Source organism: Blautia sp. 1033sp1_1033st1_G9_1033SCRN_220408 (genome assembly GCF_040929965.1).
GTDB classification, from domain to species: domain Bacteria; phylum Bacillota; class Clostridia; order Lachnospirales; family Lachnospiraceae; genus Blautia_A; species Blautia_A ammoniilytica.
Genome location: NZ_JBFKZO010000004.1, coordinates 1 through 57,671 on the forward strand (window position 1 = coordinate 1; position 57,671 = coordinate 57,671).

A 57,671-nucleotide genomic window follows, 5' to 3' on the forward strand; every position below is an offset into this window, starting at 1 on the left:
CCAGATTACAGTACTGCAAAGATACTTGGAATTGATTATGCAATGCAGGGAATGGCAGTATTTTCAGAAAAGATTGAAACGGGAGAAGCAGGTTTCTTCAGAAAAAATGAAAAAAGGCTGGCGAGGGAGCAACGAAAGTTGTCAAGATGCGTACGAGGAAGCCATAATTATGAACTGCAGAAAAAGAAAGTTGCCAGATGTCATGAAAAGATACGAAATCAGCGAAGAGATTATCTGCACAAACTTAGTCGAAAGATCGCAGACAGTTATGATGCAGTTGCAGTGGAAAATATCGATATGAAAGCAATGGGGCAGTGTCTGCATTTCGGAAAAAGCGTACAGGATAATGGATATGGAATGTTCAGGGAAATGTTAGACTATAAACTGGCGTGGAAAGGAAAGAAAATGGTAAAGGTAGACCGTTTCTTTCCTTCCAGTAAAAAATGCTGTAAATGTGGAAGGATAAAGAAAGAACTGAAATTATCCGAAAGAGTCTATCGCTGTGCGTGTGGAAATGAGATGGATAGAGATCGTAATGCAGCAATCAACATCCGAGAAGAGGCAAGAAGGATGTTGATTGCATAAACTGTCCGTATCCGGACAATAGAAAAATAAGAAAATATGCCCGTGTCCGGGCAAAAGAATCGCGGGGCACGCGAGGATAGCTTGTAGATACTTGGCTCAGTAGAGCCATTGAGCAAGAAGCCCCCACTTCAAAATTAGAGATTTAAGTGGTGGGAGTATGTCACTACTGTTCATTTTACCCGTAGTAATGGGCGCTTTTTTCAGCGTTTTCACCTTCTAAAAAGAATTGAAACAAGTTTTTTCCTGTGCTATGATATACGAAGCAATTTTTCAGGATACAGAGGTGGGTTCAATGAACAGACAGGCTATTATACAAAAGTTCATATGCTTCGCACTGGGGATCATTATGGTCATTGCAGGGGCGTACTTTGCAGATGTGCAGGCCGAAGCAGTTGGACGTCTGGAACAGAGCCCGGCTTTAGTTTCATTGATGTCACCGGAACTTGCAAGAAGTAATCAGGACACCGCAGAAGAGCCGTCCGGTCTTCGTCAGGCTTGTGAGTTCCTGGAAGAGGCAAGACGTTATCTGCAAAGGAACGGCATTGCGGTATGCCTGATCGTTTTGGCGGCAATCTGTTTTTTGGTAAATTTTCATTACATGGAAAAGAAAAGACGGTTCTGCATTCTCTGCAATGTGGGTGGACGAAGTCAGATCATAAGATATATACATCAGCAGGATGGAAGAAAGCACTGATCTTCTGTATACGGAAAAAGGATAATGATATCCAAGATACATATATGGAGGAAAAGAGAGAATGATATCACAGATATTGGCTGTAATAATTTTTCTGGCAATGTTCATTTTAATTATTACAGAAGTTTGGGAAAGACACATTGTGACGTTGGGATGTGCTCTTCTGACCCTGGTAGTTATTTTTGGTATCTGTATGCGTAGCCCAAGTGCGATTATAGATACCTTGAACCTGAAAACCTTTTTCACAGAAGCATTCTGGCACACAACCGGACAGGCCAGTGAATCCTCTGGCGGTATTAACTGGGAAACCATCGTATTTATTGCCGGAATGATGATTATGGTGGAAGGTATGGCCAAATCCGGATTTTTCCGTTGGCTGTGTATGAAGATCGCCAAGATGGTCAAATATCAGATCATCCCGATTTTTATCACATTTATGGTACTTTCCTTTGTACTTGCAATGTTTATCGACAGCATTACCGTGATCCTGTTCCTGGCAGCTGTTACGGTGGAACTGTCCCAGCTGTTAAAGTTTAACCCTGTGCCAATGATCCTGTCTGAGATCTTTTGCGCAAATCTTGGTGGATCGGCTACTATGTGCGGAGATCCGCCAAACATTATCATTGGAACATCCCTGGGAATGTCATTTTCTGACTTTGTGACCAATACAGGTCTGATCGCAATTGTATCTCTTGTTGCAGTTGTGATTTATTTCTATCTGGTATTCAGAAAGGAACTGACCTCTAATACCGTCACAAAGAATCCGGCAGATTATCCGGATCCTTCAGAGGCTATTACCAGTAAAGGCGGATTTGTGATCAGCTGGATTATTTTCCTGTGTGCAGTGGTTCTTTTGGTAACACATTCCCAGACTGGACTTACCGTATCCTGCATTGGAGTATTCATTGCTCTTGTCACATTGCTTACAGCAGGAAGAGATGCACTTGATCTTCTGAAGAAAGTAGATTACAAAACCCTTCTGTTCTTTGTAGGACTGTTTGTCGTCGTAGGCGGTCTGGAAAAGACCGGAATCCTTACGTTGCTGGCTGGCTTTATCGGAAATGTCAGTGGAGGTAATCTGAAAGTAATGATTGCCATTATCATCTGGGTATCTGCAATTGCAAGTGCATTTATTGATAATATTCCATTTGCTGCTACCATGATCCCGGTGATCAACAGTCTGGCAGCTACGCAGGGAATTGAGATTTCTATCCTTGCATGGGCACTTGCTATGGGAACCGATATTGGAGGAAGTGCCACACCGATCGGAGCATCTGCCAATGTTGTGGGTATTGCCACAGCAGCAAAGAGCGGTCATATGATCAAGTGGGGAAGATATTGCAAATCTATGGCTCCGGCGACCATACTTGTGATTCTGATCTCCATGGTTATGATATATGTACGTTATTTACCGTGATGGGAGGGAAGAGAAGATGAAGCAGTTAATTATTTCAATCGGACGAGAGTTCGGAAGTGCAGGACATGAGATCGCAGAGCGCTTGGCGAAGCGTTATGGACTGCCGCTGTATGACCACAATCTTTTGGATGAAGTGGCTGCCAGTCATAATATGGATAGCCAGGAGCTTCAGGAATATGACGAAATGAAGCACAACAAATTTTTGTACCGCTCTATCAATGGGATGAGCAGTTCACCGGCCGACAATGTGGCAAACATGCAGTTTAACTTTCTTCTGGATAAAGCAGAGAAAGGCCAGTCTTTTGTGATCGTAGGCCGTTGCTCTGAAACCATTCTGAAAGATTATGAAGGACTGGTTTCTGTCTTTATCATTGGTGACATGGAAAGTAAAGTAGCCCGTGTGCAGCATCTTTATGGAAAAAGCGAGAAAGAAGCTGAAAGATTCATTAGAGAAAAAGACAGAAAAAGAAAGAAATACCATGACAGTCACTGTAAATCAAAATGGTCAGATTCCCATACTTATGATCTGAGCCTGAACAGCAGTAAGTTAGGACTTGAGGGAAGCGTGGATTTCCTGGCAGACTACATTGACAGACGCATGAAAGGAACAAAATAAACCTGTAACAATAAAAATAATAAAAGTAATAAAAGCAATAAAAGTAATAAACCAAAAAATGCCAATCAGGAAATGGCGCAGTCTTTAAAAAGGCTGCGCTATTTTCATTGAAACAGAAAGTGCGGTAAGGTTAGGGCTTGACAACATACCGGGAATTGGATAAATATAGATATAAGATAATCGGGAAAGCACTTTCCTGGCTGTTATCACATTCCATTATAAAAATGTTCAACTAGGAAAATACACAAGAAAGAGGAAAAGACAATGAAACGATTTTTTGGTACAGACTCCCCATTGTTCAGATTTATGACCATCCTTCTGGAATTGGCAGAGATCAATCTGCTCTTCATCTTATGCTCCCTGCCGGTTGTGACCATGGGAGCCTCCTACGCAGCCATGACAGACAGTATGAATGAAATGCATGTTCACGGTGAAGGTTGTTTTTCAGCAAAACGGTTCTTCCAGGTGTTCAAAAAAAGCCTGAAGCCTATGATTCCGATCGGGACCGTGATCTTGGTATGCTGCATTGGGCTTGGCTTTAATGTGAATTATGTTTTGAAAACCATGGAAGGGACAGGACAGGACGTATCTTATTCTGCGGGATTTATGTGGTACTTTTCCTGATCCTGTCAGGTATCTTTCAGTATTCAGCATTTATTGCAGCTAAAACAGAAAAATGGAATAAAGATGAGTTGAAAAACAGTTTTCTGCTGGCTCTGGCCAAATTTCCTCTGGTGATCCTGACTACACTTCTCACTGCTTCAGTTCTTTCGGTACTTATGATGTCTGTATCACTTATGCTGCGTATGCTGCCGCTGATTCTTCTCTTCTGGTTTTCCTGTCCTGCCTACGTCTGTGTAGGATTACACAGAAGGGCACTGAAGCCGCTGCTTCCGGAGCTGTTCAGCGAGGAAGATTAGAAACAAGGATATGAGGCAAGACATAGACTATGAGCATAAAAGTGGAATATCAGCTGGGAGATGACTCCCACCTCTATAGGTGGTGAGAAACAAGCTGGTATCAGTGGTGGGAGTCAATCCCCCAGCTGATATAGCCTCCGGCAGGATTGCAGAGGTGCGCAGGAGAAGTAAGTCATGCAATTGCATGACGCGCACCTCGCAGCAAGAATGCCGAGGCATTCTTGAATTTCCTGTGATATGCGAATATAGGGTAGGATTATGGGAGTGCATAGTATGAAGCAATCTGCAGGTATCATAGCCGTGGGCTTTTGATCCAATATGATAAGAATAGAAGTGTACAGAAAAGCATAGAAGGCCTTAGCGAAGAAAACGCTTACCTAAAACAGCGGGAAAAGCCGGAAAAGTATCCAAAAACAAACATTCAAAACTATGCATAGTGACGAAAACGATCAAAAAGCAAGGAAAAGTTTAGAATATTATTGACAAAAACAGGAAAGAGTGATAACTTCTTAATCAAGGAAAGGGCTTTCCTGATAAGCGGAGGAATAAGGCATGGCAGTTACGATTGAAGACATTGCAAACGAGGCAAAGGTTTCCATCGCTACCGTATCCCGAGTGATCAACGATACAAAGGCGGTAAGCCCGGAACTGAAACAAAGAGTTCTGGATGCGGTAGAAAGGAACCGGTTCAAACCCAACACATTTGCCAAAGGACTGGCAACAGATAAGTCCAATATCATTGGCGTGATCGTGCGGGACGTTTCCAATTCGGTTATTTCTACAAGCATTAAAGGAATCAACCGTGTCTGTCAGAAGAAAGGCTTTACAGTAATGATCTGTGAGTCGGACGGAGACAGGAAGAAAGAAAAGGTGCTGCTTGAGAGAATGCAGGAGCAGAGGGTATCCGGAGTGTTGCTGGCAGGTATGAACATTGACAGTGACTGTGTGAAATGGATGCTGGATCTGGATTTTCCTGTGGTACTTCTTACACAGCAGGCTTCTGACGGAAAAACAAAGATCAATACAGTGATCCATGACAATAAGAAAGCTGTGATCGATGCGGTAGAGTTTCTGGCAGCCAATGGACATAAGCGCATCGCTTATATCAGTGGACCTAAGGAGGACTATTCTTCTGGGACATTAAGGCTTCAGGGCTTTCGCGAGGCAGTAGATAAGTTAGGACTGGAGATACCGGAGTCCTATATTACCATCGGTGATTTCTCCTACGACAGTGGAGTAAAGGCTATGCAGCGGATCTATGAGGAGAGCATGGTACTTCCTACAGCTGTGCTTGCCTGCTGTGATATGACGGCGGTTGGCGCTCAGGCGTGCATTGCCAAGTTTGGCATGAAGGTACCGGAAGACATTTCCGTTATGGGGATCGACGATTCTGAGGTTTCTATGTATGTGACCCCTGCATTATCTACGGTACGGATTCCTTATTATGATGAGGGCAAGAAAGCAGCCGAAGAGCTGTTTTCCCTGATTGAAAACCAGGAGAAAACCACTGAGAAGCTTACATATGTTCCTCACAAGATCATCCGCAGATTCAGCGTTAAAAAGATTTGATGATACAAGAATTGTAAGATTATAAAGTATGAAATAATCCACAGGTATCATAGTTAAGCAGTAATAATAGAAAGATTTGTTCATTTCTGATGAGCACAGGCATCCTGCTTTGTAACATCAGCTGTTATCAGGCAGGATACTTTTTTAGAAAGTGGGTAAGCGCTTTCCTACGGGAAAACTGCGGCCTTTTTCAGAAAAAATTTAAGAAACTGTTCCCGAAAGGGTGCAAGATAAAAAATCATATATCTAAGGAGGATATAACATGAAAAAAACAATGTTACGAAGAGCTACAGCACTTGGCGTGATCGCAGCTATGACTGCATCTCAGTCTGCTTTCGTCTTTGCAGATGAGGAAAACGCATCCGGCGACAAGATCACACTTACTTTTGCTTTTGATGAGGGCGTTGGCACTCCTACAGAAGAAGCAATCAAGGCATTCAACGAGAGCCAGGACAAGATCGAGGTTCAGTCCTATCATCTTCCACAGGACGCTAACAACCTTCATGATGATTTTGTAAACAAGATGGTATCTGAGGATACAAGCATCGATGTTATGGCACTTGATGTTGTTTACGTAGCAGAGTTTGCATCTGCCGGATGGGTCGAGGCACTGGATGATCTGTACACAGAGGATGAGCTGAGCGCATACCTGGATGGTACAGTAGAAGGTGCAAAATACGATGGTAAGCTTTATGCAGCACCATGGTTCACAAACGCATCTGCACTGTTCTATCGTACAGATGTACTTGAGGATCTGGGAATTACAGAAGTTCCAACCACATATCAGGGATGGATCGATGTATATGAGAAGCTTGGCGAAGATTCCGGTATTGATTATGCATTCTGCTACCAGGGAGCACAGAGCGAGGCTATGGTTTGCAACTGGGTTGAGTTCCTTGCATCCTTCGGCGCAAGTGTACTTGACGAGGACGGAAATCCTACATGCAATACTCAGGAAGCAATCGATGCTACACAGCTGATGCATGATTACATTGGAACATATGCTCCGGAAGGAACAACCACATATGCTGAGACAGAGTCACAGCAGGTATTCCAGGAGGGCAAAGCTCTCACATGCCGTACATGGTCCGGTACATGGAATACATTTAACGATGCAGAGCAGTCTGAAGTTGCAGGAAAAGTTGGTATGACAATGCTTCCTGTATACAATGAAGGCGATACAGCACACAGCTGCCTTGGCGGTCTTGACCTTGCTGTAAATACATACATTGACGACGAGCACAAAGAAGCAGCTAAGACATTCATCAAATGGTTATCTTCTGAGGAAGAAGAGAAAGCATTCTGCCTCAGCTCTTCTCAGCCGCCGACAGTAAAAGCTGTTTACTCTGATGCAGATGTACTTGAGCAGATCCCATTCTACACAGATTTCTATTCAATCATCGAGACTGGTAAAGGCCGTCCATCTACTCCGGATTACTCCTTATTATCTGATGCAATCCAGAGAAACGTACATGCAGCTCTGACTGGAGAGACCCCTGTAGAAGACGCATTAAATGCACTTCAGGAAGAGGCAGAAGGACTTCAGTAATTATAGAAGTCTGACCGGAAAGTAATTTTGAACGCAGATCGCAAAGCGACCGCGTTCATGAGCAAGTAGCGGAGCGGATTGCAAATTTCCGCTTTACAAGATAGTTATTACCGGGGCTGCTGCACTAAATACGCACTGATGAATAAAATGCATATTTATTCACAGCGGCTGTTTATTGCAGCAGCCCTGTTTTTGAGACAGGCAATGGAGGAATAAAACCTTGAAAACGAAAAAGATGAAATCGCAGGTTAAGGAGGCAAGAACTGCATGGGCTATGCTTGCTCCTGCCCTTGTTGTTCTGGGAGTGATCCAGGCATACCCTATTCTGCGTACCTTTTGGCTCAGCTTTCATGAGATGAACCTGAAAAGGCCACAGACAGGATTTCCATGGATCGGACTTGAAAATTATGCAAAAATCCTGTCCGACAGCCGTGCCGGTGAGGACATTATGTTCACACTGAAATTTACAATTGCAACGGTGGCACTGGAGTTGATCATCGGCTTTGCAGCAGCTCTGATCATGAACCGGGCATTTAAGGGAAGAGGTCTGGTACGTGCAGCGATCCTTGTGCCTTGGGCAATTCCCACATCTGTATCTGCTATGATGTGGAAATTTATCTACAATGATCAGTATGGTATGTTTAATGATATTCTTTACAGACTTGGCATCATTGACGGATATAAAGCATGGCTCAGTACAAGGAGCGGAAGCTTTATGGCTATGGTGATCACGGATGTATGGAAAACGGCACCGTATATGGCGCTGCTGCTTCTGGCCGGATTGCAGGTTATTGACGAGGGACTGTATGAGGCGGCAAAAATCGATGGTGCAAATGTATTCCAGAGATTTTTCAAGATCACGCTGCCCATCGTAAAGCCATCCCTGTTGGTTGCACTTCTGTTCAGAACACTGGATGCATTCCGTGTATTCGACCTTGTAAGCGTATTGACAGGCGGTGCCAATGGTACAGAGAGTATTGCCATGTATGCATACAAGCAGCTGATGACCTTCCTGAATTTCGGTTATGGTTCAGCACTTGCCATTCTGATCTTTATTATTGTATTTGGAATCAGTCTGATTTACATGTGCTTCCTGAAGAAAGATTTGACTGCAGAGTAGAGGTGTATTTATGAGTAAGAAAACAAAACGTACAGTAGGATGGGTTGCATTTTATATATTTGTTGCAGCATTCGTTGTTTTACTGCTGCTTCCTTTTATCTGGCAGTTCCTGACTTCCGTGAAACCATTAAATGAGATTGCAGAGATGCCTGCGAAATGGATCCCAAGCTATTTCCATGGCCAGTTCTATGTGAATGTATTTACAAAGCATCCGTTTGCACGATATATGCTGAACAGTCTGATCGTGGCAACTTCTGCCACACTGCTCAGTCTGCTGATCGGCGCATCAGCTGCTTATGCATTATCACGCCTTCATTTTAAAGGCAGGGCTGTTTTACTGATGGTGATCCTGGGAGTATCCATGTTCCCTACCATTGCAACATTGTCACCACTGTATCTGATCCTGAAAAATATGAACCTGCTGAATACCTACCAGGGACTTATCCTTACTTATATCGGATTTTCCCTTCCAATGGCAATCTGGCTGATGACCAACTTCTTCTCCCAGATTGAAAAAGGATTTGAGGAAGCAGCAGCAATTGACGGATGCAGTCATTTCCAGACATTTGTAAAGATCATGCTTCCGCTGATCAAACCGGCTACATTTTCTGTAGGACTTCTGGTATTTATCAACTGTTGGAATGAGTATCTGTATTCACTTACATTTATGAGCAAAGATGCAATGAGAACAGTACCTGTTGGAATTGCTCTTTTCCCAAGCAACTATCAGCTGCCATGGGGAGATATGGCAGCAGCTTCCATTGTCTGCACACTGCCACTGATCGCACTGGTACTTATTTTCCAGAAGAACATTGTAGCAGGTCTGACAACTGGTGGTATGAAAGGTTGATTTTTGGAAACTATTCAGTAGAAAGGAAAATAATATAATGGAACATATCGCACTGACAGAAAAACTGGAATTCAGCCGCATTATCGCAGGCTGCATGCGTACATTGGATGCAGGGATGGACGGTGATAAGCTTCGTGCTTTCGTTCATGGCTGCATGGACCTGGGTATTGATACATTCGACCATGCACCGGTATATGGAGCTGGCAAATGTGAGAAAATTTTCGGAGATGAGGTACTTAGAAAAGATCCTTCTCTTCGTGACAAAATGAAAATCGTTACAAAAGCAGGTATTATTTTACCGGGACAGAAGGGAAATTCCCATATTTATTATGATTCCACAAAGGAAAATATCCTGGCTGAGATGGATGCATCTCTGGAGCGCCTGGGTACAGACCATGTAGATCTTCTTCTGATCCATCGTCCGGATGTGCTGAGCAATCCACAGGAGACTGCTGAGGCCCTGGCACAGATCGTAAAAGAAGGAAAAGCCCTCAATGTTGGTGTATCCAACTATGAGCCTGCACAGCTGGAAGCACTTCAGAAATACCTGCCGGTTAAGGTCGTTGCAAACCAGATGGAGTTCTCTGTAAAAGCTACTTACAATTTCTTCAACGGTGTTGTAGACAATGCACAGATGAACCAGACAGGCCTTATGGCATGGTCCCCGCTTGGCGGCGGCAGCGTATTCAAGGGTGAGGATGAGCAGTCTGTACGTCTTCGCGCAGAGATCCAGAAGATCGCTGAAGCACATCAGGTAAGCATGGATGTGGTTATGTATGCATTTGTTCTTCGTCATCCGGCTAAGATCATGCCGATCACCGGAACCATGAACCTGGATCGTGTGAAAAATGCAGTGGATGCACTGAAGCTTGAGCTTACCTATGATGAGTGGTATGCGATCCTGGCTGCATCCCGCGGATTTGATGTGCCGTGATCATAGATTCTTGTATAGGATAAGATTGTACGAAAAGGGAGAAGTCCCTTTTCGTGCTGCCTAAACGAAAAGAGGAGTAGACATAAAATGGGAAAAGTAAAATATGCGGTAATTGGTTCCGGATGGCGTGCCGAATTTTATATCCGTATTGCAAAGGCTGTTCCGGAAAAATTTGATCTGACAGCTGTTTTGATAAGAGATGAAGAAAAAGGCAGAAAGTTCAGTGAAAAATTTGGCGTCAAAGTAGTAAATACAGTTGATACTTTGATGAAAGATGAGCCGGAGTTTGTTGTTCTGGCAATCAAACGTGGCTGCGTAACAGATTATCTGCTTGAACTGTTTGAAAAAGGTATTCCTGTACTTACAGAAACACCTCCTGGAGAAAGTCAGGAGGATCTGCAGAAGCTGTGGAGTGCTTATGAGAAATATCAGCCTAAAATCCAGGTGGCAGAGCAGTATTTCCTGCAGCCGCTGTATGCATCCTGGCATAAAGCCATTGCAGATATGAAACTGATCGGAAATGTGGAAAATATTAATATTTCTGCACTGCATGGATATCACGGGATCAGCATGATCCGATGGATGCTTGGCACAAAGGGACAGAAATGTACCATGTACGGAAAAAGATATCATTTTTCTGTGACAGAGACTTATGGCCGTGAGGGAATGGCTTTTGATGGAGAAACCTTTGTATGCCCAAGAGATCGTGTGACTCTGGAATTTGAAAACGGACAGGTGGCATTTTTTGATTTCTCTGATCCGGCACAGTATCATTCCTTTATCCGTACCCGTCAGCTGTCCGTTCAGGGAGACAGAGGAGAGATCGATGATCTTACCATTCGTTATCTTACACCAGAGAATATCCCTGTAACACAGGAACTGAACAGGATCGACCTTGGCGTTTATGGTAATCAGGAGTGGTCCCATTTTGCGATTATGCTTGGGGAAAAATTCCTTTATAAGACACCATTTGTTAATGCCAGACTGAATGATGATGAGATTGCTGTAGGAAGTCTGCTTCTTGGTATGTCAGAGTATGTAAAGAGTGGAAAAGAAATCTACTCTCTTGCAGATGCGCTTCAGGATATGTACCTTTGCCTGAAAATGGAAGAGGCAATGGCTGATCCATATAAGCCTGTGGTAACTGAGAAACAGCCTTGGGATGCAGCTTTAAAGATTTGATGGCAAAAAAGAGCCAGTGAAACAGGAGTGTGAAAAATGTCTGACCCTATGAAGTGGAAACCGGAATTTAGAAATCGATATGAATGCCGGGAGGCGGAACTGAGATCTTTATATGAGCAGCTGTATCCGGGACAAAAGGAAGGCTTTGCTTATCTGATACAGCGTATGTATCAGAATTATGTGGAACGCCCTGTACCATTACGGAAAATTGACCGGAAGCGGGAGAAAGATCCCGGCTGGTACAAAGGCAATGATATTCTGGGTATGATGATGTACACAGATGCATTTGCAGGTACGCTGCAGGGGGTAAAGGAAAAGCTGGATTATGTAAAATCCTGTGGTGTAAATTATCTCCATATGATGCCTTTGCTGGAAAGCCCGAAAGGCAGAGATGATGGAGGATATGCTGTGGCTGATTTCAGAAAGGTAAAGCCGGAGCTGGGAACCATTGAAGACCTGAAGGAGCTGACTTCTTTATGCCATGAGCAGGGAATCAGCTGCTGTCTGGATTTTGTAATGAACCATACCAGTGAAGACCATGCCTGGGCAAAAGCAGCAAGAGCCGGAGATCCACAGGCCAGAAGCCGGTATTTCTTTTATGATAATTGGGATATTCCCAACCGGTATGAAGAAACAACACCCCAGGTCTTTCCAACCACCGCACCTGGGAATTTCACCTGGCTGCCGGATTGCAACCAGGTAGTGATGACCACCTTTTATCCATATCAGTGGGATCTTAATTATGCAAATTGCATGGTATTTAATGATATGGTGGATAACATGCTGTTCCTTACCAATTGCGGAATCGATGTGATCCGTTTGGATGCAGTACCTTATATATGGAAGGAACTGGGAACAAAATCCAGAAATCTGCCACAGGTCCATACTCTTGTACGTATGATGCGCCTGGTTAGTGAGATTGTATGCCCGGGAGTACTGCTTCTGGGAGAAGTGGTGATGGAGCCTGCCAAGGTACTGCCTTATTTTGGCAGCGTTGATAAACCGGAATGCCATATGCTTTACAATGTTACAACTATGGCAAGTACCTGGAATACCATTGCCACAAAGGATGTGAGTCTTCTTAGAAGACAGATGGATCAGGTATGTGCTCTTCCCAAGGAATATGTTTTCCTGAATTATCTTAGATGTCATGATGACATCGGATGGGGGCTGGACTATGATTGGCTGAAGCAGTTTGGCATTGAGGAAGTGCCACATAAAAAGTATCTGAACGATGTGCTTACCGGAAGAGGGTATGACTCAGATGCAAGAGGTGAGCTTTATAATGACGATCCAAGGCTGGGGGATGCCCGGCTGTGCGGAACAACTGCTTCTCTGTGCGGACTGGAGACTGCCTTGTACGAAAACAATCCGGATAAAGTGAAACGGGCAGTTGCCTGTGATCTGATGCTGCATGCATATCTTCTGATCCAGAGCGGAATTCCCGTCCTCTACAGTGGGGATGAGGTTGGTCAGTTGAATGACTACAGCTATAAAGAAAATCCTGATAAATGTGCAGACAGCCGTTATCTGCACAGGGGAAAATTTCAGTGGGAAAAGCTGAAAAAAACAGATAAGAATTACAGGGTTTCCATGGAGATTTTCCATACACTCCGAAAAATGGAAGAGATTCGTGAACAGCATCCGGTATTTAACGGAAAAGCGGATGTGTGGACATTTGACACAGGCTATTCCCATGTGCTTGGTATCGGCCGTTACCTGGACGGGGAAGAGATCCGTGCATATTTCAATTTCAGCGAGTATGAATTGGATGAGGTATGGATGCCAATGGATGAAGGCAGGAAATATACAGACCTGCTTAGCGGCATGACCATGGAAGCAGCAGGAAATCATCTTTCTGGCTATGGATGCCGTTGGTTTTACAGAAAATACAATCATTAAAAATAATCATTAAAAAATAACGCCCTCTTAATGATGAAACCGCGTATTTGGTATTAATTACTAAATATGCGGTTTTTGATTTGTATTACTTACACAAAGCTGATAAAAATTAAAGTCAAACGATTGACAAAAGAGAATAAAATTTATATAATCAGTACATAGTCAAACGATTGATAAAAGTATTTATTGTGCAAATTAGTAGCCGCCAGATGTGCTTTTGTCTTATAACAGCTAAGGCATCAGGCAGTTTCGCAGTTACGCAGGCTGCTTGTAAGAGAGGAGGAGTAGAGAGTGAACATAACAGATGAAGTTCAGGTTAAGCTTGACAGAGTGAGAGGACTTATGAAGGAGAAGCACCTGGATGTGGTCCTGCTTTCTAAGAACGAGAATTTTTTCTGGATTACCGGTGGTAAGAGCGCTTTTGTAGATAAGTCAGGACCAGCGGCATCCAAGATCATGATCACTGCAGAACAGAATTATGTGGTTTGTAATTCAAGTGAGAGATACCGTGTAATGGATGAGGAGTTGACAGATGGTACATTTGAATTGATCCCATACCTTTGGCATGAAAGTGAGGCAAAGGTCCTGGAGCAGTATCTGGCAGGTAAGAAGGTAGCCAGCGACAATGGATGCTATGGGGAGGATATTGGAACAGATATCCAGCACCTGCGTTACGTGCTTACAGATGCAGAGGTTGCCCGTTTCCGCATGATCGGACCTGAAGCAGCACAGATTCTTGAGGATTGCTGCCGACAGATTAAGAAGGGTGACTCTGAGATGGAAGTAGCCGGTATGGTGAACGGTGCTTTTTTTGCAAAAGGATATCAGATGCCGGTTACGCTGGTAGCAGCAGATGAACGTCTTAAGAAATACCGCCACCCCATTCCTACAGACAATCGTGTAGAGAAATATATGATGGTTGCCATCTGTCCACAGAAATATGGCCTTACGGTATCTCTTACCAGATTGGTTTCTTTTGGCCAGGTGGATGAGGACAAGAAGAAACGGCTGGATGCAGTGCTTAAAGTAGATGCAGCATATATTTTATCTACAGTACCCGGTGTTAAGGCCAAGGATGTACTGGAGGCTGGTAAGAAGGTTTATGAAGAAGAGGGATATGGGGAAGATTTCCATCTTCACCATCAGGGCGGCGCTCTTGGTTATCCTACCAGGGATTATTGTACAGACTTTTCCAATACAGAGACAGTACTGGAGCATCAGGCTTTTTCTTGGAATCCTACTATTGCCGGAGTTAAGGCAGAGGATACTTTTATTGTGATAGACGGGAAGCCGGAAGTGATCTCTCATACAGGCAGCTGGGTATACGAAGATGTAACATACAAAGGGCAGCATATTTTAAGACCGGGTATCTTGGTTTTATAAAGAATAATTAAGGAGAAACAAATGGGCGAAGTTGTTTTGAAATTAAAGGGTGTCTGCAAAGAGTTCCCAGGTGTAAAGGCTCTGGACGGAGTGGATCTGGAAGTACGTGAAGGCGAGGTTATGGCACTTCTGGGAGAGAACGGAGCAGGCAAAAGTACACTTATGAAATGCCTGACAGGAGTGTATCAGCGTGATGCCGGTTCTATCCAGTTCAAGGGAAAAGAGATCAATTATACCAATGCCAGGCAGGCACAGGATGACGGGATTTCCATTATCCACCAGGAACTTAATCTGATTCCTAAGATGAAAGTATATGAGAATATTTTCCTGGGCAGAGAGCTTAAGAATAAGATGGGCAAGATCGATATTAAGCAGATGTACAATAAGACAGCAGAGATGCTGAAGTCCATGAATGTAGATCTGAAGCCTGATCAGAAGATCTGTGAGTTATCTGTGGCACAACAGCAGATGGTTGAGATCGCTAAGGCCCTTCTTTTGGATACCAAGGTGATCGTTATGGATGAGCCTACAGATGCACTTACCGATTCAGAGGTAGTCAGCCTGTTTAAGATCATCAATGATCTTAGGGACAGGAAGAAAGCAGTTGTTTATATTTCCCATAGACTGGAAGAGATTTTTGAGATCTGTGACAGGGCCACCATCCTCCGCGACGGCGCATTCATCGGTGAGAAGAAAGTTTCAGAGCTTACCTATGATGAACTGATCAGCATGATGGTTGGGCGTAAGCTGGAGAATCAGTTCCCTTATGAGGCAATGAAGCCTGGTAAGACAGTCCTTTCCGTGAAGAATCTGAGTAATGATTATGTACATGATATTTCTTTTGATGTCAAGGCCGGTGAGGTATTGGGTGTGGCAGGTCTTGTAGGTGCAGGACGTACAGAGCTAGCCAAGACTTTATATGGTGTTTTCCATTACGACAAGGGTACCGTGGAGCTGGACGGACAGCAGATCCATCCCAAAAACCCAAGTGATGCCATCAGGAATGGCATTTATTATATGACTGAGGACAGAAAGGGTGACGGTCTTGTATTGATCATGAATGTAAAGGAGAATATCTCTCTTTCTTCATCAGACAAGATTACCAGCAGCGGTCATATCAATGAGAAAAAAGACAGAGAATATGCAGAAGATTATGTGAAAAAGATGCGTATCAAAACACCGTCTGTTTTCCAAAAAACAAGAAATCTTTCAGGCGGCAATCAGCAGAAGGTCATTCTGGCAAAAGCAATGATGTCTGATCCCAAGGTGCTGATTCTTGATGAGCCTACAAGAGGTATTGATGTTGGAGCAAAGAAAGAGATTTATCTTCTGATCAATGAACTTCGCAGGCAGGGAAAAGCAGTGATTATGATTTCTTCAGAAATGCCGGAGATTCTGGGTATGAGTGATCGTATTATGATTCTCCATGAAGGTCAGAAAAAGGGAGAACTGAGCAGAGAAGAGGCAACACAAGAGAAGATCATGGATAAGATTCTTAGTTAAAGGGAGAACAAGAGAAATGGAAAGCAAGACAACAAATAAAGGATTAAAATTTATAAACAATTATCGCCAGGTTATTATTCTGCTGGCAGAGATCATTATTTTCTCACTGATCAGCAGCAGATTCCTTTCTGTTGGTAATCTTACCAACGTACTGAAGCAGGTTTCTATCAATGCGATTCTGGCAGCAGGCGTGAGCTTTGCCATCATCCTGGGCGGTATCGATATTTCCATCGGATCAGTTGTAGGATTTACCGGTGCCATTGCAGCCGCTTTGGTTGTCAGAGATGTTCCGCTGGTTGTTGTTATTCTGGCAACACTGGCTATCGGTGCTGTAGCAGGTCTGATCAATGGTGTGTTTATTGCATACTTTGATCTGCAGCCAATGATCGTAACACTTGCAACACTGTCTGTATTCAGAGGTGCTACCCTGGTATTTACAAATGGTGCAACAGTAGCAATGTCAAAGGGTGCATGTGCTGCTTCCTTTAAATTCCTTGGATCTGGCAGGATTTTTGGATTCCTGTACATGCCGGTTCTGATCATGGCACTTGTATTTATTGTTGTGTACTATGTTCAGAACAAAACATCTTTCGGACGCCATATGTATGCAGTGGGTGGCAATGAGGATGCTGCTTATCTTTCCGGTTTGAATGTACGCAAGATCAAATTAATGTGTCATGTGATCTGTGGTATCCTTGCAGGTCTTGCAGGTGCAGTTATGTGTGCTCGTGTTGGTTCTGCTCAGCCTACTGCAGGTGAAAGCTATGAGATGGATGCTATCGCAGCCTGCGTTGTTGGTGGTACATCCTTACGAGGTGGCGAAGGCCGCATTGCAATGACACTTGTTGGTGCCATTATCATTGGTATGATCAACAATATCCTGAACATTATGAATGTGTCCAGCTACTGGCAGACTATCGTAAAAGGTGTTGTTATCCTGGCAGCTGTACTTATGGACAGAAAAAGTAACAACTAAGCAAAATTGAAGGGACCCGAATATTTACGAAGTAAATTTTGCACTACTTCAATAATAGAAATTTATATAAAACCGTACTTATGCAGCAGAAGCTGTATAAAATATATAATGTCATGGGAGGACAAAAAAATGAAAAAACTTATCGCAGGAGCATTAACCGCAGCAATGGTACTTGGAACAGTGACACCAGCCGCAGTCTTTGCTGACGAGAAACAGGATCTTACACTTGGTCTTATGTTATCTGATAACACAAACCAGTTCTTCTCCACCCTTGAGGATGCTTTCAAGAAAGCAGCAGAAGATGCAGGGTATGAAGTGATCTCTCTTTCTTCCGGTAATGACGCTGCAAAGGACGTTACAAACATGGAAGACCTGCTGACACAGAACCCGGATGTTATCGTTTATAATCCGGTTGATTCCGATGCTGCAGGTGATGCTGTTGCAATGGCAAATGATGCAGGTATCCCGGTTGTTACAGTTGACCGTGCTGCCAACAGTGGTGATATTGTTTGCCACATTGCATCTGATAACGTATATGGCGGCGAGATCGCAGCTCAGTACATCGTAGATCAGCTTCCGGATGGCGGACAGGTTGTTGAGATCCAGGGCCAGGCTGGTGCAAGTGCTACCAACGAGCGTGGAGAAGGCTTCCACAACATTATGGATGACAATGACAAATTTGAAGTTGTTGTTTCTCAGACAGGTAACTGGTCTTCTTCTGAGGCTATGAGTGTTATGGAGAATGCTCTGACAGCTAATCCGGATATCAAGGCTGTATTCTGCCACAATGATCAGATGGCATTAGGAGCTATCGAAGCTTGCCAGCAGGCAGACAGAGATGACATCGTTATCGTTGGATTTGATGCAGATGCAGATAACCTGGATGCAATCAAGGCTGGTACACAGGCTGCAACTGTTCGTCAGCTTCCGGCTCTTATGGGAGAGACTGCAGTAGAGGTTTGCGGAAAGATTGCAGCTGGCGAGGAAGTTGAAACTTCTATCGGTACAGAGGTTGAGCTTGTAACAGCTGATAATGTAGATGCAGATGCAACAGCAGAGGAAGAGGCAACAACAGAGGAAGATGCAACAGCAGAGGAAGATGCAACAACAGAGGAAGAGACAGAGACAACAGATGCTGAGTAAGTAATTCGTTCAAAATGCAACACCGGGGAGATACATCCCCGGTGTTTTGAAAAAACGGGAGAATATTTATGGGCAAATCATATAGAGAAGAGCTTGTGGGTGTATTTGGGTGTCCGATCGACGAGAACCCTACAGTAGTAGTGGCAGAGGCAGCATTTAAAGACCTGGGGATTCCTTACCGTTATCTTACCATTCTGGTAAAACCGGAAGATCTTGAGAATGCAATGAAAGCACTGCCAGCATTGAATATGAAAGGTATCCATCTTACCATTCCACATAAAGTGGAGGTATTAAAATATCTGGACCATGTGGCTGAAGATGCAGCCATTATGGGCGCTGTTAATACCGTATGGGTAAAAGATGGTGAATTATATGGCGAGAACACAGATGGTAAAGGATTTATCAAATCCCTTCAGGATGAAAATGTAGAGATGAAGGGCAAGAAAGTTATGATGCTGGGAGCTGGAGGAGCCGGCCGTGCCATCGCAGTGGAGCTTGCAAATGCAGGTGCAGAGACGATCCTTATTGCCAACCGTCCAGGTTCTGGCAGAGGAGAGGAACTGGTAAAGCTTGTAAATGAGAAAACATCTGCCAATGCAAAATACATTTGCTGGGATCATACCCTGGATGTTCCGGAAGATGTGGATATTCTTGTAAATGTTACAAATATCGGCCTGTATCCGAATGTAGATCAGAAACCAGATATTAATTATGCTACCGTAAAGCCTGAGATGGTAGTATGTGATGTGATTCCAAACCATCCACATACAATGTTCCTGAAAGAGGCAAAGAAGAACGGTGCAAAGACTATTGATGGCCTTGGCATGTTGGTTAATCAGGCTGTGATCAGTTTTAAATTCTGGTCCGGCCGTGACTGTAATGCAAAGGTTATGAAAGAGGCACTGGCAAAAGAATACGGAGTAGAATTAGAGGATTGATATGGGAAAATTAAGTGATAAAGAAAAATATGACATTCTCTGCAAACAGGAAGAGGAGCTTCGATTTGAGCATTTTGATAATGATGATGCATGGAAGCTTGGAAAGATTCTTGTGAAAAAGGCAAAAGAGGATAAGCTACCCATTGCAATCGATATTCAGATCAATGGGTATCAGGTTTTTAGGTATGGGTTTGCAGGAACCAACGGATTTAATGAGATCTGGCTTCAGAGAAAGATCAATTCTGTAAACATGATACACAGAAGCACGCTGCGAATTCATTATATGAAGTCTGTAGGGCAGGATGATCTGTTTGTCGATGGACATCTGGATCCGGATGAGTACAGTATGATGGGCGGCGGATTTCCTATCTATGTAAATGGTGTTGGTGTAGTAGGCGTACTTTCAGTATCAGGACTGGAACATCACGAAGATCACAATACTGCAGTATATGGGATTTGTAAATTCCTGGGCAAAGAGGTTAAGCTGATTCACGCAGAGTCATAAGAGAATGCCGGGGAAGATGCTGACAGCAAGGGATTGGCATTATTAAATATAAAGGAGAAGACACAGATATGGGAGACAAAGTATATCTTGGAAATGACACAGCAGGCTATTATTTGAAATCAAAATGTATCGAGTATCTGGAAGGAAAAGGGATTCCTTATGTAGATTGTGGATCTGATGATAATCCGGATATTGAGGCAACCCGTTATCCGTTTTTTGCAGCAAAGGTGGCAAATGCAGTTCGTTCCGGCGAGGCAAGATGCGGCGTACTGATCTGCGGAACCGGTATCGGTATCAGCATGGCAGCAAATAAATTTAAAGGCATCCGTGCAGGTCTATGCAGTACACAGTATCAGGCTGAGATGACCAGACGTCATAATAATGCAAATATTCTGTGCATGGGTGGAAAGACCATTGGTGAGTGGGAAGCTATTGAGATGCTTGAGATTTTTCTGAACACCCCTTATGATGGAGGTTTCCATGACGGATCTCTGGATCTGATAAAAGATATTGAGAACCTTACCATGAATGACGAAGTATGGAATGAAGAGCCAAGAAAGATTTCCACAGGTCCTTTAGCAGACGCAGAAATCTTTGATAGAAGCAAGGGTTGATGATATAGTTATTGATCGGTAAAGGGCATGCCAAGTATATTGGGTGCCCTTTTCATAAAATTAGAAATAATCTGGAGTGAAGATATGTCAACATTAAAAGACGTAGCTGAGATCGCCGGGGTTTCCGTAAGTACCGTATCTTATGTTCTGAGCGGCAAGAAAACAGTCCGTCCGGAAACGCTGAAAAGGATACAGGATGCTATCAAGCAGGTAGATTACTGTCCCAATCTTTTGGCCAGCGGTTTAAAAACAAATCTATCAAAAACCATAGGGGTTGTGATGTGGGATATGCAAAACAATTATTCCATTGAAGTGCTTCGTGTGATGGAAGATACAATCTGCAAGTACGGCTATTGTATGATCGTATGTGATTCGGATCAGAGCCCTGAAAAGGAAAAAAAGAATCTGCGAAGACTGCTGGCTCGGAATATTGACGGTCTGATCCTGATGGGTAGTGGAAACAACGTATTATCCAGCTACCGGAACGCACAGATACCGATTGTCTGTATTGATCGTGCGGCTGACGAAGCATTTCTTACTGTGCAGTCAGACAGTGTTGCAGGTGGGCAGATGGGAACTGAATATCTTCTTTCCAAAGGCCGCAGGAAAATTTTGTTTTTAGGATATGACCTGGATTTCGATTTTGCAAGGAAAAGGCTTCTGGGGTACAAAAAGGCAATGGAGCTTGCCGGTTTATCTGATGAGATTCATTATGAAATTCTGCCAGAGCGTTCCGTTAAATGCGCAATGGACAGGGTGGAGAAGCTTTTGCAGGATAAGTTTGATTATGACGCAGTGTTTGGCTGCGTGGATTATTTTGCAATTGGTGCAATGAATGCACTGATCAAACATGGGTACCAGGTGCCAGAACAGGTGTCTATACTTGGGTTTGATGGCAGCGACATGGGGAAGCTGTCCATAAAAGAGCTGACAGCGGTTGCCCAGCCCAAACAGGCTTTGGGAAAAGCAGTTGTTGAGTATCTGATGCGACTGATCCGCAAAGAAAAGATACAGGAAAAATGTGTTCTTATGGAACCATATATTATTGAAAGAGAAACCTGTTAAAATAGCTTGTAAAAATCATTAAAAATTTTTTTACTTTAACTCTTTTTTAGTGTAAAGTGATGAAATACACAAAAAGCATTGACAATTGAATTGTTTGGGACTAAAACAATGGTAATTTTTACATCAATTGTATCTTATCTGGTAACTGTAAGGGCATTGAGCCGTTATCTTACCTGTATGATACAGAGGGGAGAAAGACAGATGAATACATTAGTTATTGTTTTAGTTGCTGCAGTTTTGCTTGTTGCTGCTTATGTGTTGTACGGACGCTGGCTTGCCAACAAATGGGGGATTGATCCGAAGGCAAAAACACCGGCGCGTAAATTTGAAGATGGACAGGATTATGTCCCAACAGATGGATGGACTGTTTTCAGTCATCAGTTTTCCTCTATTGCAGGTGCAGGGCCTGTGACAGGTGCTATCCAGGCTGCTGTATTTGGCTGGGTGCCGGTGCTTTTATGGGTGCTGATCGGAGGTATTTTTTTCGGTGCAGTTACTGATTTTGGTGCCTTGTATGCAAGTGTGAAGAATGATGGCAAATCCATGGGACTCCTGATTGAAAAATATATCGGAAAGCTGGGGAGAAAGCTGTTTCTGCTTTTCTGCTGGCTTTTCACATTACTTGTAATTGCTGCGTTTGCAGATATGGTTGCAGGTACTTTTAATGCTTATGTTGTTGCGGATGGTGTTGCATCTCTTTCAGATGCAGCCAGGACAAATGGAGCTGCCGGAACGATTTCTCTTCTGTTTATTGGATTTGCAATGATTTTCGGTTTGATTCAGAAAAAAATGAATTTCCATGGCTGGAAAGAAACTGTAACCGGGCTGATCTGTACAGTTGCTGCACTGGCCATTGGTATGATGCTTCCCATAATAGCAGGGAAAGATACATGGACTTATATTACATTTGTATATATTTTCTTTGCTGCTGTATTACCTATGTGGCTGTTAAAACAGCCTCGTGACGCGATGACTACTTATATGTTTATAGGTATGATCGCAGGTGCAGCCCTGGGACTGCTGGTAGCACATCCTTCTATGAACCTTCCGGCATTTACTGGATTTCACAATGATGCATTGGGAGATATGTTCCCGATTTTGTTTGTTACAGTAGCCTGTGGTGCAGTTTCCGGATTCCACAGTCTGGTTTCTTCCGGTACATCCTCAAAAACAGTTGCCAACGAAAAGGATATGCTGAAGGTGGGATATGGTGCAATGGTACTGGAAAGTCTGTTGGCTGTGCTGGCTCTTTGTGTAGCCGGTGCTGCAGCATCTGCAGACGGCACTCCGGCATCAGGTACGCCATTTCAGATTTTTTCCAGTGGAGTAGCAGGCTTCTTTGAAATGTTTGGCGTGCCGGTTTACGTGGCGCAGTGTTTTATGACTATGTGTGTATCTGCGCTGGCACTGACAAGCCTGGATGCAGTTGCACGTATTGGCCGTATGAGCTTCCAGGAACTTTTCAGTACGGATGATATGGAGCATGCAGAAGGATGGCGAAAGCTTTTCTGCAATAAATATTTTTCAACGATCCTTACTTTGGCAGCAGCTTTCGTTCTGACAAGGATCGGATATGCAAATATCTGGCCATTATTTGGATCTGCCAATCAGCTGTTATCTGCACTGGTGCTTGTCACCTTGTGTGTATTTATGAAGGTTACAGGAAGAAGTAATAAGATGCTGTTTCCACCGCTGATCATCATGCTTCTGGTAACCGGCACTGCGCTGGCAGAGCGGACCATTGGTCTGGTGAAGGCAATTGCGGCAGGTTCTGCTACTTTTCTGGTAGAAGGGCTCCAGTTGATCATTGCCATACTGCTGATCATTCTTGGACTTACCATCGTGATCAATTCTCTGAGAGCCTATTTCGCATCTCGGAAGAATTCAGAAAAAGCGTAACTATTTAGTATCCTTTGAAATTTTCAGATTCCTAGGCTGATGCAGGCCTGGGGATTTATACGTTGACAGGTTCCAAAAAACTGGAGTATACTAACACTGTCTTTACAGTAAAGACAAAAGTAACTGTTTCATATCATTACAGTTACAAACAAAATACTTTTACATTTCCAGGAGGGCGGAGTTATGAAGAAAAACAACAGTATTCAGACAGTTGTAGCTGTTGGTATCGGTGCAGCACTGTTTTTTGTGTTGGGACGTTTTGTTGCGATCCCAAGTCCGGTACCTAACACAAATATCAGCCTGCAGTATGCAGTACTTGCATTGCTTGCTGCTATGTACGGACCATTTGCAGGTGGACTGATTGGATTTATCGGACATACATTGATTGATTTGTCCTGGGGCGGCAGTCCGTGGTGGAGCTGGGTAATCGCATCCACATTTGTTGGTATTGTGGTTGGCCTGTTTGCCAAGAAGCTGGATATCCAGGAAGGTGATTTTGGCAAGGGCAAGATTGCCACATTTGCAATCTCCAATATTGCTGCACATTTGGCAGCTTGGATCGTAGTAGCACCGGTTCTTGATATTCTTATTTATGCAGAGCCTGCTAACAAGGTTTTTGCACAGGGCGCATTTGCTGCTGTATCCAATATCCTTACAGCTGTGATCGTAGGTATCCTGCTTGTGATCGCATATACCAAGACCATTGCTAAGAAAGGCTCTCTGGATCAGGAATAATCAGACAGAGCACTTAGTAAAAATCAGAAATATTAAAATCTTAAGCGGTTTTGTAACTGTAAGTGCAGAGAATATCTGCTTAGATTTTAAGAAGAAGGCTTTTCCATATTCTTTAGGGGTGTGGAAGAGCTTTTTTTATGTTATAATCAAATATGTTATGTTTGAATCATTTAACTGAGGTATATACATATGACGGAACTGAAAAAACCTATTATTTCATTTAAGGATTTTTCCTTTCAGTACAGGGCACAGAAAAAGCCTACACTGACTGGGATCAATCTTGATATTTACCCTGGCGAGAGAGTTTTGATCGCCGGTCCTTCCGGCAGTGGTAAAAGTACGCTGGCATCCTGCGTGAATGGTCTGAATCCTTTCTCAAATCCAGGAGAGTGCACTGGAAGTCTGATGGTGGATGGTGTGGATGCACCAAACAGCAGTATTTTTGAACTTTCTGCACATGTAGGTACTGTCCTCCAGGATCCTGACGGACAGTTTATCGGTCTGACAGTAGGGGAGGATATTGCATTTGCATTGGAGAACAGCTGCACCCCGCAGGATAAGATGCACAAGATCACAGAGCATGTGGCGGATCTGGTAGGGATCCGGCAGCATCTGGAGTATGCGCCCCATGAATTATCCGGCGGCCAGAAACAGAGAGTTTCGCTGGCTGGTGTGATGGTGGACAGGGTGAAGATCCTTTTATTTGATGAACCGCTGGCCAATCTGGATCCGGCTACTGGCAAACAGGCCATCGAACTGATCGATGAGATCCAGGAGAAGACAGATACGACAGTACTGATCATTGAGCACAGGCTGGAGGATGTCCTGTGGCGAAATGTGGACAGGATCGTTTTGGTAAATGAAGGGAAGATCCTGGCGGATATGCATCCGGATGAACTGCTTGCCACCAGCCTTCTGGCGGAGAATGGGATCCGTGAGCCTTTGTATGTAACCGCTATGCGATATGCCGGGATCCAGATCACGCCACAGAAGAAGCCTTCCCATGTGGATCATACTGTGCTTGACGAACAGGACATCCGCAAGCTTTCCGGCTGGTTTGAATCCAGACCACAGCCAAAGCCAAAGGAAGAACCACAGGTTCTGCTGCAGGTAGAGGGGCTGAGCTTCGGATATACAAAGGAGCGGCAGACGCTGCATAATGTAAGCTTTTCTATTGGAAAAGGAGAAATGGTCAGCATCGTAGGACAGAATGGTGCAGGGAAGTCCACGCTGTCCAAGGTGATCTGCGGCTTTGAGCAGGCAGAGAAGGGCAAGATCCTTTTTGAAGGACGGGACATTACCGGAGAAAATATCCGTAAAAGAGCAAAATATATTGGATATGTAATGCAGAATCCTAATCAGATGATCTCTAAAAACATGATTTTTGACGAGGTTGCCCTGGCACTTCAGGGAAGTGGTATGGATCAGGCGCAGATCAGGGAAAAGGTGGAGTCTACCCTGAAGATCTGTGGCTTATATCCTTTCCGAAACTGGCCGGTTTCTGCATTAAGCTTTGGACAGAAGAAGCGGGTGACTATAGCAAGTGTGCTGGTGCAGGATCCAAGACTGATCATCTTAGATGAGCCTACGGCAGGCCAGGATTTCAGACATTACACGGATATTATGGAGTTTTTGCGGGGGTTGAACCGACAGGGTGTAACAGTGATCATGATCACCCATGATATGCATCTGATGCTGGAGTATACTCCAAGAGCCCTGGTGTTTTGCGACGGACAGCTGATCGCAGACAGAAGTGCGGCAGGTGTTCTTTGTGATCCTGATCTGATACAAAAGGCAGCATTAAAGGAAACCAGTCTTTTTACATTAGCGAACCGGTGTGGGATCACTCCGGCAGAAGCTTTTGTAGAACGATTTATAGAGACGGACAGGGAGGTGCGCAGTCATGGCTGCTAAGACAGTATTAAATTATCTTCCCAGGGAAAGTGTGGTGCATAAGCTTACAGGTACCACCAAGCTGGCATTTTTTCTTCTGTTTACTTTTGCAAGTATGATCACCTATAATACCTGGGTGCTTTTAGGACTTTTGGCGGTCAGTCTATTTGCTTTTAAGCTGAGCCGGATCCACTTTCGGGAAGTTCGGTTTATGATGATCTTTATGCTGGTATTTCTCCTTTTGAATAATTTGTTTATTTTGCTGTTTGATCCTAACCAGGGCACCACATTGTATGGGACCCGCCATGTGCTTTTTCACTTGTTCTGGAGGTATGATATCACCCAGGAGCAGCTGTTTTATATGCTGAATATCTCTCTGAAGTATTTTGTGGCGCTTCCGGTGGCGATTTTGTTTATTTCTGCTACCAATCCAAGCGAATTTGCGGCCAGCCTGAACAGCATTGGTGTTTCCTACAAGATTGGATATTCTGTGGCAATTGCCCTCCGCTATATTCCGGATATCCAGAGAGATTACCACAGTATCAGCCAGGCACAGCAAGCCAGAGGGGTTGAGCTGGGAAAAAGCGAGCCGTTTTTTGCCAGACTGAAGAACTCTGTCAGCATCCTGATGCCGCTGATCCTTACCAGCCTGAATCGGATCAATACCATTTCCAATGCTATGGAACTAAGAGGCTTTGGAAAGGATAAAAAGCGTACCTGGTATATGAAACGTCCATTTGCCCGCAGGGATTTTGTGGCCCTTGCCTTGGGGGTTGTGCTATTTGGAATCAGCCTTGGAATTACCCTGCGTTTTGGACGATTTTATAATCCTTTCAAATAAGAGACGATCTAAAGGATATTTTGAGGGAAAAACTTGTAACTGTGAGGATGATTACTGAGCACTTATAATAAATGTTTTTATTACACGGAAAACTTGTTCCACAGAAGCAGACATGTTTGCTTTGGCATTTTCACTATCCATAGCCTCTTCCAGGGAAACCGGGGATCTGAGAATAGGGAAGAATGCGTCAATACCGGACTGATTGCAAATGACAGCGTCAGGGGTTACGCATCCTGAAAAAGCCAGAACCGGTTTTCCGTATTTTTTTGCCATTTGTGCTACACCTTGGGGGGCTTTGCCCATAACAGTTTGTGCATCCAGCCGGCCTTCTCCGGTTAGGATGATATCTGCATCTTTGATATAATCTTCCATGTGTGTTTCTTCCAGCACGATCTTGATCCCGGATTCCAAAGAAGCATTCAAAAAAGTACGAAAGGCAAAGCCAAGGCCGCCTGCCGCACCGCAGCCTGGATAGTCTGGATCTGCATCCGGATATATTTTACCAGCAAGGCTTGCAAAATGTGCCAGCCATGGATCCATAAGAGCGATCATTTCGTTATCTGCACCCTTCTGTGGTCCGAAGATGGCACTGCATCCTTCAGGACCGCAAAGTGGATTGCTCACATCACAGGCAATGCGGAAGGTACATTCTTTTAGTTCCGGAAGTACATGGGCATTATCAATGGTTTTCAGAAGGGAAAGCCCCTGGGCTCCATAAGGGATAGGATCCCCGGAAGCATCCAGAAAATCAAAGCCTAATGCCTGCAGCATCCCCACACCACCGTCATTGGTGGCACTTCCTCCGATCCCTACGATAAACTTACGGCAGCCTTGTGAGATCGCATCCAGGATCACCTGCCCCACCCCATAAGTGGTTGTATGCAGAGGATTTTTTTCTTTTCCATGTACAAGTGTGATACCTGCAGCACCTGACATTTCAATCACAGCAGTGTGGGAGGCAGGAAGGATGCCATAGCGGCAGTGAGCTGGTTTTCCGTCTGGACCGATTACTGTGACAGTACGAAAAGAGCCGTCCATGCCTTCAGTGATGGCAGTGACTGTGCCTTCGCCGCCATCTGCAAGAGGGCGGATACAGATATCAGCATCTGGAAAAACTTTTCGGATACCCTGGGCAGCTGCGATACCGGCTTCCTTAGAAGTCATACTTCCTTTAAATGAATCAATGGCAATTACAAGTTTCATGGTCAGATCTCCTTTTCTTGGGCTTACGAATCAAATCTTACTTTTGTTTATATTTTATCAGTTTTATCGCATGAAAAAATGGTATAAATAATAAAATATGGTTAAAAAAAACAAGAAATATATGTTATAAAGAACATATAAATTTATAAAAGCATAATGAGGGTGAAAACATGGAGATCATTGACAGGGAAACTGCCCAGTATATTGTGGATACAGTAAAGAGTGTATGTGGAAAAGATATTAATTATATTGATGCAAGGGGGATTATTATTGCCAGCACAGACCATAGCCGTGTAGATTCCTTTCATGAGATTGGTTATCAGGTAGTAACACAAGGGGATACAAAAGAAGTTTCAGGTGATGAAAGCTTTTGGGGTGTTCAAAAAGGAGTAAATCTTCCGGTTTTTTATCATGGAAAAGTGATTGCTGCAGTAGGAATCAGCGGCGAGCTGGAAGAGGCAAGAAAATATGCAGCCCTGGCACAGAAAATCACTACAATACTTTTGCGGGAAAGAGAAGTGGAGGCTAGAGGCAGCCAAAAGAGATCCAAGATCAGTTATATGCTTCGGATGCTGCTTAGGCAGGACATCACAGACTATACAGAACTGAAAGCTTTTTTTAAAGAAAATGGAATTAGGGAATCTGGAAAGTACAGGATGGCTTTTGTAAATGTAAGACAAGATGTTTTTGAGGAAGGAATGACCAATCCTGTGCTTCGTGTTTTTGAAAAGATCAGTCCTTGGTATACATATGAATATCCGGGAGAATATGTATTATTGTTGAAAGAAAGTGATACAGGCAAAACCATTCGCTTGCTGCAGGAACTGACCAGGGTTCATGAAGCAGAGATTACTGCAGGGATGGGAATGATTAAGGAACTTTCGCATATTTCCCAATCCTGGCAGGAGGCAAGGCTGGCTCAGAGATGTGTACAGGGCCGCAAAGGATTCTGCTTGTATGAAGAACTGGGATTTGAAATGCTTCTGGGAAATGTATCTGTAAAAGTGAAAACTCAGTATACAGAGAAAATTCTGCAGGGTCTGGCATCGGAGGATCTTCAAATACTGAAAGTCTATTACAGCCAGGATATGTCTTTGCAGAAAACTTGTGAATTGTTGAACATGCATAAAAATACTCTTCAGTACCGGCTGAACCGTATTCGGGAGATTTGTGGATATGACCCGAGAAGGTTCAGGGATGGGGTTTCATTGTATACAGCAGTGTGCGTGCAGGCAGAAAAGGACGAAAAACAGAAAAATGATTTTTAACAAATTGAACACATTTTTCCCACAAAGTAAACACAAATAACCCCTATACTGTGAAGCATCAAAAGGAAATGAAGCAGATATTAATGAGTGCAACAGATCATTAAAGAATGTAGCAGATCATTAAAGAATGCAGCAAATCGTTAAGAATGAAACAGACGATGAGTCTTTAAGGAGGTATATATCATGAAGGATTTTAATGAACTTAATGAGATGGATGAAATGAATGAGAATGAAAATAACAAAAAAGCAGAAAAGAAAAACCAGAAAAAGAAAATGATGAAGAAAGGTTTAAGCATCAGCCTTTGTGCAGTGCTTGCAGGAGGACTTGCAGCAGGTTCTTATCACGGATTTAATTATCTGAACAACTGGAATACAGCAAGCAATGTACAGGCTGCAGAGAGTGGCGACACACTTACTCTTCTGAAAGCTAAGAAGTCAAGCTCCGATGATTCTGACAAAAAAGATACAGCATCTGCAGACAGTATGGATGTATCTGCAATTGTAGAGCAGGCAATGCCTTCTGTAGTATCCATCAGTACCAAGTCTGTACAGGAGGTGCAGGATTATTACGGGATCTTCAGTCAGTACGGATATGCACCACAGGAGAGAGAGGTTGAAGGAAGCGGCTCCGGTATTATTATCGGGAAGAACGATACAGAGCTTCTGATCGCAACCAACTACCACGTAGTGGAGGGCGCAGATACATTATCTGTTGGTTTTGTTGATAACAATGCTTATGAAGCAAAAGTAAAAGGATATGATAAGGCAAATGACCTGGCAGTTGTATCCGTATCATTGGATGATATTTCCGATGATACCATGGATGCAATCTCTGTTGCAACCATCGGAAGCTCCGATGATTTGAAGGTTGGCGAGCAGGTAATTGCTATTGGTAATGCACTTGGTTATGGACAGTCTGTTACAACTGGTATTGTCAGTGCAAAGAACCGCAGAGCAAATTCTGATTATTCCCAGCAGACGGTTCAGAGTGATGAAGAAGATAACCAGAGCGGTATCAATCTGATCCAGACAGATGCAGCAATCAACCCTGGTAACAGTGGCGGTGCTCTTCTTAACATGAAGGGTGAGGTTGTTGGTATCAATTCCGCAAAGCTGGCATCTACTGAGGTTGAAGGTATCGGTTATGCAATTGCGATCTCTGATGTTGCAGATGATATTGAGAATCTGATGAATGCGAAGACAAGAGATAAAGTAGAGGGAAGCCATGGCGTACTTGGCATCAGCGGACGTACAGTCAGTGATGAAGCAAGCCAGTATTATGGTATTCCGGAAGGTGTTTATGTTGCAGAAGTAACGGAAGGCGGTGCTGCAGAGGCTGCTGGTATTAAGGAACAGAACATTATCACAAAGTTTGATGGCAAGACGGTTACTTCTATTGAAGATCTGGTAGATATGCTTGAGTACTATGAACCGGAAGAACAGGTAGAGGTTACGATCGCAACACTTAGTAAGGGCGGTTACAAAGAGAGTACTGTAGAAGTTACTCTTGGCTCCAGTGAGGACCAGGATCAGAGTAATGAGGACCAGGACAGCGATGTACAGAACAGTGATGATCAGGGCGATGATGTCCAGGGCGGTGACAACCTGTTTGATGATTTTGAACAGGGAGGCAGAAGTGGACTTCAGTTTGGTGATGGCGTGAACTAAAACCTTCTGGATTGAAAAGAATATGAAGCAGGTAAAGCACCTGGTATAAAATACCGCATCGGTTTCGGGAAAGGAAGCCGGTGCGGTATTTTTGCTGCCAGGCATCCGTAAGAAGCTGCCGGTGGCAGGTTCTGTAGGTGCAGAAGCGCATCAAATAAATGAATTGCTGTTTGTGGAAGAGTATAATATAATCGTATGATACGGAAATGGGAAGGGAGAACATTTGATGACAGATAAAATAGCATTGGTTTTTGATATTGATGATACATTATACCGCCAGATCGATTTGCTTCAGCCGGCATGTGAAGAGGCAATGGGCGGTAAAAAGCTGCCGGATCCAGAACTTTTTTACCAGATTTTTGGGAAAAGAAGCTACGAAATGTTCCTGGAAAGTTCTGCTGGAAGAATGGAACTTCACCAGTCAAGGATATGCCGCATTATGAAAACAATGGAAGACCTGCAGATTCCTTTTACAGAAGAAATGGCAGAAGATTTTCAGCGCAGATACAAAGAAAAACAGCAGAATCTGAAACTTTCACCGGCACTGGAGGAAATACTGGATATATGTAAATCTGCAGGGATACGGATGGGTGTGATCTCCAATGGTCCGGATCAGCATCAAAAGGATAAATGTCATATTATGGGACTGGAACAGTGGATTCCAATGGAACATGTGCTGGTTTCAGAAGGGGTTGGATGCGCCAAGCCTGAAAGCGAAATCTTCCGGATGGCAGAACAGCGGCTGGGGATTACTGATGAGACTGTTTATATGATCGGAGATTCCATCGCTAATGATATGACAGGAGCAATGAATGCAGGATGGAAAACCATCTGGGTGAATTACCACGGGTATAAGCTTCCAGAAGGGGCAAAGAGACCGGATTATCAGGTGGAAACACAGGAAGAATTACGGGATGTGATCCTAGGATTGGGGGATCTGCGGCCTTTTTAGCGTTTAATTATTATATAAAAATAAACATGTCTGCTTAAGCAGCAATCAGCAGCGCCTGGTATGTTTCTCCAAGGAAAAATTTGTTCCTTTTGGGTTAAGAAATCATATCAGGCGCTTTTGCTTTGTAAAGGCATGGTAAAATGTGCGGCAAAACATTGGAAACCATATTGTTTTACAAAAATTACAGTGCTATACTCCATCCCGTAAGCGAGAAAGCCTGACGGGCCCGGGACTTTTTTCTGCTGAGAATAAAAAAGACTTGATTTGATATTAAAATTCCATTTACTGGAGAGGAGTTATTATGAAGAAAAAATTAGTTGCAGGTCTTATCCTTGCCCTGAGTGCAGTAACCGTATGTCCGGCAGCAGCATTTGCTTCCACAGATCATTATACAGACAGTAGTGTAGTAGGAAAGGATAATGGCTGGGATGAGTGGTCATCCAGCTGGGAAACAACCGCAGCAGATTTTACAAAAGTTTCCCTTACACCTGGAGCAGATGATACAGAATTAAATTTTGCATGGTACAGTGAAAAGACAGACAGCCAGGCAACACCTGTGGTACATTTCGGGACAGACAAAGATAATCTGGAAACCTTTGAGGGAACCAGCGGAGACGTAGATCAGGATCTGACAGGTGACAAGGCTTATGAATATAATCATGTAACAGTTACCGGCCTTGAGCCAAACACCACTTACTATTATACAGTTGAGAAAAATGGTGAGCAGACAGAAGTAACAGAGTATACCACAAAGGGAATGGATACCGTAAAGATCCTGTATGTAGGAGATCCACAGGTTGGTGCTTCTAAAGGACAGACTCAGGACGGAGCGGAGTTATCCGCTGAGGATGGAGCAGCTAATACAGCAGCAAAGAACGATGGCTTTGCATGGTCACGTACACTGGATACAGCACTTGCAGAAAATCCGGATCTGAACTTTGTGATCTCTGCAGGCGACCAAGTAAATAAAACAGGAAAACCAAAGGAAGAAGAGTATGCATCTTATTTAAGCGCAGAAGCACTTACTTCCCTTCCGGTTGCAACTACAATTGGAAACCATGATTCCCTGAATGCAGATTATGCTTATCATTTCAATAATCCGAATAACACAGAGAATGGTAAAACAGCAGCTGGCGGAGATTATTATTACAGCTATGGCCAAGGCCTGTTTATCGTACTGAATACAAATAATTACAATGTGGCAGAGCATCAGAAGACTATTGAAGAGGCAGTAGCTGCTTATCCGGATGCAGCATGGCGTATAGTTACCATCCATCAGGATATTTACGGATCAGGTCTGGATCATTCCGATACAGACGGTATGATCCTTCGTACACAGCTTACCCCTGTATTTGACAGCAATGATATTGATGTGGTGCTTCAGGGGCATGACCATACTTACAGCCGTTCTAAAATGCTTTACGGTGATGGACAGACCCATGGAAAATATGAGTTCCGTCTGAATGAGGATGGTTCTGATTATGACTGGGATCATGCAACAAACGTAGATACAGAGGAACAGATCACACTGGCTCCGGAAGATGGAGATACTGATGCACAGGCTGCACTGGATGCCTTCAAACAGGATAATAATTGCTATACCATTGAGGACGTAGAGGGCAATACAGTAACAGATCCTCAGGGAATCCTTTACATGACAGCAAACTCTGCATCCGGATCCAAATATTATGAACTAGTACCTACACAGCAGGATTACATTGCAGCACGCAGCCAGAACTGGCTTCCCAGCTACTCTGTGATTACAATGACCGCAGATCAGTTTTCCATTGACACATATCAGATTACCGAGGATGGAAAAGCAGAAGCGATTGATGATACCTTTACCATTGAAAAAACGAAATGAGTAAATTAAGATCTGCCGGGCTGTTTCAAAAGAAAAAAGCAGCCCGGTATCTTATAGGGTTCATTCTTGTCTGTCTGTTCGCTGTGTTTGTGATCCGTCTGAACCAGGTGGAGAAAACAGAATTGGTAGTCCGTACAGGGCAGACATTTGAAAAAGCAGAAGTAGTGAAGATCCTTCAGGACAATCTGGAAGACAACGGAACCCGTGTGGGAGAGCAAAAAGTGCGGGTGCGTATGCTTACCGGTGTGCGAAAAGGAGAAGAACTGGATATTACCAGCAGTTCCGGGTATTTGTTCGGTGCACCCTGCAGTCCGGGAATGAAAGTGATCGTTATGCAAAGCGTTGCAGGTGAGTCAACGGTGGCAAGCGTATATTCCCAGGACAGGGAATGGGTGATCTATATTTTTGCCGCTTTATATCTTCTTGCTCTTTGCATTATAGGCGGATGGCAGGGGATCAAAGGATGCTTGGGACTGGTCTTTACCTTTTTTTGCGTGATCTTTGTATACCTTCCACTGGTGTACCTGAATTATTCCCCATTCTGGTGTGGGGTATTTATTTGTTTTATCACCACTCTTGTGACCATGTACCTGATCGGTGGGGCTTCAAGAAAGACCATAGCGGCCACACTGGGAACCTTGGTGGGAGTTATGGCGGCTGGTGTGGCGGCATGGTGCTTCAGTAAAGCTTCCGGGATCACCGGATATAATGTATCAGATATCGAGACTTTAATGACTTTATGGAATACCAATGGGATTCAGGTAGGAGGACTGTTGTTTTCAGGACTTCTGATCTCCTGCCTTGGGGCAGTGATGGATGTGTCTATGTCTATCTGCAGTGCCATTGATGAGATTTACAGACAGAATCCTATGCTTACCAGAAAAGAATTGTTTAAGGCCGGGATGCGTGTAGGCCGTGACATGATGGGAACAGACAGCAATACGCTGATCCTTGCTTTTGCCGGGAGCAGTGTAAGCATGCTCCTTCTGGATTATGCATACAATCTGCCTTATCAGCAGATCATTAATTCAAATAATATAGGAATTGCCATTATGCAGGGACTGGCAGGCAGCTTTGGAATCGTTCTTTGCGTACCGCTGACTGTGCTGATCTGTGCGTTTCTTTTCCATAAAAAAGAGACTGTGCCACAGTCTTTTTTGGCTAAAAAACATATCACAATTCTACGTATGTAGGCTCATGTCCCATAGCAGGAATGATCTTTTCAAGCATATCATTGGTGCTGATCCGAAGGCTAGAGGTGTTGATGCAGGGATGACAGCCGATATATGGTTCTTTTACCACATCACTGTCGATGAGAAGACGTACTTTGTGGTCTTTATCATTCATCAGTCCCATGATACTTACAGAGCCTGGAGTAATGTCCAGAAATTCTTCCATATAGTTTTCTTTTGCAAAAGAAAGTCTTGCGGATTTAATTTGGGAAGACAGATCTTTTGTTTTAAATTTCTTATCTCCAGGGATCAGAAGCAGGTAAAAGTCCGTTTCCTGGCGGTTGCAGAGAAACAGATTCTTGCAGATTACAGTTCCCAGTACCTGATCGGCTTTCTGGCAGGCTTCAATGGTCATCAGGGCTTCATGGTCAATCCGCTGATATTTGATCCCAAGTGAATCAAGAAAATCATAAACCCGGATTTCCTTTGCAAGACGCCCCTGGCAGTCAGTGGGTCTTCCTTCAAATAATTCCATATCAGTATCTCCTTGCAGTAAATTCATAATCAGAACCACCAGGTCTGGCAGCGCTGTCTGACGAACATTGTATCATGGTAAAGCGATAAAAACCAGAGGCTAAGTAATATTAGGGCAGAATGATCCTGATCCTGGTGCCAAGTTCTGTACGGGAAAGGATTTCAAAACGTCCATTATGCCGGTCAATGATCCACCTGGCGATAGAAAGCCCAAGCCCTGTTCCCTGATAGCTGCGGGCTTCGTCAGAACGGTAAAAACGCTCGAACATATGGGAAACATCTTTGGGAGACATACCGATCCCGGAATCCTGTACTTCCAGATAAGGCTTTCCATCATCAGTCTGCCCGGTACGAAGAAGGATCTCGGCTCCTTTGGGGGTATATTTGGCACTGTTATCAACAAGAATACGCACAGCCTGTTTTAGAAGGGCAGGGTCTGCCTGCACCTGCCGCACCGGATCCCCAGGCCGGAAACGATATAAGTGATTTTCGTCAATCATCAGGGATTCTTCATATATTTCATTCATAAGATCATTAGGGGAAACCGGCTCCAGAGAAAGCTGTGTTTTTCCGCTGTCGCCTCTTGCAAGGAAAAGAAGCTGATCTACCAGATGCTTCATATGGTCAGATTCATTCTGGATAGCGGTGATAGATTCATCCAGAACTTTTTCATCATTTTTGCCCCAACGGGAAAGCATATTGGCATAGCCTTGGATCACTGCAATAGGGGTTCGCAGCTCATGGGAAGCATCGTTGACAAAACGGGCCTGCTGTCTTTGAGAATCCCGCATACGCAGAAGCAGGTTGTTCATTGCAGCTTCGATCCCCTGAAGGTCGGAGTCGCCAAAAGAAAGCAGTTCAGCCTCTTCCGGATGAAGGTGGTAAATAGCATCCTCGATCTGCTGGTATTTGTCGCCGGAAAGAGCCATACGGCTCAATTCATCTGCTTTCAGGGCAATTTCATTAATGGGAGCCAGAATCTGACGGATTTTTTTGCTTTCTTTTGCATATGAAAAACATATAAACAGAAGCTGTAGTAAAAACAGGATACCTGTTGTGATACATAGCACAATGATCAGATCCGCAAGGGGAACCTTCAGCAGGATCTTTTCTTTTTGATCGGATACAATGTAAACAAGATCCCGAAACCAGTGTGTACTTCCGGATGGAATATGGAAATAACGGTTGTACGACAGGATGAATTTACCAAAGGTGTGGTATTCCAGGCTGGCCAGCCAGCCAACAAGCAGAAGCGCAAAAAGAAGAAAATCAAAGCCTGTATACATGGAGATTTTTTTTCGGATCAATGACCTGTGCAGCTTTCTTGCGATAGAGGTCATACGTTTGGTCTGAGTATTATTTTTCTGCATTTTTCACTCTTCCGATTTGATCACATAGCCTACGCCCCGGACGGTCTGGATCATTTTGACCTGGAAAACCTGATCGATCTTGGAACGGAGAAAACGGATATATACGTCAACAACATTGGTTTCGCCTACATAATCATATCCGCAAACACGCTCCAGGAGAACATCCCGGGTCAGTACAATATCCTGGTTTTCCAGAAGGACTTTCAGCATCTGGAATTCCCGGTTGGTAAGGCTGATCTGGTGGTTGTCATAAGTAACCTGGTGCTTCTTTTCATTTAGGGTAAGGTGTCCCCATCGAAGAAGACCGTCTTCTGCTTCTGGCACAGTTCCTTTGTTAAAATTCCTGTGCAGCTTTATGGCTACGCGGATCCTTGCCAGTAATTCTTCGATAGCAAATGGCTTGGTAATGTAATCTACAGCACCTGCATCAAGCCCGGCTACCTTGTCCATGACTGCGTCACGGGCAGTGAGCAGGATCACAGGCGTAGGATGATCCTGCAGAAGCCGCCTTAAAACCTCCAGACCATTCAGGCCTGGAAGCATGATATCCAGAAGGATAAGGTCAAAATCCCCTGCCACAGCCATGGCAAGGGCTTCTCTTCCGTTGGATGATTTGCTGACCTGGTAGCCTTCGTGGAGCAGTTCAAGCTCCACAAACCTGGCCAGTTTTTCTTCGTCTTCTACAATTAGAATATGTTCATTCATGATTAGAATTTACCTGCTTTCAAATTCGCTTTTTACTTTTCCGGCAAATTCGCTGGCTTTGTCCATAGCTTTGTTTGCCGGAGAAAGGTCATCCTTTCCTGAGAAAGAATATCGGCAGTCAAAGAACAAGGCGATGACCACTGCCGGAAGTACTATTTTCCATGCAAACAGCAGAGCCAGGATCAGTACCCAGGCGGGTATGCGGATCAGTTCTTTTTCATGACGATTCACACAGAAGCTGTTTTCTTTGCTCATGCGGAACAGCACCTTGCATATCTTTGCCAGCTTGGTAAGAAGACCTTCAGAAGATTCTTTTTCCTGTTCTTCTACCTTTTCCTTAACCGATACATACTGGGGAGTTTCCTGGGAGGCAGAGGATGCGGTTTCCTGTTCAGGAGGTTCTGCTTTCCCATGCTTTTCAAGATATACCATAGCATCCAGAAGATCCCAGTTACTTGCTTCCAGGGCTTCTTTTGCTTCTTCATAGCTGACATTTGCTCTCTCTCTTAATTTCTCTACTTTTTCTAACTGGTCCATATTTTCCTTTTCCTTTCAATCAAAGTTTTGTATCAGTTGACTGTTATAATCTACCAGTGGTTCCTTAAAGTAACTTTGAAGAAAGATTAAAATAAGATTAAAAATCAAGTGGCTGCATTTAATACTACAATACACCAAAAGCAAAAGTAATACAAAGAAAATCGTGGGAGATGTGGCGGAAAATCGTAAGCAGGGTGGCGGGAAAATACAAGATTAAAAACTAACAAAAATTACAGATGAAAAAAAATAAAATTGGTGAATCTGAAATTGATATGAGTGTTATAATACAATTGTAACAAAGGAAAGCTACTTAATAAAACCTCCCTGGGAAATCAGGGTGAAGGCTATTGAGCAAATCAGATTTTTGGAGGAAAAGATAAATGAATACTTTAAAAGCTGAAAAAAGAAGCATGGATGTCAAAGCCAAAAAATTAAGAAGAGAAGGATTTGTTACCGGTAATATCTTTGGAAGAGAAATAAAAGAATCCATTCCCGTCAAGATCGTTAAGAAGGATCTGGATAAGCTGCTGAAAACAAGCAGTAAGGGCAGCCAGATCATGTTGGATGTGGACGGTACAAAGTATGATGTACTGATTAAGGACGTGGAATTTAACCCGTTAAAAGGACAGGTAGATGAGATCGATTTCCAGGCTCTGGTAAGCAATGAAAAAGTACATTCTGTTGCAGAGGTTGTTCTTCTGAACCATGATAAAGTAACAGATGGAGTGGTACAGCTTTTGCTGGAAGAGATTGCTTATAAGGCTTTGCCAGCTGCACTGGTGGAGAAGATCGAGGTAGATGTTGGAGATATGCATATAGGCGATAGCATCAAAGTTAAGGATCTGCCGATTGCACAGGATAAGGATGTAGATCTGCGTACAGATCTGAATGCTACCGTAGTTGTGGTTTCCGAGGTACACAATGTTGTTCCTGAAGAAGAGCCGAAGGAAGAAGAGGCTGCCGAATAAAGAGCCGTTGTTTATGTATGAATGTTGTTGTAAAAAGACCGTCGCTGCCAGGTACAGCGGCGGTCTTTTTACGTAAATGAATTTAAGTATCTGGTCAGTCAACCAGGCGCTCTTCCTTCAGGTAATCCGTTATGCGGGTGAGCGCAGTACCGATGAGAGTGGCTTTCTTGCCATATTTCCCCTTACTGATAGTGAAGTCTGCATTTTTAAAGGTGGTAAGAGAGTATACGCTGTCTTTGATGAAATCCAGATCTTCATCTGTAAGGTATGGGGTCAGCAGACCGCCGATGATCACATCACCACCGATGACCATCCGTACATCATCGATCATAAGTGCCAGATCCTGCAGGTATCGCTGCCAGATCGGCAGGTATTTGATATTCTTGTCACGAACCTTCTGAAAGAATAAAGGCAGGCTCAGACCGGATTTTCGGATCAGGGTATTAGCAGAACAATAGCTTTCTGCACAGCCACACTTCCCACAGTAGCAGGGAATGCCATTGGGGTACAGTGTAAGATGCTCCATAACACCGCTGCTCAGATGTCTGGATCTCATGATCTGACCATTGACGATCACCGCACAGCCCAGGTTGGCATTCAGGGAAAGGTAGATAGCATTCATATCCGGAGCACTGTGCCAGCTCTCAGCGATCCCAGCTGCTTCTGCATCATGGATCAGAGACACCGGATATTGAAAGTGCTGTGCAAAATCAGTCCTTACAAAAGTACTGCTAGACAACAGGGTGCCGAAAGAAATATGTTCCTGATCTGCATCAACCACACCCTGAATGGCAATTGTAATGCCCAGGATCTGTTCCGGCCTGCAGCTTAGTGAAGCAATAAAATGATTCACCCAGGAACTGAAGGTTTCAAAATAAAGAGGGTCATTTGTAAAAACCAGGTCAAGGCTGGATTCGGCGATGATCTCTCCAGCCAGATTGACTGCAGCCACATTCAGCATGTTGGCGAGAAGTTCTACAGAAATAGTGATTCTGGAATTATAGTTGAATTTATATAACTGTGCCGGTCTGCCGCCGGTTGCAGCTCTGTGGGAACTGCAGTGGATCTTATCCTGCTCCAGCAGATATCCCAGATTCTGTGAAATTGTAGGCAATGAAAATCTCAACTCTTTGGCAATCATTTGCTTGGTGATGCCGTTATTCTCATAAATCATCCGATATACCATATCGCAATTCAATTGCTTCAATTCTGAAGTTGTAATCCCCATAATACATCTCCTGTGAAAGATCTTGATTTTGTTATAATTATAACAAATATATTTACAAAAGTGAATAGGGAAAATAAGAAAATATAGCTAAATAAGGTGAAAAAGAAGAAGGAATTATATAAATAATCGTAAATAAATGTAAAACTCATGTAAAAAAGCGAAAAAAAATCTGTGAAAGGCTGAAAATGAGAGAAAAATGATGTATAAAACCTTATAACCGTAGCTTGAAAAGAGATATATAAAGTATTTTTGTAAAAATAACTGCTTTGAGAATGCATAAAACAAAAAGAGATATAGTAAATATGCACAAATAGAATCGGCAATTCGATGATTGACAGTAAATAAATACAATGATATCATCAAATATATCAAGAAACATTTATAAAATATATTTATAAAACAAAGGAGGAGCATTCATGAAACGTAATGTATTGAGAGGGACTTTAGTAGCAGCGTTAATCGGCACATCTGTTCTGGCAGTTCCAGCTTCAGCAGAGGAGGCTAAGAGCGAAGAGGCAAAAAGCTATGAGATCGGTATGACAGTAGCGGATCTGACCAATCCAATTTGGGCAGAGGTTTGTGACGAGGTACAGAAGAAGGGTGAAGAAATGGGAAGTACCTTTACCGTTGTTGCAGCTAATAATGATCCGTCTACGCAGGTTGCACAGATCGAGGATTTCATTCAGCAGAAAAAGGATGCCATTATCGTTTCTGCAATTGATATCAATTCTGTAGAAAGTGCTATCAAAGATGCCCAGGATGCAGGAATCATGGTTATGTGTTACGGCATCCATACCAACACATATGATGTATCCTATACAAATGATAATGCAGGTGCAGGACAGTTGATCGGTGAGCAGGCAGCTCAGTTTATTAATGATAATTATGACGGAAAAGCACAGGTTGGTCTTCTTACTTTCTATGAGAACCAGGAATGTAAAGATCGTGGAGAGGCAATGAAAAAAGCCCTGGCAGAGAATGCTCCAGATGCAGAACTTGTTGTTGAGGATTCCTGTGTAGTTGCAGATAAGGCAATGACCATCGTAGAGAACTGGCTGCAAACATATCCGGATATGAAAGTGATCATGTCCATCGGTGATGGCGGCGGTATTGGTGCTAACCAGGCAGTAAAAGCAGCCGGCAAGCAGGAAGGATTTGGTATTTTTGCAGTTGACGGTACTATCGAAGCCCTTCAGCTGATGGCAAACGGTGACCCCATCAAAGCGGAAGTTGCATTTGGCGCAGGCTGGCAGCTTGGAGATGGTATCGTAGAAGTTATCCTTGATTCTCTGAATAATGGAATCACAGAAAAAGATCAGGTAACACCAAATGAGCTGGTAACTGTTGATACTATGGAAGACTGGCTGAAAGAATGGAAATATGAAGATCAGATAGATCTGAGTAAACTCAGCAAGTAAACATGTGTATGCAGGGCACCTGTACAGGCAGAAGAGGCAACAACGGTGAATATCGTGAAAAGGAAGCCTCAGGCAGGTCCCTGCATAATTTAAGACAACAGGCAGTAACGATTCAGCAGGCAGTATCTCACAAGGGTACTGGACAGTTACAACGAGCAAAAGATATTCAAGAGGTTGGCATATGGAAAGTACGAAAAATATATTGGAATTTAAAAATATCACAAAGAAATACGCAGGTGTTGTGGCACTTGATAATGTCAGTCTTGCGTTCCGTGCAGGAGAAGTCCATGCGCTGGCCGGTGAGAACGGAGCCGGGAAATCCACATTGATTAAATCTACCACAGGTGCTGTGATTCCTACATCCGGAACGATTCTGATAGATGGAAAAGAATATACTAATAATTTGACACCTGCTATTGCAAAGGAGCAGGGAGTTGCTGTTATTTACCAGGAATTCAATCTGGTAAACGACATATCTATTGCGGAAAATGTCTTCCTTGGAAGTCCGATCCGCACACACGGAATGATTGATATGAAAGCTATGGTGAGTGAAAGCCAGAAAATATTTGAACAGCTTGGAATAAATATTGATGTGACTGCGAATGTAAGAACACTGACAACAGGCTATCAGCAGCTGGTAGAGATTGCAAAGGCTCTGTCCCATAAGGTTAAGATCCTGGTAATGGACGAACCATCTGCTTCTCTTACTACCAATGAAGTGGAGATCATGTTTAAGATCATTAAAAAGCTGAAAGCCTCAGGTGTTACCATTATATATATTTCCCACAGGCTGGATGAAATCTTTGAGATTACAGACAGGGTATCAATCCTGAGGGACGGAAAAATGATCAAAACAGTAAACACCCGTGATACCAACCGTCAGGAACTGATTTCCATGATGGTAGGAAGAGAGCTGACGGAGCAGTATCCAAAGTTGGACAAGCAGGCACAGACGGAAGTTGTGATGGACGTACAGCATCTGAAAGGACCAGGTGTAAAGGATGTATCTTTTCAGCTTCGTAAAGGTGAAATCCTGGGATTTGGCGGCCTGGTAGGAGCCGGAAGGACTGAGTCTGTGCAGCTGGTCTGCGGGATTACGGGAAAAACCGGCGGTACCATCACTTACAAAGGAAAAGAGTTAAAGGTTAAAAATCCAAAGGATGCCATTGAGCAGGGAATCGCTCTTGCACCTGAGGACAGAAAGAAGCAGGGTCTGATGCTTCATATGTCTGTGGGGGAGAATATATATTTCCCCAGTCTGCTTCAGATCTCGAAACATGATGTGATCGATTATACAAAAGCAAAAAATATTGTTGGTGAATACATTAAAGCACTGGCAATCAAAACACCTTCCGACAGACAGATCTGTAAAAACCTGTCTGGTGGAAATCAACAAAAGGTGGTTATTGCCAAGTGGCTGGCAAAGAATCCGGATGTGATCATACTGGATGAGCCTACCCGTGGTATTGACGTAGGGGCAAAGCAGGAAATATATGGGATCATGAATGAACTAATACAGGCAGGGAAATCCATTATCATGATTTCTTCTGATATGGAGGAACTTCTGGGAATGTCCGACAGGATCGTAGTATTCTGCGAAGGTCGTGTAACAGGGGAACTGTCAAAAACAGAATTCTGTCAGGAGGCGGTAATGTCCCTGGCATCTCAGAGTTAGGGCGGAATAGTATTTTAGCTGATTCCTTTAAATATAGAATTTTATAAAGAAAAGGGCATAAAAGATGAATAAGAAAAATGTAAAATCATGGATGAACCAAAATATTATTGTATTTGCATTTGTGGCGTTGTTTATTGTATTCAGTATTTTGTCACCGGCATTTCTGAATCTGAATAATCTTCTAAATATCACCAGGCAGATTTCCTTTCGTGGAATTGCGGCAGTTGGAATGATGATGATCATCCTTACCGGTGGGATTGATTTGTCCATTGGTTCCACTATTGAACTTGTAAATGTACTCTGTCCAACCATGATGGTAAAAATGGGTGTGCATCCGATCTTGGCGATCTTGGTCAGTCTACTCATGTCTGCAGTAGTTGGTTTTTGTAATGGCTTCCTGATCACAAAGTATAATATCCCGCCGATGATCGCAACAATGGCTTTTATGAATATCCTTTATGGCGCTGCATATCTGATCTCCGGTGGTCAGCCAGTATTTGGCTTCAGTGATGGATTTGCACTTATGGGACAGGGGTATATTGGAATGCTTCCTATTCCTACGCTGATCATGATTCTGATGTTTGTACTTGGGGCCTTTATTTTAAAGAAAACCGTTTTTGGGCGTAGCTTGTATGCTATTGGCGGAAATGAAGAGGCTGTAAGACTTTCCGGAATCAATGTTGATAAAGTAAAGATCATGGCCTATATTATGAGCTCTGTGTTTGCCTGTGTAGCAGGACTTCTTATGCTTTCCCGTCTGATGTCCGGAACACCGAATACAGGACGCGGCTTCGAGTTCGAGGTAATTACAGCTGTTGTATTAGGTGGTGTATCTGTAAGCGGTGGTGCCGGAAGATTGTTTTCAGTGGTATTTGGCGTATTGATTATCGGTATCCTGAATAACGGACTTACACTTTTGGGATTGGATACTTACTGGCAGTATGTAATGAACGGTGTTGTACTGATCCTTGCAGTTGGTATGGATTATGCTTCCAGAAAACATGCTGCTTCTGTTGTGGAAAAAGAATGAAACCATAATACGGGAAGGTGGTCAATGTGAAGAGAATCATAAAAGTAGAAACAAAAGAACCTGTGATCCTTCAGTGTACAGATCTGGTATTCTCCCAGAAACCTTATTGGTGTAATGCAACCAGAGTTCCTTTAAAGATGAGCATTCTTCATCAGAGAGCATTTTTTGAATATGATGATAAGCCCGCGCCCCAGCCCTGTATCCTGTGGATCACAGGCGGTGGATGGACAGAGGTAGACCAGAATGTATGGCTTCCGGAGTTGTCTTACTATGCAAAGAAAGGCTATGTGGTGGCAAGTGTTTCCTACAGCCTTCCGGCAACCTGGTTTTTCCCGGAAATGCTGATGGATGTGAAGCAGGCGATTCGGTACCTGCGAGCCCATGCCTGTGAGTGGAATATCGATCCTGACAGGATTGCAGTGATGGGAGAGTCGGCAGGAGGACATCTGGCTTCACTTGTGGCAGCCACCGGAGATCGTAAGGAATTTGAAAAAGGTGAATACCTGGATGAAAGCTCAGCAGTGCAGTCAGCAGTGATATTCTACGGAGCTGTGGATATGATGAATTTTGAGGGCAGGGAAAGCCTGGATTCTTATGATGAAAAAGAGCAGTTTTTGTTACGAGGAAAACTGGAACCGCAGTCACTGGCAGCAGGAGTGAATCACCTGCGCCATGAAAAGACAATCGGTGAGAAGATGGATCCAAGATTTTACATTACAGAGGAGACGCCTCCATTTCTCCTGCTTCATGGAACAAAAGATACACAGGTTCCAGTATTTCACAGTGATATTCTGTATGAAAAACTTGAAAAGGAAGGTGTTCCCACAGAATTTGTACTGATTGATGGGGTAGACCATGCAGATGCAGCATTTTCACAGACTGAAGTAAAGGATCTGATCCTGGATTATTTACATAGAACATTAAAGTAATGGGAGGTATTAGGACATGCGAGGAGCATATTTTTTAGGAGCGGACAAAGAAAAAAAGTTTGAAGTCCGTGATATGGAATTTAAAGAATTGGAGCCACATCAGGTAATGATACAGAATATGGCAGCAGGAATCTGCGGAACAGATGTACATATTTATCATGGAGAAAAGGGTTCAGCAGATGTAACTCCTCCGGTTGTATTGGGACATGAGTATTCTGGTGTGGTTACTGCGGTAGGATCTGAGGTAACAGAAGTGTCAGTAGGGGATCATGTAACCCTGGATCCTAATATGTACTGTGGGAAATGTCGCCCATGCCGCATGGGAAAAAAGCAGAATTGCGAGCATTTATTTGCTCTTGGAGTGAATGTAAATGGTGGTTTTGCAGAGTATTCTGTAGCACCAGAGAATCAATGTTACAAATTAAATAAAGATGTTCCTTTTGATGTGGCTGCCATGGCTGAACCTCTGGCCTGTGCGATCCATGGGATTGACAGGACAGATATTATTCCAGGACAGACAGTACTGGTAATCGGTGGTGGTGCTATCGGTCAGCTTATGATCCAGCTGGCCAAATTAAAAGGCGCATCTACCGTAATCCTTAGTGAGCCAATTGAGATGAGACGTAAGATTGGTCTTAGTGTAGGGGCAGATGCAGCTGTTGATCCTATCCATGAAGATCTGGCCCAGGCGATTTTTCAGATCACAGGAAATGAAGGAACAGATTGTGTCATTGAGTGTGTGGGGAACCCAAAGATCGCACAGCAGGCCATCGAAATGGCAGGTGCAGGCGGTACTGTAGTGCTGTTCAGCGTACCGCCAGTAGAAGGAACGGCACCTCTTCCATTATTTGATGTTTATAAAAAAGAGCTTACTGTGCGTGGTTCTATTATCAATCCGGATACTCACCAGAGAGCAGTAAATCTGATCAACAGTGGACGGCTGGAGATTGAAAAATTAATCACTCATCATTATGATCTGGAGCATCTGGAAGACGCTATTCTTATGCAGATGTCCAGTGAATCTATCAAAGTGGTGGTACATCCACAGGATTAATTTTAGGTGAAAACGGTCGGAGATTTCCGGCCGTTTCAATTATTAGAAAGTAAGGCGCATCTGGTGCCATACAGCATTTCCGTGTACAGATTTTTCGGAGATGCCTTCGTCTGTAAAACCAAACTTGGAGTAATAAGATACCAGACGGTCTTTGCAGGTGAGAACAAGGCCTTTTCGGTGCTGCTTCCGGGCAGTGTCAATGGCATATCGAATCAGCTGTCCTGCATAACCTTGGCAACGATAGGAGGGAAGGGTATTAACCCCAAAGATCATCTGCCAGGCACCCTGAGGGTTATGCAGAGAGGCTTTTTCATACATTTCATCATATAGATCCGGTTCATCTGTAACAAAGCCATCAACAAAGGCGATCAATTTTTCATGATCGAACATCAGCCAGAAATGATCACCGTAATAATGGAGTCTATCAGCAAATTCTTCTTTGGTTGCTGCTTCAGCAGCAGGAAAACACTGAGCTTCTACTTTTGAAATCTGTTCAAGATCGTTGAATGTGGCAGTTCTTATATTCATGGTGTACAGTCTCCTTTTTAAATCTTCTTAAAAAACTAACGAATGGTTAATGGAAAAATTCCTTTCAACTATATACACTGATTGTAAGCAATATCATAGTCTGTGTAAAGATAAAAGGGAGGGGATTTTTTATGATTATGAAAAGAAATATAACCAGATGGAAGAAATATATTTTGGGGTTTGTAATTGCAATCTTTATGTTGCTTTGCTTTGGGCAGCAGCGAGTACAGGCGGCGATCACCAGGGAGAATACCCAGGACGGATTTAAGCTTAGTGGGACAGGAACCATGGATGTGCAAAGTGGAAATTCATTTCGGTATTATCTTGGATATCAGGTTCCGTCAGAGGAGTCCATGGATTACAGAGTAGATGTGACTATGACTTTCCCCAATACTGAACTGACTCCTGGCCGGGTAAGCGTATGGCTGGGTGACAACAGCACATATTTATATCCAAATGGCAGCAATGTACTCCAGGGCTCTGGTACTTTTAATGAATCGGATGAACTGGAATTTATGGAAATATTTACATATTACGATAGCTATATTTCTGAGTCGTATGTGGATTTCAATATTACAGTCAATGTTCGGGAAAATCGGAAAAATGCGGACATAACTATTTATCCGCCTGAAAAAAGTTATGATAAAACTACAGGAACATTTCTGGTAACAGTGGATGATCCATATGTATTAGATCCGTTGAAGGACACATCTAAATATTCTGTAAGCATTTCAGATTCATCAGTTGGAAAGGTTACAGGAATTACTCCAAGATCTGGTGATAGTGTTGATGTAAACGTTTATTTTTATAAAGCCGGTTCAGCAGAGTTTATTTTCAAATATGGCAATCAAACCCGGAAGGTTTCCTTTACTGTGTCAAAAACAGTTATTACAGTTGCCAAATCCATTTCCCTTAAGGTAGGGGACACAACAATGTTTTCCAGTTACGTTTTCAAAACAGGTGGCGGAAGCATTACGATCAAAAAAGTAAAATCCAGCAATAAAAAGATCGTTGATGCAGCCGGCGGATTTATTATAGCAAAGAAACCCGGAACTGCGAAGGTAAGCGCTCTGGTAAATGGCAAGCGAAGGACGATTACTGTGATCGTAGGTAAAAAGTCTGCACCAAAGCCCACTTTGAAACAACTGCAGGTGAAGGTGACAGGTTATAAATATTATCCAACCTCCGGTAAAACCTATTACAGGACTAAATTTACCAACAAATCCAAATCTACCATCACCAAAGTGAAGCTTAAGTTTACCATGACCATCAACGAAACAATGACCCGTACCAAGACGTTCAAAGTAAATATAAAGCCTGGAAAGACAAAAACTATGACTCTCAATATAGGAAAACTAATAGCAGATCCATCGAATATCAAGGTGAAATGCCTGAGGATTTGGTATAAGTGATAGTTTTATCTCAGCAAAGAAGTCTGACTCTGTGTAAATACATAGGTAATACTGCCTAAAAACAGAACAGGCATTTTGGCAAAAAACGCTTTTGAAATCAAAATGAAATAGTTTTATAATGAAAATAAAGATGAGCAGCGCAATGGTGCAGGAAAGCAACATATGCCGCTGCTCATTTTATAAAAATTATTTCAGGAGGAATCGTATATGCATGAGTATGAAATCTTTATTGAGGAAATCAATCCTTGTGGAGGAGAGCAGTACAGTAAAAAAACTCTGATCGAGGCAGAAGCAGATAGTCCGGAAGCCTATGTAAAAGAAAATGGAAGATATCCGATTCTGGAATCCACATGTAATGAGAGTGGGGATATTGTAATAGTGACAGGAGATAATCATGGTTCTTTTGTACGTTATACTTTTACGGAATAAATGTGCCAATCAGTAAGGAGAGAATTTTGTGAAATATGAAATTGGAGATCTTGTCAGCAAGCCTGTTACAGGTATATGCAAAATAGATAATATTTTATATTTGAATCCACAGGACGAAAAAAATAACAAATTGTATTATCTGATGAAGCCGGTAGAAGATGAAAAAGAAAAAATATATGTTCCTGTCTCAAACTCAGATGCAAGATTGAGATTGTGTCTGACAAAAGAAGAAGCCAGAATGCATACCAGCTATGTGAAATGTCAGAAATCTCTACGAAAATCCAGAGGCAGGGAACCAGTAATATCAGTTGGCGGATAGCTGCACTGATCATATTAATACAAGCAATGACAGTATTAGGGGAACTGCCATTGTGTATAGTAAAGGTCAGATTGGCCTTTCTGCCAGTTTGTTTCTGGAATTCATAAGTCCTCCTTATGGCATTGCAAAAAAAAAATGTAAGAAAAATTTTGTTTGACTTTTTGAAAAACAGGAAATATAATTACACCAAACGAGTAGCGAGTAAGCGTAAATCCAGTTTACTAGCTGCTCGTTTTTTGTTAAAATATAATATTTGCCATGAAAAAGTGTGTAGCCTTTTAGCGTAAGTCCAGCTTATATGACGAGGTGCACACTTTTTTTGTGCCAAAAAGAGAGGAGCTAAAATAAAATGGCGGAAAGCAATAAAATGAAGGTGATGCCAGTGAGTAAGCTGATGATCCGAATGGGAATCCCGATGATCTTATCCATGGCACTGCAGGCGGTTTATAACATTGTAGACAGTGCATTTGTGGGAAATATGAGAGTAGGTAGTGAAGCGGCATTAAATGCATTAACATTGGTATTTCCGGTTCAAATGCTTATGGTTGCGGTGGGAGTTGGAACCGGTGTAGGAACCAATGCACTTCTTGCAAGGACACTTGGACAGGAAAACAGTAAAAAAGCAGCAAAGGTAGCAGGAAACAGCCTGTTTCTGGGAGTGATCATTTATGTGCTCTGCTTATTGTTTGGTATCTATGGTGTGAGAGTATATATTTCATCACAAACAGTTGATGCAGAAGTACTTGAGATGGGAGTTAGTTATCTGAGAATATGCTGTGTGATTTCTTTTGGAATTGTTTTCTTTTCATTATTTGAAAAGTTATTACAGGCAACAGGGCGTTCTTTTTATTCTACAATCGGACAGGTTGTTGGTGCAGTAGTAAATATTATTCTTGATCCGATCATGATCTATGGTATTGGACCTTGCCCTGAAATGGGAGTAAAAGGTGCTGCTTACGCAACTGTAATTGGGCAGGTAGCATCCGCAGTATTACTGCTTATTTTTCATATCAAACTGAATAAGGAATTCCAGCATGGGGTGAAATATATGAAGCCAGATGCCAAGGTTATAAAAGAAATCTATGCAATCGGACTTCCGGCAATTATTGCACAGGCGTTGATGTCTATTATGGTTTATGTGATGAATCTGATACTGAAATTTAATCCGTCTGCACAGACAGCTTATGGATTGTTCTATAAAGTTCAGCAGTTTGTTCTGTTTCTTGCTTTTGGTTTACGGGATGCGATCACACCGATCATTGCATTTGCTTATGGAATGCGGAGCAAGAAGAGAATTCAGGATGGAATCAAATATGGGCTTATCTATACCATTGTATTAATGATTCTGGGAATTGCAATCACAGAGATCTTCCCTGGAGCGTTTGCAACATTGTTTAATGCGGGACAGTCAAGAGACTTTTTTATCAGCGCGATGAGAGTGATCTCTGTCAGTTTTCTGTTTTCCGGAATTAATGTTGCTTATCAGGGCATTTATCAGGCGTTGAATGGCGGCTTGGAATCATTGGTTATTTCTTTGTTAAGACAGCTTATTATCATTCTGCCGCTGGCTGGAATCTTTTCACTGTTTGTCAGAAATGGTCAGGCAGGAGTTGCATTAATCTGGTGGGCATTTCCGATTACAGAGGTGATCTCATGCCTGGTGGGATATGTATTTTTAAAGAAAATCAGGAAAAATAAAGTGGATATTTTGAATTAAGGGGGAGTCTGAGATGACAAAAAGAATCATTACGATCAGCAGAGAATTTGGAAGCGGCGGACGTTTTATCGGTGAAGAGGTAGCAAAGAAACTGGGAATTGCCTATTATGATAAAAATGTTATTAATGAGATTGCAGAAAAATCCGGCTTATCACCGGAATATATTCAGGAAAATGCTGAGTTATCTCCGAAGAAAGGACTTTTTGCGTATGCATTTGCCGGGCGTGACATTACAGGAAAATCAGTAGAGGATATGGTATACGAGGCACAGAGAAAGGTTATTCTTGATTTGGCTCAGAAGGAGTCCTGTGTGATTATTGGAAGAAATGCAGATTATATTCTGAAAGACCGGGACGATGTACTGAATGTGTTTATTCATGGGAATATGCCGGAAAAAATACAGCGCATTATTCGCTTATATAATGTAGGGGAGAAGGAAGCAGTCAAAATGATGGCAGACACAGATAAACGACGTATGACAAATTATAACTTTTATACAGAGCAGAAATGGGGAAAAGCCAGCAATTATACGCTATGCCTGAACAGTTCCCAGCTTGGTTATGACAGATGTGAGAAAATAATTATAGAATGTAATAAACTTCCAATGACAAAATAATATTAAAGAAAGCGTGTTGAGACATTTTTAAATTTTGAGAAAAGATAGTTAATCCTGGAAACTGACTTATACAAATGTGAATGGATGTCTGATTTCCAATCGCATCTATAAATCGGGCGAACAGATAGAACAACTTGGCAAGTATGGATTTTCAAGCAGAGATTATTTGAAAAATCATAGAAATTCACTGTATCAGATAATGTTCCTGCAAGATAGTATTGGTGAATTTCCTGAAATATCTCCCAGCTTCGGTTCATGCTGGATAAAGCATTTGGATATGGTTATAAGAAGATCGGATTCATTCTGGACAGGGGATATTTCAGCTGTGAGAACATAAAATATGACTTGGGGAAACATCAGAATCAGACCCTATGAAATACATACAGTCAACGCATCACCGAAAGTTGGACTTACTTGATTCGGCTTAAATTTCGGCTGTCATGAAACAGGCTTCAGATATTTGGTTTTCTGAAATTACACAGCAAGAAGACTGGCATGTTAAACTATAGAAAATGCCAAAGGAGGAAATGCCAAAGGAGGAAATGCCTTATGAGAAGAAACCAACTTCTGGCTGGTATAATGACAGCGATGGCAGCAGTGATGCCAGTCGTTAACGTATATGTTGATACCGCAGCAGCCAGCGAAATCCTTACTTCAGATGAATACATGCAAAATGAAACCAATATTAACAAAACTACAGTATTACAAAATTCAGTAAAAATGACAGACATGCTCTCAGCGGAAGCTTTCGGTAAAAACATCATGTTCAGTCCGACAAGTTTGAACTTTGCACTCGGCATGATTGCAGAAGGTGCGAAAGGAGAGACAAAAGAAATTTTGGATGATTACCTGGGAACCAATGATTTTGCCACCTATGCAAAGGAGTATCTGGACAAAATTAAGGCATATAATACTGAAGATGAGAGTTACGGATATCAGTCAAAAGTAAAGATAGCAGATGCGATTTGGTTGGATAATGGGTTAACACTTCAGGAGAAATTCAAGAATACGGTATCGGATAGTTTTGGGGCAGAAGTGGAAGCTGTGGATTTTTCTGCCGCGGAGAAAACATGTGATGTCATCAATTCCTGGTGTGACAAAAATACAGAAGGGCTGATCCCGAAGATCATTACGCCGGATCTGATCAATGACAATACAGGACTGTGCCTGACCAATTCCCTGTATTTTGAGTCCGGATGGAGTGGGGAACCTTGGAATGTTTCTGATACAGAAGAAAGTTTTGGAAAAAAAGAAAAAACAAAATACATGACCTGTACAGGAGACAGGTATTATGAAAATGACAAGGCTACTGCTTTTGGCAGGGATTATGCCAACGGGCTAAGTTTCATAGGCATCCTGCCAAATGATGAAGGTGATTTCAACCTTGAGGATCTGGATATTGGCGGACTTCTGAAATCCAATCCAGAATATGATGAAGTTGATTGCAAGATGCCAAAACTTAACTTTGAGACGAGCACTGTTCTAAACGATATGCTCTCAAGCATGGGGCTGGACAATCTATTTTCCAGCAATTCTGATTTCTCCGGTATTGTAGACCAAAATGTAAATGTGGATACGATACTGCAGAAAACAAAACTGGAGTTGGATGAAAACGGCACGAAGGCAGCAGCAGTGACGGCAGTTACCATGGAATGTATGTCTGCCGCGGTGGAAAATGAACCGATTATCAAAACCGTGGAGCTTACTCGCCCATTTGCATTTCTGATCTATGACAGAAACAATGATGAAATTCTGTTCATTGGAAAAGTAATATCTATTTCCTGATACAAGCAAATATTCGATCAAGACTCTGGCCGCCCTTTCGTGGGATTTGACGCCCGGGTGCATATGAACCCCGACAGTATCTGCGGTGGTATTGGGCAGATTCCATCTTCTTCCATTAATCTTAGACTGTCAGTGAGAACCTTCTGGCTGATACCTTTCAAATCTTTTTTTGGAGAGAATACAGAAAAAATCCAATGGGACTTACAGAGAAAGCACCAAGATTTTCCTGGAAAATAGAATCGACAATCGATACAGATGCGCCGGAAATCACAGAAGGAAATGTTATTGTTAAAGATTTTGACAAAGCAGTATTAACAGCACAGGAGAATGAACCTGTTCGTATCACAGAGAAAATTGTGGGTAAAGAGTTGATTGTGACATCAAAAGGTGAAAAGTTTATCTCAGTCGAGAAGACTCCCACCTCTTTCAGGTGGTGAGTAACAGCAAGTTAGTCTTAGTGGGAGTCCAATCTCCGACTGAGATAAACGCTCCGCGAGGATGCACAGTGATTCTGCAAAGAATATGTCAGCTTACGCTGACCAGAATCACGCGCCAAGTCTCGCGGCTGCTCGACTTGAATGACTTCGGACAGATTGTGACTGGTGTTGTAGAGGTTCATGTGAAAGGCGAGAAAGGACAGAAGATTGTGCTCCGTCATGCAGAGGTACTGGACAAAGATGGAAACTTCTATCCGGAGACACTTCGTCAGGCAAAATCAATCGATACATTTATCTGTAATGGAGAAGAACAGATTTTTCGACCGCATTTTACATTCCATGGATTCCGTTATATCAGCGTAGAAGGAATGGAAGAATTTACAGCAGATCAGTTTTTCGCCTGTGTGATACCTTCTGATAGGGAAAAGACAGGTGATTTCCCCTGTTCTAATATAAAAGTAAATAAACTGCAAAGTAATATTATATGGAGTCAGAGAGATAACTTCCTTATTTTTCATGGCTTGTAGCGATAACAAATTCTTCATAAAAATTAGCACTCACCTCTTGATAATGGAAGTCGATTTTTGTCCTGTATTGTGTATCCCGGAAGTGCCCTTTAAAATCAAGGCTTCACAAAATCTTCACAAAATAATTAGCACTCACCTCTTGACAGTGCTAATAACATGTGTTATATTACACATAGAACAAAGGAAGAGGATAAAAAGAGAACAAAGAAATAGGTTCTATGAGATCCCAACAGATACCCGAGTTCCAAAGAAACAGGTAAACAACATAAATGTATAATAAAAAGGAGAGATGACTTATGTTAATGCCTAGCGTTTTTGGAGAAAACTTATTTGATGATTTCTTTAATGAATTTCCATTCTATTATGATGATAAAGCACTGAAAGATACAGAGAAGAAGCTGTATGGCAGGAAAGCTAATCACGTAATGAAGACAGATATCAGGGAATTGTCTAATGGCTATGAATTGATGGTAGATCTGCCCGGATTTACAAAGGATGAGATCAAGGCTTCTCTGGAGAATGGATATCTGACCATCAGTGCTGAGAAAGGTCTTGATAAGGATGAACAGGAGAAGGAAACCGGACGTTACATCCGTAAGGAACGTTATGCCGGAGCCTGCAGCAGAAGCTTCTATGTGGGTGAGGATGTAGACCAGGAGGATGTAAAAGCTGAATTTAAACATGGCATCCTGAAATTGTTCGTTCCGAAGAAGGAAGCAAAACCGGAAGTAGAAGAAAAGAAACATATCGCCATTGAAGGCTGATATTTTTAATATGGGGGTGTGCACCATTGGGTGCATGCCCTTTTTTTATAAAAACGTTCTGTGAGGATGCTCTCAGAGGAGAAGATCGCTTATAATAGATGTTGTGCTACTGTTCACACACCACTATCCCGCGAGGTGTTTTGGCATGAATATGCCAAAATTCCGAGACATACAAGCCAAAATTCCATTGCCGCAGGCAATCTGGAATGAATTTTGGCTACGTTGCTGTGAACGGAGTGAACAGTAACGATGTTGTACTGGCTTGAGGGCAAGCTTTAGGCACAGGGTTGACGGAATAGCTTTTTTGCTTTATTCTTTCCTTATTGATTTACGCGCAGAAGAGATGATAGAAACGGCAAAAGGAAAGATGGAATCATACCATGAATTATATTGTGTTTGATCTTGAATGGAATCAAAGCCCGGATGGGAAAAAATTTGAGAATGCAAGACTACCATTTGAGATTATTGAGATAGGGGCTGTAAAGCTTGATAAAGATAAAAATATCATAGACAGTTTTCAACGGTTGATCAAACCGCAGGTGTACAACTGGATCCATGACAGTATCCATGAGGTGATCCATGTAGATTATAAAGATTTGACAGATGGCCTGCCTTTTCCGCTGGCAGTGCGAGAATTTCTTCAATGGTGCGGAAAGGATTATGCCTTTTTTACCTGGGGCAATCAGGATGTTATGGAGCTGCAGCGCAATATGAAATATTATAATATGCTGTCACTGATCAAAGGTCCTGTTACTTATTATGATGTACAGAAGCTATACGGGATCTGTTATGAGGAAGATGGCGAGAGACGGGCACTGGAGACCGCAGTGCAGCAGCTGAAGATCAAAAGCCAGATGGAATTTCACAGGGCTGTTGCAGATGCATGTTATACAGCATATGTGCTTCAGTATATTGACGATAATTGCATCCGTCAGAATCCATCCCTGGACGTTTACCAGAATCCCAAGTCCAGAAAAGAAGAAGTTCATATGGAATATTCCATGTGGAATAAGTATGTTTCCAGGGAGTTCTTTTCCAGAGAGCGAGTGATGAAGGACAGGGAGGTTTTAAGCACCTGCTGTCCTGTGTGCCATTGTCCTGCCAGACGGAAGGTACGATGGTTCATGAATAATAATTCAAAGGTTTATTATTGCCTGGCAGTTTGCCAGGAACATGGAACTATAGAGGGAAAGATCCGTATACGGAGAACAGAAGAAGATAAATATTTTGCTGTGAAAACTCTATACCGGGTAGGTACAGAAGAGGCGGAGAAAATCCGTGAAAAACGGGATTCTCTCCGCCTGAAGCGACAGTTAAAAAGGAAGCAGGAGGTCCGATAGGACCTCTTTTTCATATTGTACACCCCATCCTACCAGCTGACCGTTATAATAATAGCTGCTGTTTAAAAGAAGAGGACCGGCAGCGTTGGAGCCTAAGATCTGCTGCTTTTCCAGGGCAGATACATCTGTTCCCTTGGGAACGGTAACATATATAGTTCTGGTATAGGGAAACGGGCAGGTATTGCCATTATTTTGAAGAATATATTTGTCGCAGGCAAGATCCGCAGTAACTACAGGGGTCTTATCCTGTTTCAGATTAATCTTCTCAAAATTGCCAAACCCATAATCCAGCAGGGATGCTGTATCAGACCAGCCACCGTTAATGGTACCCATAACCACCACCAGAAGGGTCATATTCCCCCGTTTGGCATAAGTAACAAGAGTATTTCCTGCTGCTTCCGTGTATCCGGTCTTGCCGCCAAGAACACCTTCATAAGCATAGTCACGGCCTTCCATCATTTTGTGATGGTTCAGGAGATAACGGGTTTCCTCGAACTTGTTGGTAGGAGGAATCTCGAAGATCTTCCGTGTAACGTATTTGCGGAACAGTGGATTGTACCAGGCTGCCCGTGAGATCTTAGCCATATCATTAGCAGTGGTAACATGATTCTCATCCGGAAGACCGTTAGGATTGTTAAAGTGAGTACTAGTGCAGCCAATTTCCGCTGAACGGGTATTCATAAGCTCTACAAACTTTTTCACAGAACCGGAAACAGATTCTCCGATAGCCAGGGCAATTTCATTGGCTGATTCCAACATCAGAGCCATCAATGCCTGATGGACAGTAAAGATCTCGTCAGTATCTGCGTAAATACTGGAATCGCCGGGGGAGATGCCATGTGCAGCAGTTTCTGACATCACCAGCTTGTTCTGTACACTTAAGTTCTCACAGCCAAGAAGTGCTGTCAGGATCTTGGTAATGCTGGCCGGGTACATTTTCTCGTCCGGATTTTTGGAATAAAGGATGGCACCGGTGTACACGTCCATCATCACTGCAGAACGGGCTTCCACCTGGGGACCCTGTGGCCAGCCGGGGATGGAATTGCTTTCCGGGGCAGCATAATAGGCCTCTGTGTGAGGATCCGGTGTAGGCGTGGGGGATTCAGCAGCAGTTTCTCCTTCTTCTCCAAAGGCAAATGCAGGCTGTGTGACAAGCATTCCGGCAGATAAAGTGATACATAAAAGACGTTTTAATATTTTTTTTCCTGATTTAAACATAAAAATTCCTTTCATCTTAGCTTACAGGTTAGCATTTCCGAAATTTTGCTTCATTATAACACTTTTTTTCAGTAAAGAACAGGTGGAAAACTTGCCTAAAAAGTCTTGACACAGGGAATTTCATGCACTTATAATAGAAAAGCATATGGAAAAACCATGATGGAGACAGTA

54 protein-coding genes and 1 pseudogene are annotated in these 57,671 nt (G+C 42.9%); 47 read left to right on the forward strand and 8 right to left on the reverse strand.

The features are described 5' to 3' along the window. The 25 genes from AB5916_RS04245 to AB5916_RS04365 all read left to right on the forward strand — a co-directional run. Nucleotides 1-585 (forward strand): RNA-guided endonuclease InsQ/TnpB family protein (locus AB5916_RS04245; protein WP_368189380.1); only part of this gene is annotated, 585 nt, incomplete at its 5' end. Nucleotides 586-835: 250 nt separating this feature from the next. Then, nucleotides 836-1,279 carry a hypothetical protein gene (locus AB5916_RS04250; protein ID WP_368189381.1) on the forward strand — a complete coding sequence of 148 codons (444 nt, stop codon included), beginning with the start codon at nt 836-838 and terminating at the stop codon, nt 1,277-1,279. A 61-nt stretch (nt 1,280-1,340) separates the two neighbouring features. Beyond that, nucleotides 1,341-2,696: an SLC13 family permease gene (locus tag AB5916_RS04255; RefSeq protein ID WP_368189382.1), complete on the forward strand. Its 1,356-nt coding sequence runs from the start codon at nt 1,341-1,343 to the stop codon at nt 2,694-2,696. Between the two features lie 16 nt (nt 2,697-2,712). Beyond that, complete coding sequence (locus AB5916_RS04260; protein ID WP_158422138.1) at nt 2,713-3,312, forward strand: AAA family ATPase; 600 nt, start codon at nt 2,713-2,715, stop codon at nt 3,310-3,312. Nucleotides 3,313-3,576: 264 nt separating this feature from the next. Continuing rightward, a complete protein-coding gene (locus AB5916_RS04265; protein ID WP_368189383.1) occupies nt 3,577-3,936 on the forward strand; it encodes a DUF624 domain-containing protein in 360 nt (119 codons plus the stop codon). Further along, nucleotides 3,921-4,232 (forward strand): hypothetical protein, encoded by a 312-nt coding sequence (locus AB5916_RS04270; protein WP_368189384.1) that lies wholly within the window; start codon nt 3,921-3,923, stop codon nt 4,230-4,232. The genes AB5916_RS04265 and AB5916_RS04270 overlap by 16 nt, the downstream gene beginning before the upstream one ends. Nucleotides 4,233-4,784: 552 nt before the next feature. Beyond that, nucleotides 4,785-5,801 (forward strand): LacI family DNA-binding transcriptional regulator, encoded by a 1,017-nt coding sequence (locus tag AB5916_RS04275; protein ID WP_158422135.1) that lies wholly within the window; start codon nt 4,785-4,787, stop codon nt 5,799-5,801. A gap of 262 nt (nt 5,802-6,063) precedes the next feature. Next, nucleotides 6,064-7,350, forward strand: coding sequence for an ABC transporter substrate-binding protein (locus AB5916_RS04280; RefSeq protein ID WP_158422134.1), 1,287 nt, complete (start codon nt 6,064-6,066; stop codon nt 7,348-7,350). A 220-nt stretch (nt 7,351-7,570) separates the two neighbouring features. Then, a complete protein-coding gene (locus AB5916_RS04285; protein ID WP_202188983.1) occupies nt 7,571-8,470 on the forward strand; it encodes a carbohydrate ABC transporter permease in 900 nt (299 codons plus the stop codon). A 10-nt stretch (nt 8,471-8,480) separates the two neighbouring features. Next, nucleotides 8,481-9,320, forward strand: a complete 840-nt coding sequence (locus AB5916_RS04290) for a carbohydrate ABC transporter permease (RefSeq protein ID WP_158422133.1) — start codon at nt 8,481-8,483, stop codon at nt 9,318-9,320. Nucleotides 9,321-9,357: 37 nt separating this feature from the next. Continuing rightward, entirely contained in the window at nt 9,358-10,254 is an 897-nt protein-coding gene (locus AB5916_RS04295; protein WP_158422132.1) for an aldo/keto reductase, read from the forward strand. An 87-nt stretch (nt 10,255-10,341) separates the two neighbouring features. Then, on the forward strand, nt 10,342-11,436 hold the full coding sequence (locus AB5916_RS04300) for a Gfo/Idh/MocA family protein (protein WP_158422131.1): 1,095 nt from the start codon (nt 10,342-10,344) through the stop codon (nt 11,434-11,436). 48 nt (nt 11,437-11,484) lie between these two features. Then, a complete protein-coding gene (locus tag AB5916_RS04305) occupies nt 11,485-13,338 on the forward strand; it encodes an alpha-amylase family protein (RefSeq protein WP_368189386.1) in 1,854 nt (617 codons plus the stop codon). Nucleotides 13,339-13,629: 291 nt separating this feature from the next. Further along, nucleotides 13,630-14,721 carry a M24 family metallopeptidase gene (locus AB5916_RS04310; RefSeq protein WP_368189387.1) on the forward strand — a complete coding sequence of 364 codons (1,092 nt, stop codon included), beginning with the start codon at nt 13,630-13,632 and terminating at the stop codon, nt 14,719-14,721. Nucleotides 14,722-14,742: 21 nt separating this feature from the next. Beyond that, nucleotides 14,743-16,224 carry a sugar ABC transporter ATP-binding protein gene (locus AB5916_RS04315; RefSeq protein WP_158422128.1) on the forward strand — a complete coding sequence of 494 codons (1,482 nt, stop codon included), beginning with the start codon at nt 14,743-14,745 and terminating at the stop codon, nt 16,222-16,224. Between the two features lie 16 nt (nt 16,225-16,240). Then, on the forward strand, nt 16,241-17,200 hold the full coding sequence (locus tag AB5916_RS04320; RefSeq protein ID WP_368189388.1) for an ABC transporter permease: 960 nt from the start codon (nt 16,241-16,243) through the stop codon (nt 17,198-17,200). A 129-nt stretch (nt 17,201-17,329) separates the two neighbouring features. Beyond that, complete coding sequence (locus tag AB5916_RS04325) at nt 17,330-18,343, forward strand: substrate-binding domain-containing protein (protein ID WP_368189389.1); 1,014 nt, start codon at nt 17,330-17,332, stop codon at nt 18,341-18,343. 68 nt (nt 18,344-18,411) lie between these two features. Beyond that, nucleotides 18,412-19,281 (forward strand): shikimate dehydrogenase, encoded by an 870-nt coding sequence (gene aroE / locus AB5916_RS04330; protein WP_368189390.1) that lies wholly within the window; start codon nt 18,412-18,414, stop codon nt 19,279-19,281. Between the two features lies 1 nt (nt 19,282). Then, nucleotides 19,283-19,786 (forward strand): heme-degrading domain-containing protein, encoded by a 504-nt coding sequence (locus AB5916_RS04335; protein ID WP_158422124.1) that lies wholly within the window; start codon nt 19,283-19,285, stop codon nt 19,784-19,786. A 68-nt stretch (nt 19,787-19,854) separates the two neighbouring features. After that, on the forward strand, nt 19,855-20,400 hold the full coding sequence (gene rpiB / locus AB5916_RS04340) for a ribose 5-phosphate isomerase B (protein WP_158422123.1): 546 nt from the start codon (nt 19,855-19,857) through the stop codon (nt 20,398-20,400). An 84-nt stretch (nt 20,401-20,484) separates the two neighbouring features. After that, nucleotides 20,485-21,465 (forward strand): LacI family DNA-binding transcriptional regulator, encoded by a 981-nt coding sequence (locus tag AB5916_RS04345; RefSeq protein ID WP_262582963.1) that lies wholly within the window; start codon nt 20,485-20,487, stop codon nt 21,463-21,465. A gap of 201 nt (nt 21,466-21,666) precedes the next feature. Next, nucleotides 21,667-23,364, forward strand: a complete 1,698-nt coding sequence (locus AB5916_RS04350) for a carbon starvation protein A (protein ID WP_368189393.1) — start codon at nt 21,667-21,669, stop codon at nt 23,362-23,364. Nucleotides 23,365-23,547: 183 nt separating this feature from the next. Next, entirely contained in the window at nt 23,548-24,099 is a 552-nt protein-coding gene (locus tag AB5916_RS04355; protein WP_368189395.1) for an ECF-type riboflavin transporter substrate-binding protein, read from the forward strand. 189 nt (nt 24,100-24,288) lie between these two features. Next, the gene (locus tag AB5916_RS04360; RefSeq protein ID WP_368189397.1) at nt 24,289-26,013 is read left to right on the forward strand and encodes an ABC transporter ATP-binding protein; all 1,725 of its coding nucleotides are present in this window, start codon (nt 24,289-24,291) and stop codon (nt 26,011-26,013) included. Then, entirely contained in the window at nt 26,003-26,833 is an 831-nt protein-coding gene (locus AB5916_RS04365; protein WP_158422118.1) for an energy-coupling factor transporter transmembrane protein EcfT, read from the forward strand. The genes AB5916_RS04360 and AB5916_RS04365 overlap by 11 nt, the downstream gene beginning before the upstream one ends. 51 nt (nt 26,834-26,884) lie before the next feature. Here the strand turns inward: AB5916_RS04365 and AB5916_RS04370 are convergent, their stop codons facing one another. Further along, complete coding sequence (locus tag AB5916_RS04370) at nt 26,885-28,036, reverse strand: glycerate kinase (RefSeq protein ID WP_368189399.1); 1,152 nt, start codon at nt 28,034-28,036, stop codon at nt 26,885-26,887. A gap of 170 nt (nt 28,037-28,206) precedes the next feature. Here AB5916_RS04370 and AB5916_RS04375 point away from each other — a divergent pair, with 170 nt between their 5' ends. From AB5916_RS04375 to AB5916_RS04395, 5 genes are all read left to right on the forward strand, one after another. Continuing rightward, nucleotides 28,207-29,304, forward strand: a complete 1,098-nt coding sequence (locus AB5916_RS04375; RefSeq protein WP_368189401.1) for a CdaR family transcriptional regulator — start codon at nt 28,207-28,209, stop codon at nt 29,302-29,304. Between the two features lie 183 nt (nt 29,305-29,487). Further along, nucleotides 29,488-30,972, forward strand: a complete 1,485-nt coding sequence (locus tag AB5916_RS04380; RefSeq protein WP_368189403.1) for a S1C family serine protease — start codon at nt 29,488-29,490, stop codon at nt 30,970-30,972. A gap of 226 nt (nt 30,973-31,198) precedes the next feature. Further along, nucleotides 31,199-31,924, forward strand: a complete 726-nt coding sequence (locus AB5916_RS04385) for an HAD family hydrolase (RefSeq protein ID WP_368189405.1) — start codon at nt 31,199-31,201, stop codon at nt 31,922-31,924. Nucleotides 31,925-32,225: 301 nt separating this feature from the next. Continuing rightward, nucleotides 32,226-33,788: a fibronectin type III domain-containing protein gene (locus tag AB5916_RS04390; protein ID WP_368189408.1), complete on the forward strand. Its 1,563-nt coding sequence runs from the start codon at nt 32,226-32,228 to the stop codon at nt 33,786-33,788. Then, nucleotides 33,785-34,981: a YibE/F family protein gene (locus tag AB5916_RS04395; RefSeq protein WP_368189410.1), complete on the forward strand. Its 1,197-nt coding sequence runs from the start codon at nt 33,785-33,787 to the stop codon at nt 34,979-34,981. Before AB5916_RS04390 ends, AB5916_RS04395 begins: the two co-directional genes overlap by 4 nt. Here the strand turns inward: AB5916_RS04395 and AB5916_RS04400 are convergent. The 4 genes from AB5916_RS04400 to AB5916_RS04415 form a co-directional block, all read right to left on the reverse strand. Beyond that, nucleotides 34,962-35,495 (reverse strand): prolyl-tRNA synthetase associated domain-containing protein, encoded by a 534-nt coding sequence (locus tag AB5916_RS04400; RefSeq protein ID WP_368189413.1) that lies wholly within the window; start codon nt 35,493-35,495, stop codon nt 34,962-34,964. The genes AB5916_RS04395 and AB5916_RS04400 overlap by 20 nt on opposite strands. Nucleotides 35,496-35,604: 109 nt before the next feature. Further along, nucleotides 35,605-36,864 carry a sensor histidine kinase gene (locus AB5916_RS04405; RefSeq protein WP_368189415.1) on the reverse strand — a complete coding sequence of 420 codons (1,260 nt, stop codon included), beginning with the start codon at nt 36,862-36,864 and terminating at the stop codon, nt 35,605-35,607. Between the two features lie 3 nt (nt 36,865-36,867). After that, nucleotides 36,868-37,569, reverse strand: a complete 702-nt coding sequence (locus AB5916_RS04410; protein WP_158422110.1) for a response regulator transcription factor — start codon at nt 37,567-37,569, stop codon at nt 36,868-36,870. A 9-nt stretch (nt 37,570-37,578) separates the two neighbouring features. Next, the gene (locus tag AB5916_RS04415) at nt 37,579-38,106 is read right to left on the reverse strand and encodes a hypothetical protein (RefSeq protein WP_368189417.1); all 528 of its coding nucleotides are present in this window, start codon (nt 38,104-38,106) and stop codon (nt 37,579-37,581) included. A 380-nt stretch (nt 38,107-38,486) separates the two neighbouring features. Here AB5916_RS04415 and AB5916_RS04420 point away from each other — a divergent pair, with 380 nt between their 5' ends. Continuing rightward, the gene (locus tag AB5916_RS04420; RefSeq protein WP_158422108.1) at nt 38,487-39,074 is read left to right on the forward strand and encodes a 50S ribosomal protein L25; all 588 of its coding nucleotides are present in this window, start codon (nt 38,487-38,489) and stop codon (nt 39,072-39,074) included. A gap of 94 nt (nt 39,075-39,168) precedes the next feature. On the opposite strand, the gene AB5916_RS04425 is transcribed toward AB5916_RS04420, so the two are convergent. After that, complete coding sequence (locus tag AB5916_RS04425) at nt 39,169-40,302, reverse strand: ROK family protein (RefSeq protein ID WP_368189420.1); 1,134 nt, start codon at nt 40,300-40,302, stop codon at nt 39,169-39,171. A gap of 416 nt (nt 40,303-40,718) precedes the next feature. Here AB5916_RS04425 and AB5916_RS04430 point away from each other — a divergent pair, with 416 nt between their 5' ends. From AB5916_RS04430 to AB5916_RS04450, 5 genes are all read left to right on the forward strand, one after another. Continuing rightward, complete coding sequence (locus tag AB5916_RS04430; RefSeq protein ID WP_368189423.1) at nt 40,719-41,720, forward strand: sugar ABC transporter substrate-binding protein; 1,002 nt, start codon at nt 40,719-40,721, stop codon at nt 41,718-41,720. 181 nt (nt 41,721-41,901) lie between these two features. Further along, nucleotides 41,902-43,395: a sugar ABC transporter ATP-binding protein gene (locus AB5916_RS04435; protein ID WP_368189425.1), complete on the forward strand. Its 1,494-nt coding sequence runs from the start codon at nt 41,902-41,904 to the stop codon at nt 43,393-43,395. A gap of 64 nt (nt 43,396-43,459) precedes the next feature. Continuing rightward, on the forward strand, nt 43,460-44,425 hold the full coding sequence (locus tag AB5916_RS04440) for an ABC transporter permease (RefSeq protein WP_368189426.1): 966 nt from the start codon (nt 43,460-43,462) through the stop codon (nt 44,423-44,425). Nucleotides 44,426-44,451: 26 nt separating this feature from the next. Next, nucleotides 44,452-45,354 (forward strand): alpha/beta hydrolase, encoded by a 903-nt coding sequence (locus tag AB5916_RS04445; RefSeq protein WP_158422104.1) that lies wholly within the window; start codon nt 44,452-44,454, stop codon nt 45,352-45,354. Between the two features lie 16 nt (nt 45,355-45,370). Next, on the forward strand, nt 45,371-46,408 hold the full coding sequence (locus AB5916_RS04450; protein WP_368189428.1) for a zinc-dependent alcohol dehydrogenase family protein: 1,038 nt from the start codon (nt 45,371-45,373) through the stop codon (nt 46,406-46,408). Between the two features lie 42 nt (nt 46,409-46,450). On the opposite strand, the gene AB5916_RS04455 is transcribed toward AB5916_RS04450, so the two are convergent. Next, nucleotides 46,451-46,936 carry a GNAT family N-acetyltransferase gene (locus tag AB5916_RS04455; protein ID WP_368189430.1) on the reverse strand — a complete coding sequence of 162 codons (486 nt, stop codon included), beginning with the start codon at nt 46,934-46,936 and terminating at the stop codon, nt 46,451-46,453. Nucleotides 46,937-47,067: 131 nt separating this feature from the next. Here AB5916_RS04455 and AB5916_RS04460 point away from each other — a divergent pair, with 131 nt between their 5' ends. From AB5916_RS04460 to AB5916_RS04510, 11 genes and pseudogenes are all read left to right on the forward strand, one after another. Next, the gene (locus AB5916_RS04460; RefSeq protein WP_368189432.1) at nt 47,068-48,348 is read left to right on the forward strand and encodes a hypothetical protein; all 1,281 of its coding nucleotides are present in this window, start codon (nt 47,068-47,070) and stop codon (nt 48,346-48,348) included. A 207-nt stretch (nt 48,349-48,555) separates the two neighbouring features. Continuing rightward, on the forward strand, nt 48,556-48,777 hold the full coding sequence (locus tag AB5916_RS04465) for a hypothetical protein (RefSeq protein WP_158422100.1): 222 nt from the start codon (nt 48,556-48,558) through the stop codon (nt 48,775-48,777). Between the two features lie 28 nt (nt 48,778-48,805). Next, nucleotides 48,806-49,096: a CarD family transcriptional regulator gene (locus AB5916_RS04470; protein ID WP_158422099.1), complete on the forward strand. Its 291-nt coding sequence runs from the start codon at nt 48,806-48,808 to the stop codon at nt 49,094-49,096. A gap of 349 nt (nt 49,097-49,445) precedes the next feature. Continuing rightward, nucleotides 49,446-50,813, forward strand: coding sequence for an MATE family efflux transporter (locus tag AB5916_RS04475; RefSeq protein WP_368189435.1), 1,368 nt, complete (start codon nt 49,446-49,448; stop codon nt 50,811-50,813). Between the two features lie 13 nt (nt 50,814-50,826). Continuing rightward, nucleotides 50,827-51,429: an AAA family ATPase gene (locus AB5916_RS04480; RefSeq protein ID WP_173727229.1), complete on the forward strand. Its 603-nt coding sequence runs from the start codon at nt 50,827-50,829 to the stop codon at nt 51,427-51,429. A gap of 61 nt (nt 51,430-51,490) precedes the next feature. Beyond that, nucleotides 51,491-51,655 (forward strand): annotated as a pseudogene (locus AB5916_RS04485) (TnpV protein); the annotation flags it as partial. A gap of 494 nt (nt 51,656-52,149) precedes the next feature. After that, the gene (locus tag AB5916_RS04490) at nt 52,150-53,214 is read left to right on the forward strand and encodes a serpin family protein (protein WP_368189605.1); all 1,065 of its coding nucleotides are present in this window, start codon (nt 52,150-52,152) and stop codon (nt 53,212-53,214) included. A 194-nt stretch (nt 53,215-53,408) separates the two neighbouring features. Continuing rightward, nucleotides 53,409-53,651 carry a hypothetical protein gene (locus AB5916_RS04495; RefSeq protein ID WP_158422095.1) on the forward strand — a complete coding sequence of 81 codons (243 nt, stop codon included), beginning with the start codon at nt 53,409-53,411 and terminating at the stop codon, nt 53,649-53,651. 137 nt (nt 53,652-53,788) lie between these two features. Further along, nucleotides 53,789-54,178 (forward strand): family 78 glycoside hydrolase catalytic domain, encoded by a 390-nt coding sequence (locus AB5916_RS04500; RefSeq protein ID WP_368189438.1) that lies wholly within the window; start codon nt 53,789-53,791, stop codon nt 54,176-54,178. Between the two features lie 296 nt (nt 54,179-54,474). Next, nucleotides 54,475-54,942: an Hsp20/alpha crystallin family protein gene (locus tag AB5916_RS04505; protein ID WP_158421640.1), complete on the forward strand. Its 468-nt coding sequence runs from the start codon at nt 54,475-54,477 to the stop codon at nt 54,940-54,942. A 380-nt stretch (nt 54,943-55,322) separates the two neighbouring features. After that, nucleotides 55,323-56,282, forward strand: a complete 960-nt coding sequence (locus AB5916_RS04510) for an exonuclease domain-containing protein (RefSeq protein ID WP_368189441.1) — start codon at nt 55,323-55,325, stop codon at nt 56,280-56,282. Here the strand turns inward: AB5916_RS04510 and AB5916_RS04515 are convergent. After that, a complete protein-coding gene (locus AB5916_RS04515; RefSeq protein WP_368189443.1) occupies nt 56,256-57,500 on the reverse strand; it encodes a D-alanyl-D-alanine carboxypeptidase family protein in 1,245 nt (414 codons plus the stop codon). The genes AB5916_RS04510 and AB5916_RS04515 overlap by 27 nt on opposite strands. Between the last annotated feature and the right edge of the window lie 171 nt (nt 57,501-57,671).

Coding starts and splice junctions, on each gene's coding strand:
- AB5916_RS04435 (WP_368189425.1), top strand. CDS start 41,902: ATGGAAAGTACGAAAAATATATTGGAATTTAAAAATATCACAAAGAAA.
- AB5916_RS04290 (WP_158422133.1), top strand. CDS start 8,481: ATGAGTAAGAAAACAAAACGTACAGTAGGATGGGTTGCATTTTATATA.
- AB5916_RS04320 (WP_368189388.1), top strand. CDS start 16,241: ATGGAAAGCAAGACAACAAATAAAGGATTAAAATTTATAAACAATTAT.
- AB5916_RS04305 (WP_368189386.1), top strand. CDS start 11,485: ATGAAGTGGAAACCGGAATTTAGAAATCGATATGAATGCCGGGAGGCG.
- AB5916_RS04275 (WP_158422135.1), top strand. CDS start 4,785: ATGGCAGTTACGATTGAAGACATTGCAAACGAGGCAAAGGTTTCCATC.
- AB5916_RS04265 (WP_368189383.1), top strand. CDS start 3,577: ATGAAACGATTTTTTGGTACAGACTCCCCATTGTTCAGATTTATGACC.
- AB5916_RS04505 (WP_158421640.1), top strand. CDS start 54,475: ATGTTAATGCCTAGCGTTTTTGGAGAAAACTTATTTGATGATTTCTTT.
- AB5916_RS04360 (WP_368189397.1), top strand. CDS start 24,289: ATGACGGAACTGAAAAAACCTATTATTTCATTTAAGGATTTTTCCTTT.
- AB5916_RS04455 (WP_368189430.1), bottom strand. CDS start 46,936: ATGAATATAAGAACTGCCACATTCAACGATCTTGAACAGATTTCAAAA.
- AB5916_RS04515 (WP_368189443.1), bottom strand. CDS start 57,500: ATGTTTAAATCAGGAAAAAAAATATTAAAACGTCTTTTATGTATCACT.
- AB5916_RS04425 (WP_368189420.1), bottom strand. CDS start 40,302: ATGGGGATTACAACTTCAGAATTGAAGCAATTGAATTGCGATATGGTA.
- AB5916_RS04295 (WP_158422132.1), top strand. CDS start 9,358: ATGGAACATATCGCACTGACAGAAAAACTGGAATTCAGCCGCATTATC.
- AB5916_RS04480 (WP_173727229.1), top strand. CDS start 50,827: ATGACAAAAAGAATCATTACGATCAGCAGAGAATTTGGAAGCGGCGGA.
- AB5916_RS04400 (WP_368189413.1), bottom strand. CDS start 35,495: ATGGAATTATTTGAAGGAAGACCCACTGACTGCCAGGGGCGTCTTGCA.
- AB5916_RS04355 (WP_368189395.1), top strand. CDS start 23,548: ATGAAGAAAAACAACAGTATTCAGACAGTTGTAGCTGTTGGTATCGGT.
- AB5916_RS04410 (WP_158422110.1), bottom strand. CDS start 37,569: ATGAATGAACATATTCTAATTGTAGAAGACGAAGAAAAACTGGCCAGG.
- AB5916_RS04325 (WP_368189389.1), top strand. CDS start 17,330: ATGAAAAAACTTATCGCAGGAGCATTAACCGCAGCAATGGTACTTGGA.
- AB5916_RS04450 (WP_368189428.1), top strand. CDS start 45,371: ATGCGAGGAGCATATTTTTTAGGAGCGGACAAAGAAAAAAAGTTTGAA.
- AB5916_RS04350 (WP_368189393.1), top strand. CDS start 21,667: ATGAATACATTAGTTATTGTTTTAGTTGCTGCAGTTTTGCTTGTTGCT.
- AB5916_RS04300 (WP_158422131.1), top strand. CDS start 10,342: ATGGGAAAAGTAAAATATGCGGTAATTGGTTCCGGATGGCGTGCCGAA.
- AB5916_RS04415 (WP_368189417.1), bottom strand. CDS start 38,106: ATGGACCAGTTAGAAAAAGTAGAGAAATTAAGAGAGAGAGCAAATGTC.
- AB5916_RS04405 (WP_368189415.1), bottom strand. CDS start 36,864: ATGCAGAAAAATAATACTCAGACCAAACGTATGACCTCTATCGCAAGA.
- AB5916_RS04345 (WP_262582963.1), top strand. CDS start 20,485: ATGTCAACATTAAAAGACGTAGCTGAGATCGCCGGGGTTTCCGTAAGT.
- AB5916_RS04490 (WP_368189605.1), top strand. CDS start 52,150: ATGACAGACATGCTCTCAGCGGAAGCTTTCGGTAAAAACATCATGTTC.
- rpiB (WP_158422123.1), top strand. CDS start 19,855: ATGGGAGACAAAGTATATCTTGGAAATGACACAGCAGGCTATTATTTG.
- AB5916_RS04475 (WP_368189435.1), top strand. CDS start 49,446: ATGGCGGAAAGCAATAAAATGAAGGTGATGCCAGTGAGTAAGCTGATG.
- AB5916_RS04375 (WP_368189401.1), top strand. CDS start 28,207: ATGGAGATCATTGACAGGGAAACTGCCCAGTATATTGTGGATACAGTA.
- AB5916_RS04255 (WP_368189382.1), top strand. CDS start 1,341: ATGATATCACAGATATTGGCTGTAATAATTTTTCTGGCAATGTTCATT.
- AB5916_RS04385 (WP_368189405.1), top strand. CDS start 31,199: ATGACAGATAAAATAGCATTGGTTTTTGATATTGATGATACATTATAC.
- AB5916_RS04395 (WP_368189410.1), top strand. CDS start 33,785: ATGAGTAAATTAAGATCTGCCGGGCTGTTTCAAAAGAAAAAAGCAGCC.
- AB5916_RS04335 (WP_158422124.1), top strand. CDS start 19,283: ATGGGAAAATTAAGTGATAAAGAAAAATATGACATTCTCTGCAAACAG.
- AB5916_RS04260 (WP_158422138.1), top strand. CDS start 2,713: ATGAAGCAGTTAATTATTTCAATCGGACGAGAGTTCGGAAGTGCAGGA.
- AB5916_RS04440 (WP_368189426.1), top strand. CDS start 43,460: ATGAATAAGAAAAATGTAAAATCATGGATGAACCAAAATATTATTGTA.
- AB5916_RS04495 (WP_158422095.1), top strand. CDS start 53,409: ATGGGACTTACAGAGAAAGCACCAAGATTTTCCTGGAAAATAGAATCG.
- AB5916_RS04250 (WP_368189381.1), top strand. CDS start 836: ATGATATACGAAGCAATTTTTCAGGATACAGAGGTGGGTTCAATGAAC.
- AB5916_RS04380 (WP_368189403.1), top strand. CDS start 29,488: ATGAAGGATTTTAATGAACTTAATGAGATGGATGAAATGAATGAGAAT.
- AB5916_RS04365 (WP_158422118.1), top strand. CDS start 26,003: ATGGCTGCTAAGACAGTATTAAATTATCTTCCCAGGGAAAGTGTGGTG.
- AB5916_RS04510 (WP_368189441.1), top strand. CDS start 55,323: ATGAATTATATTGTGTTTGATCTTGAATGGAATCAAAGCCCGGATGGG.
- AB5916_RS04465 (WP_158422100.1), top strand. CDS start 48,556: ATGCATGAGTATGAAATCTTTATTGAGGAAATCAATCCTTGTGGAGGA.
- AB5916_RS04460 (WP_368189432.1), top strand. CDS start 47,068: ATGATTATGAAAAGAAATATAACCAGATGGAAGAAATATATTTTGGGG.
- AB5916_RS04370 (WP_368189399.1), bottom strand. CDS start 28,036: ATGAAACTTGTAATTGCCATTGATTCATTTAAAGGAAGTATGACTTCT.
- AB5916_RS04420 (WP_158422108.1), top strand. CDS start 38,487: ATGAATACTTTAAAAGCTGAAAAAAGAAGCATGGATGTCAAAGCCAAA.
- AB5916_RS04280 (WP_158422134.1), top strand. CDS start 6,064: ATGAAAAAAACAATGTTACGAAGAGCTACAGCACTTGGCGTGATCGCA.
- aroE (WP_368189390.1), top strand. CDS start 18,412: ATGGGCAAATCATATAGAGAAGAGCTTGTGGGTGTATTTGGGTGTCCG.
- AB5916_RS04390 (WP_368189408.1), top strand. CDS start 32,226: ATGAAGAAAAAATTAGTTGCAGGTCTTATCCTTGCCCTGAGTGCAGTA.
- AB5916_RS04315 (WP_158422128.1), top strand. CDS start 14,743: ATGGGCGAAGTTGTTTTGAAATTAAAGGGTGTCTGCAAAGAGTTCCCA.
- AB5916_RS04430 (WP_368189423.1), top strand. CDS start 40,719: ATGAAACGTAATGTATTGAGAGGGACTTTAGTAGCAGCGTTAATCGGC.